59 protein-coding genes (1 of these 59 cut by a window edge) are annotated in these 54802 nt (G+C 65.0%); 31 read left to right on the forward strand and 28 right to left on the reverse strand.

Features of this window, described 5'->3' with window-relative positions:
• Both egtB and egtD read left to right on the forward strand, forming a co-directional pair.
• Positions 1-817: ergothioneine biosynthesis protein EgtB (egtB, locus tag VF617_RS03115; RefSeq protein WP_331013400.1), on the forward strand; the 817-nt coding region annotated here is incomplete at its 5' end.
• Between the two features lie 133 nt (positions 818-950).
• Positions 951-1928 (forward strand): L-histidine N(alpha)-methyltransferase, encoded by a 978-nt coding sequence (gene egtD, locus VF617_RS03120; protein ID WP_331013401.1) that lies wholly within the window; start codon positions 951-953, stop codon positions 1926-1928.
• A gap of 161 nt (positions 1929-2089) precedes the next feature.
• Here egtD and VF617_RS03125 read toward each other — a convergent pair whose 3' ends face one another.
• Positions 2090-3082, reverse strand: coding sequence for a DUF1176 domain-containing protein (locus tag VF617_RS03125; protein ID WP_331013402.1), 993 nt, complete (start codon positions 3080-3082; stop codon positions 2090-2092).
• 61 nt (positions 3083-3143) lie between these two features.
• Here VF617_RS03125 and VF617_RS03130 point away from each other — a divergent pair, with 61 nt between their 5' ends.
• Positions 3144-4013: a 3-hydroxyacyl-CoA dehydrogenase NAD-binding domain-containing protein gene (locus tag VF617_RS03130; protein WP_331013403.1), complete on the forward strand. Its 870-nt coding sequence runs from the start codon at positions 3144-3146 to the stop codon at positions 4011-4013.
• A 124-nt stretch (positions 4014-4137) separates the two neighbouring features.
• Positions 4138-4524, forward strand: a complete 387-nt coding sequence (locus tag VF617_RS03135) for a hypothetical protein (RefSeq protein WP_331013404.1) — start codon at positions 4138-4140, stop codon at positions 4522-4524.
• Between the two features lie 11 nt (positions 4525-4535).
• Here VF617_RS03135 and VF617_RS03140 read toward each other — a convergent pair whose 3' ends face one another.
• On the reverse strand, positions 4536-5858 hold the full coding sequence (locus VF617_RS03140) for a NupC/NupG family nucleoside CNT transporter (protein ID WP_331013405.1): 1323 nt from the start codon (positions 5856-5858) through the stop codon (positions 4536-4538).
• 95 nt (positions 5859-5953) lie between these two features.
• Here VF617_RS03140 and VF617_RS03145 point away from each other — a divergent pair, with 95 nt between their 5' ends.
• The 6 genes from VF617_RS03145 (at position 5954) to VF617_RS03170 (ending at position 10076) form a co-directional block, all read left to right on the forward strand.
• Positions 5954-6631, forward strand: coding sequence for a queuosine precursor transporter (locus tag VF617_RS03145; protein ID WP_331013406.1), 678 nt, complete (start codon positions 5954-5956; stop codon positions 6629-6631).
• Between the two features lie 19 nt (positions 6632-6650).
• Positions 6651-7550, forward strand: coding sequence for an acetylglutamate kinase (gene argB, locus VF617_RS03150; protein ID WP_331013407.1), 900 nt, complete (start codon positions 6651-6653; stop codon positions 7548-7550).
• Positions 7551-7613: 63 nt separating this feature from the next.
• Positions 7614-7925 (forward strand): YggT family protein, encoded by a 312-nt coding sequence (locus tag VF617_RS03155; RefSeq protein WP_331013408.1) that lies wholly within the window; start codon positions 7614-7616, stop codon positions 7923-7925.
• A gap of 26 nt (positions 7926-7951) precedes the next feature.
• Complete coding sequence (folD, locus tag VF617_RS03160; RefSeq protein ID WP_331013409.1) at positions 7952-8827, forward strand: bifunctional methylenetetrahydrofolate dehydrogenase/methenyltetrahydrofolate cyclohydrolase FolD; 876 nt, start codon at positions 7952-7954, stop codon at positions 8825-8827.
• On the forward strand, positions 8827-9438 hold the full coding sequence (locus tag VF617_RS03165) for a hypothetical protein (RefSeq protein WP_331013410.1): 612 nt from the start codon (positions 8827-8829) through the stop codon (positions 9436-9438). The genes folD and VF617_RS03165 overlap by 1 nt, the downstream gene beginning before the upstream one ends.
• Positions 9435-10076 carry a MarC family protein gene (locus VF617_RS03170; RefSeq protein WP_331013411.1) on the forward strand — a complete coding sequence of 214 codons (642 nt, stop codon included), beginning with the start codon at positions 9435-9437 and terminating at the stop codon, positions 10074-10076. Before VF617_RS03165 ends, VF617_RS03170 begins: the two co-directional genes overlap by 4 nt.
• Here the strand turns inward: VF617_RS03170 and VF617_RS03175 are convergent.
• The gene (locus tag VF617_RS03175; protein ID WP_331013461.1) at positions 10033-11805 is read right to left on the reverse strand and encodes an AcrB/AcrD/AcrF family protein; all 1773 of its coding nucleotides are present in this window, start codon (positions 11803-11805) and stop codon (positions 10033-10035) included. The genes VF617_RS03170 and VF617_RS03175 overlap by 44 nt on opposite strands.
• Positions 11806-11932: 127 nt before the next feature.
• On the opposite strand from VF617_RS03175, the gene VF617_RS03180 reads away from it, so the two are divergent.
• Positions 11933-12361 carry a GtrA family protein gene (locus tag VF617_RS03180; RefSeq protein ID WP_331013412.1) on the forward strand — a complete coding sequence of 143 codons (429 nt, stop codon included), beginning with the start codon at positions 11933-11935 and terminating at the stop codon, positions 12359-12361.
• Positions 12362-12374: 13 nt separating this feature from the next.
• Positions 12375-13106, forward strand: coding sequence for a class I SAM-dependent methyltransferase (locus tag VF617_RS03185; RefSeq protein ID WP_331013413.1), 732 nt, complete (start codon positions 12375-12377; stop codon positions 13104-13106).
• Here the strand turns inward: VF617_RS03185 and VF617_RS03190 are convergent.
• The 6 genes from VF617_RS03190 to VF617_RS03215 all read right to left on the reverse strand — a co-directional run bounded on the left by VF617_RS03190 (position 13037) and on the right by VF617_RS03215 (position 18519).
• Complete coding sequence (locus tag VF617_RS03190; RefSeq protein WP_331013414.1) at positions 13037-14113, reverse strand: glycosyltransferase family 2 protein; 1077 nt, start codon at positions 14111-14113, stop codon at positions 13037-13039. The two genes, VF617_RS03185 and VF617_RS03190, sit on opposite strands and share 70 nt — an antisense overlap.
• Before the next feature lie 45 nt (positions 14114-14158).
• Positions 14159-14455 carry a transcriptional regulator gene (locus tag VF617_RS03195; protein ID WP_331013415.1) on the reverse strand — a complete coding sequence of 99 codons (297 nt, stop codon included), beginning with the start codon at positions 14453-14455 and terminating at the stop codon, positions 14159-14161.
• Complete coding sequence (locus VF617_RS03200; protein ID WP_331013416.1) at positions 14452-15000, reverse strand: hypothetical protein; 549 nt, start codon at positions 14998-15000, stop codon at positions 14452-14454. The genes VF617_RS03195 and VF617_RS03200 overlap by 4 nt, the downstream gene beginning before the upstream one ends.
• Entirely contained in the window at positions 14997-15932 is a 936-nt protein-coding gene (locus tag VF617_RS03205; protein WP_331013417.1) for an acyl-CoA thioester hydrolase/BAAT C-terminal domain-containing protein, read from the reverse strand. The genes VF617_RS03200 and VF617_RS03205 overlap by 4 nt, the downstream gene beginning before the upstream one ends.
• A gap of 135 nt (positions 15933-16067) precedes the next feature.
• Complete coding sequence (locus VF617_RS03210) at positions 16068-18155, reverse strand: bifunctional (p)ppGpp synthetase/guanosine-3',5'-bis(diphosphate) 3'-pyrophosphohydrolase (RefSeq protein WP_331013418.1); 2088 nt, start codon at positions 18153-18155, stop codon at positions 16068-16070.
• A 49-nt stretch (positions 18156-18204) separates the two neighbouring features.
• Entirely contained in the window at positions 18205-18519 is a 315-nt protein-coding gene (locus tag VF617_RS03215; RefSeq protein WP_331013419.1) for a CC_3452 family protein, read from the reverse strand.
• A 148-nt stretch (positions 18520-18667) separates the two neighbouring features.
• Between VF617_RS03215 and VF617_RS03220 the strand changes: the two genes are divergently transcribed.
• The gene (locus tag VF617_RS03220) at positions 18668-19144 is read left to right on the forward strand and encodes a helix-turn-helix domain-containing protein (RefSeq protein WP_331013462.1); all 477 of its coding nucleotides are present in this window, start codon (positions 18668-18670) and stop codon (positions 19142-19144) included.
• Here VF617_RS03220 and VF617_RS03225 read toward each other — a convergent pair whose 3' ends face one another.
• Positions 19145-20353 carry an LL-diaminopimelate aminotransferase gene (locus VF617_RS03225; RefSeq protein WP_331013420.1) on the reverse strand — a complete coding sequence of 403 codons (1209 nt, stop codon included), beginning with the start codon at positions 20351-20353 and terminating at the stop codon, positions 19145-19147. It lies immediately after the preceding gene.
• 75 nt (positions 20354-20428) lie between these two features.
• Between VF617_RS03225 and VF617_RS03230 the strand changes: the two genes are divergently transcribed.
• The 3 genes from VF617_RS03230 (at position 20429) to clpS (ending at position 23516) form a co-directional block, all read left to right on the forward strand.
• Positions 20429-22165, forward strand: a complete 1737-nt coding sequence (locus VF617_RS03230) for a class I poly(R)-hydroxyalkanoic acid synthase (protein ID WP_331013421.1) — start codon at positions 20429-20431, stop codon at positions 22163-22165.
• A gap of 113 nt (positions 22166-22278) precedes the next feature.
• Positions 22279-23031, forward strand: a complete 753-nt coding sequence (locus VF617_RS03235; protein WP_331013422.1) for a phasin family protein — start codon at positions 22279-22281, stop codon at positions 23029-23031.
• 155 nt (positions 23032-23186) lie between these two features.
• The gene (clpS, locus tag VF617_RS03240; RefSeq protein WP_331013463.1) at positions 23187-23516 is read left to right on the forward strand and encodes an ATP-dependent Clp protease adapter ClpS; all 330 of its coding nucleotides are present in this window, start codon (positions 23187-23189) and stop codon (positions 23514-23516) included.
• A 54-nt stretch (positions 23517-23570) separates the two neighbouring features.
• Here the strand turns inward: clpS and VF617_RS03245 are convergent, their stop codons facing one another.
• Entirely contained in the window at positions 23571-24305 is a 735-nt protein-coding gene (locus VF617_RS03245) for a Crp/Fnr family transcriptional regulator (RefSeq protein WP_331013423.1), read from the reverse strand.
• A 122-nt stretch (positions 24306-24427) separates the two neighbouring features.
• Between VF617_RS03245 and murA the strand changes: the two genes are divergently transcribed.
• A complete protein-coding gene (gene murA / locus VF617_RS03250; protein ID WP_331013424.1) occupies positions 24428-25714 on the forward strand; it encodes a UDP-N-acetylglucosamine 1-carboxyvinyltransferase in 1287 nt (428 codons plus the stop codon).
• Positions 25715-25721: 7 nt separating this feature from the next.
• Here murA and VF617_RS03255 read toward each other — a convergent pair whose 3' ends face one another.
• Genes VF617_RS03255 through VF617_RS03265 form a run of 3 tightly spaced genes read right to left on the reverse strand, consistent with a single transcriptional unit; the run spans position 25722 to position 27688 of the window.
• Positions 25722-26864, reverse strand: a complete 1143-nt coding sequence (locus VF617_RS03255; protein WP_331013425.1) for a glutathionylspermidine synthase family protein — start codon at positions 26862-26864, stop codon at positions 25722-25724.
• A gap of 6 nt (positions 26865-26870) precedes the next feature.
• Positions 26871-27278: a hypothetical protein gene (locus tag VF617_RS03260; protein WP_331013426.1), complete on the reverse strand. Its 408-nt coding sequence runs from the start codon at positions 27276-27278 to the stop codon at positions 26871-26873.
• Between the two features lie 2 nt (positions 27279-27280).
• Positions 27281-27688, reverse strand: coding sequence for a DUF350 domain-containing protein (locus VF617_RS03265; RefSeq protein ID WP_331013427.1), 408 nt, complete (start codon positions 27686-27688; stop codon positions 27281-27283).
• Between the two features lie 160 nt (positions 27689-27848).
• On the opposite strand from VF617_RS03265, the gene VF617_RS03270 reads away from it, so the two are divergent.
• The gene (locus VF617_RS03270; RefSeq protein WP_331013428.1) at positions 27849-28745 is read left to right on the forward strand and encodes an iron-containing redox enzyme family protein; all 897 of its coding nucleotides are present in this window, start codon (positions 27849-27851) and stop codon (positions 28743-28745) included.
• Between the two features lie 67 nt (positions 28746-28812).
• Here the strand turns inward: VF617_RS03270 and VF617_RS03275 are convergent, their stop codons facing one another.
• The 7 genes from VF617_RS03275 to lgt all read right to left on the reverse strand — a co-directional run bounded on the left by VF617_RS03275 (position 28813) and on the right by lgt (position 34340).
• A complete protein-coding gene (locus VF617_RS03275) occupies positions 28813-29019 on the reverse strand; it encodes a cold-shock protein (protein WP_331013429.1) in 207 nt (68 codons plus the stop codon).
• Between the two features lie 225 nt (positions 29020-29244).
• Entirely contained in the window at positions 29245-29457 is a 213-nt protein-coding gene (locus VF617_RS03280; protein WP_331013430.1) for a hypothetical protein, read from the reverse strand.
• Positions 29458-29552: 95 nt separating this feature from the next.
• Positions 29553-30869, reverse strand: a complete 1317-nt coding sequence (locus tag VF617_RS03285; RefSeq protein WP_331013431.1) for a cystathionine gamma-synthase family protein — start codon at positions 30867-30869, stop codon at positions 29553-29555.
• Between the two features lie 46 nt (positions 30870-30915).
• On the reverse strand, positions 30916-31671 hold the full coding sequence (pgeF, locus tag VF617_RS03290) for a peptidoglycan editing factor PgeF (protein ID WP_331013432.1): 756 nt from the start codon (positions 31669-31671) through the stop codon (positions 30916-30918).
• Positions 31668-32177, reverse strand: coding sequence for a GNAT family N-acetyltransferase (locus VF617_RS03295; RefSeq protein WP_331013433.1), 510 nt, complete (start codon positions 32175-32177; stop codon positions 31668-31670). The genes pgeF and VF617_RS03295 overlap by 4 nt, the downstream gene beginning before the upstream one ends.
• Positions 32174-33319, reverse strand: coding sequence for a class I SAM-dependent methyltransferase (locus VF617_RS03300; RefSeq protein WP_414713941.1), 1146 nt, complete (start codon positions 33317-33319; stop codon positions 32174-32176). Before VF617_RS03300 ends, VF617_RS03295 begins: the two co-directional genes overlap by 4 nt.
• Positions 33320-33455: 136 nt before the next feature.
• Positions 33456-34340 carry a prolipoprotein diacylglyceryl transferase gene (lgt, locus tag VF617_RS03305; protein WP_331013434.1) on the reverse strand — a complete coding sequence of 295 codons (885 nt, stop codon included), beginning with the start codon at positions 34338-34340 and terminating at the stop codon, positions 33456-33458.
• 91 nt (positions 34341-34431) lie between these two features.
• Here lgt and VF617_RS03310 point away from each other — a divergent pair, with 91 nt between their 5' ends.
• The 8 genes from VF617_RS03310 (at position 34432) to VF617_RS03345 (ending at position 43153) form a co-directional block, all read left to right on the forward strand.
• On the forward strand, positions 34432-36690 hold the full coding sequence (locus tag VF617_RS03310; protein ID WP_331013465.1) for a xanthine dehydrogenase family protein molybdopterin-binding subunit: 2259 nt from the start codon (positions 34432-34434) through the stop codon (positions 36688-36690).
• The gene (hemH, locus tag VF617_RS03315) at positions 36687-37706 is read left to right on the forward strand and encodes a ferrochelatase (RefSeq protein WP_331013435.1); all 1020 of its coding nucleotides are present in this window, start codon (positions 36687-36689) and stop codon (positions 37704-37706) included. Before VF617_RS03310 ends, hemH begins: the two co-directional genes overlap by 4 nt.
• Before the next feature lie 29 nt (positions 37707-37735).
• On the forward strand, positions 37736-38458 hold the full coding sequence (phbB, locus tag VF617_RS03320; protein WP_331013436.1) for an acetoacetyl-CoA reductase: 723 nt from the start codon (positions 37736-37738) through the stop codon (positions 38456-38458).
• Between the two features lie 265 nt (positions 38459-38723).
• Positions 38724-39701 carry an esterase-like activity of phytase family protein gene (locus VF617_RS03325; protein ID WP_331013437.1) on the forward strand — a complete coding sequence of 326 codons (978 nt, stop codon included), beginning with the start codon at positions 38724-38726 and terminating at the stop codon, positions 39699-39701.
• Positions 39702-39773: 72 nt separating this feature from the next.
• On the forward strand, positions 39774-40982 hold the full coding sequence (rlmN, locus tag VF617_RS03330; RefSeq protein WP_331013438.1) for a 23S rRNA (adenine(2503)-C(2))-methyltransferase RlmN: 1209 nt from the start codon (positions 39774-39776) through the stop codon (positions 40980-40982).
• On the forward strand, positions 40975-41733 hold the full coding sequence (locus VF617_RS03335) for a sulfite exporter TauE/SafE family protein (RefSeq protein WP_331013439.1): 759 nt from the start codon (positions 40975-40977) through the stop codon (positions 41731-41733). The genes rlmN and VF617_RS03335 overlap by 8 nt, the downstream gene beginning before the upstream one ends.
• 17 nt (positions 41734-41750) lie before the next feature.
• Positions 41751-42425: a cytochrome b/b6 domain-containing protein gene (locus tag VF617_RS03340; protein ID WP_331013440.1), complete on the forward strand. Its 675-nt coding sequence runs from the start codon at positions 41751-41753 to the stop codon at positions 42423-42425.
• Positions 42422-43153 carry a molybdopterin-dependent oxidoreductase gene (locus tag VF617_RS03345; RefSeq protein WP_331013441.1) on the forward strand — a complete coding sequence of 244 codons (732 nt, stop codon included), beginning with the start codon at positions 42422-42424 and terminating at the stop codon, positions 43151-43153. The genes VF617_RS03340 and VF617_RS03345 overlap by 4 nt, the downstream gene beginning before the upstream one ends.
• Here VF617_RS03345 and VF617_RS03350 read toward each other — a convergent pair.
• Positions 43150-43575, reverse strand: coding sequence for a DUF1801 domain-containing protein (locus VF617_RS03350; protein WP_331013442.1), 426 nt, complete (start codon positions 43573-43575; stop codon positions 43150-43152). The genes VF617_RS03345 and VF617_RS03350 overlap by 4 nt on opposite strands.
• Complete coding sequence (locus VF617_RS03355; protein ID WP_331013443.1) at positions 43568-44644, reverse strand: tetratricopeptide repeat protein; 1077 nt, start codon at positions 44642-44644, stop codon at positions 43568-43570. The genes VF617_RS03350 and VF617_RS03355 overlap by 8 nt, the downstream gene beginning before the upstream one ends.
• A gap of 150 nt (positions 44645-44794) precedes the next feature.
• Here VF617_RS03355 and VF617_RS03360 point away from each other — a divergent pair, with 150 nt between their 5' ends.
• Positions 44795-46039, forward strand: coding sequence for an argininosuccinate synthase (locus tag VF617_RS03360; RefSeq protein WP_331013444.1), 1245 nt, complete (start codon positions 44795-44797; stop codon positions 46037-46039).
• 2 nt (positions 46040-46041) lie between these two features.
• Here VF617_RS03360 and VF617_RS03365 read toward each other — a convergent pair whose 3' ends face one another.
• Together VF617_RS03365 and VF617_RS03370 are read right to left on the reverse strand one after the other, a co-directional pair.
• Positions 46042-46623 carry a hypothetical protein gene (locus VF617_RS03365; RefSeq protein WP_331013445.1) on the reverse strand — a complete coding sequence of 194 codons (582 nt, stop codon included), beginning with the start codon at positions 46621-46623 and terminating at the stop codon, positions 46042-46044.
• Positions 46624-46672: 49 nt separating this feature from the next.
• Positions 46673-47185 carry a hypothetical protein gene (locus tag VF617_RS03370; RefSeq protein ID WP_331013446.1) on the reverse strand — a complete coding sequence of 171 codons (513 nt, stop codon included), beginning with the start codon at positions 47183-47185 and terminating at the stop codon, positions 46673-46675.
• Positions 47186-47298: 113 nt separating this feature from the next.
• On the opposite strand from VF617_RS03370, the gene VF617_RS03375 reads away from it, so the two are divergent.
• The 3 genes from VF617_RS03375 (at position 47299) to VF617_RS03385 (ending at position 52318) form a co-directional block, all read left to right on the forward strand.
• Positions 47299-48810, forward strand: coding sequence for an NAD(P)/FAD-dependent oxidoreductase (locus VF617_RS03375; protein ID WP_331013447.1), 1512 nt, complete (start codon positions 47299-47301; stop codon positions 48808-48810).
• The gene (locus VF617_RS03380) at positions 48807-50555 is read left to right on the forward strand and encodes a hypothetical protein (RefSeq protein ID WP_331013448.1); all 1749 of its coding nucleotides are present in this window, start codon (positions 48807-48809) and stop codon (positions 50553-50555) included. Before VF617_RS03375 ends, VF617_RS03380 begins: the two co-directional genes overlap by 4 nt.
• Before the next feature lie 77 nt (positions 50556-50632).
• On the forward strand, positions 50633-52318 hold the full coding sequence (locus VF617_RS03385; RefSeq protein ID WP_331013449.1) for a hypothetical protein: 1686 nt from the start codon (positions 50633-50635) through the stop codon (positions 52316-52318).
• 153 nt (positions 52319-52471) lie between these two features.
• Here VF617_RS03385 and VF617_RS03390 read toward each other — a convergent pair whose 3' ends face one another.
• Positions 52472-53611: a GNAT family N-acetyltransferase gene (locus VF617_RS03390; RefSeq protein WP_331013450.1), complete on the reverse strand. Its 1140-nt coding sequence runs from the start codon at positions 53609-53611 to the stop codon at positions 52472-52474.
• A 78-nt stretch (positions 53612-53689) separates the two neighbouring features.
• Here VF617_RS03390 and VF617_RS03395 point away from each other — a divergent pair, with 78 nt between their 5' ends.
• A complete protein-coding gene (locus tag VF617_RS03395; protein WP_331013451.1) occupies positions 53690-54118 on the forward strand; it encodes an HNH endonuclease signature motif containing protein in 429 nt (142 codons plus the stop codon).
• A gap of 5 nt (positions 54119-54123) precedes the next feature.
• Here VF617_RS03395 and VF617_RS03400 read toward each other — a convergent pair whose 3' ends face one another.
• Positions 54124-54354, reverse strand: coding sequence for a hypothetical protein (locus tag VF617_RS03400; protein WP_331013452.1), 231 nt, complete (start codon positions 54352-54354; stop codon positions 54124-54126).
• 223 nt (positions 54355-54577) lie between these two features.
• Positions 54578-54802: the 3' end of a mechanosensitive ion channel family protein gene (locus tag VF617_RS03405; RefSeq protein WP_331013453.1), read on the reverse strand. Its footprint extends 1044 nt past the window's final position; the window shows 225 of its 1269 coding nt (coding positions 1045-1269); its start codon lies beyond the right edge, outside the window; the stop codon is at positions 54578-54580.

The raw sequence follows: 54802 nt of genomic DNA on the forward strand, positions 1-54802 counted from the left end.
CACGGATATCCTCCACCATTTCTCAGTGAATCCGCTCGAGCCTGCATTGTGGGAGGGCGCGCCCAAGGTGCCCGTCGCGATGCCTGGGTCGATAGGCTGGATCGAGGGTCAGGCGGGCCTGGTCGAAATCGGCCATGCGGACGCGGCTTCGTCTTTCGCCTTCGATTGCGAAGGGCCGCGTCATCAGGCCCTTCTCGCGGCGCATGCCTTGGCGGATCGCACCGTCACCAATGGCGAATGGGCGGCCTTCACCGCCGATGGCGGCTATCGTGATTCCCGCCATTGGCTTTCCGATGGCTGGGCCTGGGTGCAGGAAAACCATATCGAAGCCCCCTTATATTGGCGGATGGAAAAGGGCGCATGGACGCGCTTCGGCTTGGACGGCCGCCGGCCCGTCGATCCCGCCGCCCCGGTCACCCATGTCAGCTTCTACGAAGCCGATGCCTATGCGAGTTGGGCCGGGGCGCGGCTGCCCACCGAATTCGAATGGGAGGCAGCGGCCGCCGCGCATGATCCCGGCGGGGGCAACCAGCTTGACCGGGCCGGCCCGGTCGAGCCGCGTCCTTCGGCTGGCGGCCCGGCCTTTTTCGGCGATGTCTGGGAATGGACCCGCAGCGCCTATCTTCCCTATCCCGGCTTCAAGGCGGCGGAGGGCGCGGTCGGCGAATATAACGGCAAGTTCATGAGCGGGCAGTCGATCCTGCGCGGCGGCAGTTGCGCCACCCCGCGCGGCCATATGCGGGCGAGCTACCGCAACTTCTTCTATCCGCATCAGCGCTGGCAATTCACCGGCGTGCGATTGGCGAGGGATTTGTGATGGTGACGAACACGCGCCCAAATATTGCCGTCACCCCCGCGAAAGCGGGGGCCCCGCTTCTTCCTTCTAGGGTTCAGAGCAGAAGAAGCGGGATCCCCGCGTTCGCGGGGACGACGAAAAAGGGGATCGCATAGTGCTGAAGCAGGAGCCCGAAGACGGCCAGGCAAGCCTCGCCGACCCCAATTTCCGCGCCGACGTGCTGGCCGGCCTGGCCGCCACTCCGCGCGCGATTCCCGCACGCTGGTTCTACGATCGGCGCGGATCGGAGCTGTTCGAAGCGATCACCGCGCTGCCCGAATATTACCCGACCCGCACCGAGGCGGCGTTGCTCGAAAGCATCGGTCCCGAGCTCGGCGCGCTGGCGGCGCGCAATGCGGCGGTGGTCGAGTTCGGCTCGGGCTCGTCGGCCAAGACGCCGATCCTCCTGCGCGCGATCCGACCCGCGGCTTATGTTCCGATCGACATCTCGGGCGATTTCCTCCGCCAATCGGCGCGGGCGCTCTCCGCGGACTTTCCGAGCCTCCCGGTCTATCCGGTCGAAGCCGATTTCCTCCGCCCATTGCCGTTGCCGGGGGAAGTGGCGAGCCTGCCCAAGCTCGGCTTCTTCCCCGGCTCCACCGTGGGCAACATGAATGCCTATCACGCAGTCGACTTGCTCCGCGCGATGCGCGAATGGCTGGGAGAGGGGGCGCGGCTGCTGATCGGCATGGACCGAGTCAAATCGCCCGACGTGCTGATTCCCGCTTATGACGACGCGCAGGGCGTCACCGCCGCATTCAACCTCAACCTGCTCGAACGGATCAACCGCGAGCTGAGCGGCACGATCCCGGTGGCGGCTTTCCGCCACCGGGCGATCTGGAACGCCGACGCAGCCCGGATCGAAATGCATCTTGAAGCGCAAGGCGATGTCGAGTTCACCGTCGACGGCCGCCCTTTCGCGATGATGGCGGCCGATACGATCCACACCGAGAACAGCCACAAATATGGTCCCAATGGCGCCCGAATGCTGCTCCGCGCCGGGGGATGGACGCCGGTTCGCGAATGGTCCGATCCCCAGGACTGGTTCGCGCTGATCCTCTGCGAAGCCAAGCCGCTGCGGCGTGCGCCATGAGTCTTGCAATGTAGGATTTCGCCTGCTTGGCTGAGCCGGTCGGCAATGTTGTCCGCTCTTTGAAATCGTCGGTCCGGAAAAGCCCATGGCCAGTGCGAACTTTGGGAACATTCGCGGCGCGCGAAGCCGTTCTTGGTCTAACCTTTAGTAACCTTTCGGGTTCAGCGCCAATCCGGCGTGGCGCGAAACACCGTCAGCCAGTTGATCGAGCCGCGGCATTCGCCGAGCACGCGCGCTTCGATCATGCGGAAGCGGCTGCCGTCCCACACCCAGCTTTGCGAGCTGCCGCAATCGCCAAGCCCCCGCCCCTTGGAAAAGCTGCCGAGCACCGCGCCGTCGCTCGTGGAGAAGGCGGCATTGGTCAGGATCGCGGGATTGTCGCTTTCGATCCAGTCCGGCGGGGTATCGAACTCGGCGGGCACGCGCTTGCCCCCGCGCAGGATGAAAGCGGCGCTGTTGAAATTATACGCGCCGGTCCCGCACGGGATCAGCACCAGTGTGGTCTTTGCGTCGAGCCGGTAGCGCTCGACCGGCAGATCGGTCGAAACCGACGTAAGATCGCATTCGCCCAGCCGCGCCAGTTCGGCCAGCACTGCGCGAGTCGGAGTTTCGGGCGCTCCGGAGGCGGGGCGCAAAGCCGCCACGCGCGGCGCGGAAGCAGCATCCGGCACTTCAGAGGCCGGCCGCGACCCGATCGCGACCAGCGCCGTCACTGTGCCCGCGCGCCCCTGCTCGGCATCCACATAGCGCAGCATCGCCGCCGAACCCGCGAGCGAGATTCTCGCGAGCACGCGGCGGCCGCTGCGCAGTTCAAGCGATTTGCCCCTCGCCATCGCGCGCGCAAGCTCTTCCGCCGCCGCGCCACCGATGCGGAAGTTCGCGCCGATCGTTCCCGTCGCCGCCCGTTCGCCATCGACGAACAAGGCCGCCGGCCCCTTGACCGGCTCGGCAGGGTCGATCGCGATGCTGAGCGCTCCGGCGGGACCCGGCTCGCGCGTCAGAAGCAATTGAGTCGGCCGGTCGCCGAATTGCTCGGGGGCCTGAAGCGCCGTCGCCTCGCAGCGACGAATATTGTCGCACGCGACTGCCCAATCGTCGAAAATCTTCTCCTGGGGAGGCACGAGCGCGGCGAGGGCGAGCAGCAATGTCAGCATCGGGCTTCCCTAGCCGAAAGCCGCGCGCGGGGGTAGTGGCGGGCGCGACAGGAGAGTCGCGATGAAGACGATAGGCGTGATCGGTGCTGGGCAGATGGGGGCGGGGATCGCGCAGGTCTCGGCGCAGGCGGGGTACCGCGTGCTGCTGTCCGATATGGACCAAGCCCGTGCCGAGGCTGGAAAGGTGGGGATCGCCAGGCAACTCGCCCGCGCGGTCGAGAAGGAAAAGATCGGCCAGGCCGATGCCGACAAGGCTCTTGGCAACATCGAATGCGTCGGCGGCACCGATGCCTTCGCCCCCTGCGACCTCGTCATCGAAGCGGCGACCGAGCGCGAGGCCGTCAAGCGCCAGATCTTCGAGACCGTCGGCAAGGTGCTGAGCGACACTGCGATCCTCGCCAGCAACACCTCCTCGATCCCGATCACGCGGCTGGCCCAGGCCGCGCCCGATCCCAGCCGCTTCATGGGCGTCCATTTCTTCAATCCGGTCCCCGTCATGGGCCTGATCGAACTGATCCGCGGGCTCGCCACGTCGGACGCCACTGTGGCCGCGGTCGAAGCGTTCGGCCAGTCGCTTAACAAGCGCATCGTCCACGCCAACGACGCGCCCGGGTTCATCGTCAATCGCGTGCTGATGCCGATGCTCAACGAAGCTTGCTTCGCCTTGGGTGAGGGCGTCGCGACCATCCCCGATATCGACGCCGCGTGCCAGCTCGGCCTAAATCACCCGATGGGCCCGTTCGCCCTCGCCGACTTTATCGGGCTCGACACCTGCCTGGAAATCACCCGAGTGCTCTTCGAAGGCACCGGTGACCCCAAATTCCGCCCCGCGCCCCTCCTCGTTAAATATGTCGAGGCTGGCTGGTATGGCCGCAAGACCAGGCGCGGCTTCTATGATTATTCGGGCGCGGAGCCGGTTCCCACTCGGTAAGCTGCGCTGCGGAAAGCCGCGATCCGGGCCGCGCCGACCCTTACCCAGATTAGTTGTGGACTGATCGTTAACCAGCGGCCGCTATGCTCTCCCGAGTGAAATTTCGCCGAGAAACATAATAGCGATGTCGCAACATCAGCCTTCGGATCACCAGCTAGAGGCCGATCGAATCCAAGCCGCGATCCGCAGCGGTCAGGCAGGGGAGCGCCGCCCGCTCTTCAAGCCCCCGCCGGCCGCGCCGCAGCGCTCACGCAACCTCCTCGATCAGCGCCTGGCCGAGGAGCTCGAGTTCGTGCGCCGCCGACTTGACGCTATCGGATCGATCGTCGCCAACGAGCCCAGCCTTCTGATGCGGCACGCCGCCTCGCTGCAGGACCTCGACCATATCGATCAGACGCTGGGACATATCGCCAAGGTGATCGACGCCGAAGACAAGCTGGCGGCCGCGGAGCGGATCAGCCTGGGCGATCTCAAATCCAGGCTGCAGCGCCGCTCGGCCTTTCCGCAGTAATCAGCAGCGCGTCAGGGAAGCAAAAGTCCCGCCAGCGCCGCCGACATCAGATTGGCCAGGCTCCCCGCTATCAGCGCACGGATGCCCAGCTTCGCGATCATCGGCCGCTGGTTGGGGGCAAGGCTGCCCGTCGCGGCCATCTGGATTGCGATCGAGCTGAAATTGGCGAAGCCGCATAGCGCAAAGGTGATGATCGCCACGGTGCGTGGGGCAAGGTCCTTCATCGTCCCCAGATCGATGAACGCCACGAACTCGTTGAGCACCAGCTTGGTGCCGAAAAGCCCGCCCGCGGAAACCGCTTCGCTCCACGAAATGCCAAGCAGGAACATCACCGGTGCGAATACGGCCCCGATGATCTTCTGGAAGCTCAGATCAGTGAGATACGTCTGGGCCCAGGCCTGGAAGCTGCTTCCGAACACAGCCGAATGCGCCACGACCCAATTGCCCAGCCCGCCCAGCAGCCCGTTGGCGAGCGCGACCAAAGCAACGAAGGCCAGCACCATCGCGCCGACCGCGACTGCGATCTTCACGCCGGTCGATGCGCCGCTGGCGGCGGCCATGATTAGATTGGCGGCGCGCTCTTCCTCGACTTCCTCCTCGACCACCCTGATCACCTGGTCCTCGGCTGGGCCGGCATCTTCCAGCGGCAGCTCGCCTTCCTTGAGAGCGATCTCGTCGGGCATCATCATTTTGGCCATCAGCAGCCCGCCGGGGGCTGCCATGAACGAGGCCGCGAGCAGATAGGGAAGCGCCTGCGGCCCGAGCAGGCTGGCATAGGCGGCGAGGATCGTCCCCGCGACGCCGGCCATGCCCACCGTCATCACGGCAAAGAGCTGCGACGGGGTCAGCCGCGCCAGATACGGGCGGATCACCAGCGGCGATTCGCTCTGCCCCACGAAGATATTGGCGGCGGAGCAAAGCGATTCGACCTTCGACACTCCCACGACCTTTTCGATCGCGCCCCCGATCCAGCGGATCAGGAACTGCATGATGCCCAGATGATAGAGGATCGAGACCAGGGCCGCGAAGAAGATGATCACCGGCAGCGCCGCGATGGCGAAGCTGTTGCCGCCCAGCTCGGGCTTGGCGAGCGGACCGAACAGGAAGGCGGTCCCGGCGCCCGCATAGCCGAGCAAGGCGGTCACGCCGTTCGACAGGCTCTGGATCGCCGCGACCCCCCAGCTGGTGCGCAGCACGATGACGGCTATGGTCGCCTGGAGCAGGAACGCCGCGCCGACCACGCGGATGCGGATCCCGCGCCGGTTGCTGGAAAGCAGGAAAGCGATGGCGAGGATCGCCATGATCCCGAAGATGCCGATCGGAAACTGATTCAACTGCCATTCCCCCGAAAGCACAAGCTAAGCCGGTGAACATACACGGCGAAATCGCGGGGACTAGCGAAAAGCCAAATTGCCGTTAGCTTGGCGCGATGGCAACAAACCCTCTCGCGCTCCAGCGCTCGCTTTTCGCCCTTTCGATCTTTTATGGCGGCATGGTCTGCATCGCCGGCGTGCTCGGCAACAAACAAGTCTCGCTCGGGCCGCTTTCCGAGATCGGGAATTGGGTGGGCACCGGCCCGCTTGCGGTGGAGGCCGGCATCTTCGCTTTCCTGCTGCTCGTCGCCGTATCCAGCGCGGTGGCCGAGCTGCATGGACCCGACACGGCCAAGAAACTGGTTTTGTGGGGGTTCGTGCCCTTGCTGACCTCGGTGGTCTTGTCCTGGCTTGTGCATTCGCTTCCGGCCGCTTCCGGGATGCAGCCCGAAGGATTGGCGGCGGTCCAATATATCCTCGGGGCGACCTGGCGCATCTGGCTGGGCGGCATCGTCGCTTATGGCATCTCGCAGATATTGAACGTCACGATCTTCAGCGCGCTGAAGCGCAGCGGCGGCGGGCTGCTGTGGCTTCGCTCGGCCATCGCCAGCGTGCTGAGCCAGATCACCGATACGCTGATCTTCGTGACCGTCGCCTTTTACGGGGTCTTCCCGATCGGCGAGCTGCTGGTCGGCCAGATGATCGCCAAAGTGGTACTGTCGATCCTCCTGGTGCCGCTGCTCATATATCTCTTCGTGGCCATCGGCCGCGCGCTCGATGGACGCCGGGCGTAAGCGGGCCTAAGGGGCCGCAATGACTGGAAACGCACCCGATCCGGCGCTGCTCGCCAAGGCCGAAACGCTGACCGAAGCGCTGCCTTATCTGCAGCGCTACGCGGGCAAGACCTTCGTGGTGAAATATGGCGGGCACGCGATGGGCGATCCGGAGCTCGCGCGGGATTTCGCGGAGGATGTCGTCCTCCTCCAGGCCGTGGGCATCAATCCGATCGTCGTCCACGGCGGCGGGCCGCAGATCGGCGCGATGCTCAAGCGGCTGGGAGTCGAATCGCAATTCGTCGGCGGGCTTCGCGTCACGGACGCGGAGACCGCGCGGATCGCCGAAATGGTGCTCGCCGGCAGCATCAACAAGGAAATCGTCGGCTGGATCGGCCAGGCCGGCGGACGCGCCGTGGGCATCTCCGGCAAGGATGCCGGGCTGGTGACGGCGCGCAAGGTAGAGCGCGGTGAGGCCGATCCCCTCCAGGGCATCGAGCGCCATGTCGATCTGGGCTTCGTCGGCGAGCCGGTTGCAGTCGATCCCTCGATCCTCGCCAGCCTGGCGCGGGAAAAGGTGATCCCGGTGATCGCCCCGATCGCGCTGGGCGCGGACGGGCATACGTATAACATCAATGCGGACACGATGGCGGGGGCAATCGCGGGCGCATGCGGCGCGGCGCGCTTCTTCCTGCTTACCGATGTGGCGGGCGTGCTCGATAAATCGGGCGCATTGCTCACCGATCTCGATCCCGCGGGGATCGCCGGGCTCAAGGCCGACGGCACGATTTCGGGGGGCATGATTCCCAAGGTCGAGACCTGCGTCGCCGCGGTCGAGGCAGGAGTGGACGCCGCGGTCATCCTGGACGGGCGCATCCCCCATGCGATGCTGCTCGAAATCTTCACGCGCCAGGGTTCGGGCACGCTGGTCCACGCCTGAGCTTGTTAGCCTGGCGGTCTTTCCTGTATCCAGGCCCAAACCGGCTTTCCAGAGAGTGAACCCATGGCCTTCCTGATCATGCTCCTGCAAATCCTGCAGCTGCTGCTGACCGTCATTTCCTGGATCATCATCGCGCACGCGATCATGTCTTGGCTGATCGGATTCAACGTTATCAACACGTATAATGAGTTCGTGCGGACGATCTGGAACGCGCTCGAGCGGATCACCCGGCCGATCTACAATCCGGTGCGGCGGATCATGCCCGATTTCGGAGCTCTCGATCTCTCGCCGATCGTCGTGCTGCTGATCCTTTATATCCTCAACAATTATGTACTCAACACGCTGATCGCCCAGCTTGCCAGCTCAGGCTATTGAAGCGCCGCGGCGAAGGTGCGAGCACCATGACGGCTGAGATCATCGACGGGAAAGCATTCGCCGCCGATTTGCGCAGGCGCGTGGCAAAGCGTGTGGCGGCGTTTACTCCGCAGGCGGGCCGGGCGCCGGGGCTGGCGGTGGTACTGGTGGGAGAAGACCCGGCCTCCGCAGTCTATGTCCGCTCGAAGGGCAAGGCGACGCGGGAGGCTGGAATGCAAAGCTTCGAGAATCGCCTGCCGGCCGACACCAGCCAGGACGATCTCATCGCTCTGATCGATGCGCTCAACGCCGACCCGGCAGTGGACGGTATCCTGGTCCAGCTACCATTACCGAAGCACATAAACGAACAGGTCGTGCTCACTCGGATCAGCCCCGACAAGGATGTCGATGGCTTCCACCCGGTCAATGCCGGCCGGCTCGCCACCGGGCTGCATGGCTTTGTCCCCTGCACGCCGCTGGGCTGCCTGATGCTGCTTCAGGATCGGCTGGGCGACTTGTCGGGCCTCGAAGCCGTCGTGATCGGACGTTCGAACATCGTCGGCAAGCCTATGGCCGCGCTTCTGACCAAGGCGAACTGCACTGTGACGGTGGCGCATTCGCGCACCCGCGATCTCCCGCGCCATTTGCGCCACGCCGATATCGTCGTCGCCGCCGTGGGCATCCCGCATTTCGTAAAAGGCGAGTGGCTGAAGCCCGGCGTCGTGGTGATCGATGTCGGGATAAATCGCATCGATGGTCGGCTTGTCGGCGATGTGGATTTCGAAGGCGCGATGACGGTCGCCGGCGCGGTCACGCCGGTTCCCGGAGGTGTCGGGCCGATGACCATCGCGGTGCTTCTTCGTAACACGCTGGTAGCGGCGCACCGCAATGCCCGGGTGCCGCTTGAGAAGGGAGCGATCTGATGCCGATGTTCCTGCTGCTGCTTACGGCCGACCCTGACACCGGTCCGATCGAGGCCGAACGCGCCTTCGCCCGTGCGGCGCAGGCCAGGGGGCAATGGACGGCCTTTCGCGAATTCATGACCGATGACGCGATCATGTTCTTTCCCGAGCCGACAAAGGCGAAAACCTCGCTGCCCGAGAAGAACCCGCCGATCGCGGTGCAATGGTGGCCGGCGGCTAGCTATGTGGCATGCGACGGGACCGCCGCGGTCAATACCGGTCCCTGGGTTCGGCCCAAGGCAAGCGGCTATTTCACTACTATATGGCTCAAGCAGGCCGATGGCGGATGGAAATGGAGCCTCGATCATGGCGACGGGCTGGAAAAGCCGCGCCCGCTGCCCGAACGGCCCAAAATCCGCCAGGCGTCGTGCCGCTTCCAGCGCAGCGCAAATCCCCATTTCGCCACGATGACCGACTGGGCGGGGCCGACCAAGGGCAAGTCCAGCGATGGAACCTTGCTGTGGGAATGGACGGTTGGGAAAGATGGTGCACGCACGTTTGATGCATGGTTGTGGAACGGTCGAAGCCTCGATCGCGTCATCCACGACGAAGTAGCTGCGCCGGCTAAATGATCGAGCTCTTCGTCTCCAGCTTCATCACGTTTTTTGTAGTGATCGATCCGCCCGGTTGCGCGCCGATCTTTGCAGGGCTGACCGCGGGCACCACCCCCATGCACCGCCGCGTGATGGCGGTGCGCGCGGTGCTCGTAGCGGGCTTGATCCTGATCGGCTTCGCCCTTTTCGGCGAAGCCCTGCTCCGCGCGCTCGGCATCAGCCTCAACGCCTTTAAGATCGCGGGCGGAATCATGCTGTTCCTGATCGCGCTGGAGATGGTGTTCGAGAAGCGCACCGAGCGGCGCGAGGATCGGGCTGAGAAGGTAAAGGCAAGCGAAGCGCCAGACATCTCGATCTTCCCCATGGCGATGCCGATGATCGCCGGCCCGGGCTCGATCGCATCGGTGATGCTGCTGATGTCGCAGAATGACGGTATCGAGCGCTCGGGGGCGGTGCTCGCCGCCATGGCCGCGATCCTCGCGCTGACCTTGCTGGCGTTGCTCACCGCGGGACCGCTGATGCGGCTGGTCGGCGCCAAGATCGAAGCCGTGATCTCGCGATTGCTCGGCGTGCTGCTGGGTGCGCTCGCGACTCAATTCGTGATCGATGGGATCAGGGCGTCTCTGGTCGCGGGGGCTGCGGCGTCGGGGCACTGATCCCGTAATCGATCTTCCAGAGCTTGAAGGGCGAATTGGGGGCGAGCGCCACCGGGGTCAGCCAGTTCGGCACCTGCGCTTTGACGAGCTGCGCATAGAAACCGCTCGGCGCGCGCGCGCGATACAGCGTCGTTTCGGACATGTCCGGACAGACCAATAGATATTGCGCGCCATGCGCCGCTGCGATCGCACGGAAGGCTTCGGGCTTGCCCGTGAAGGCCTTGTGCACATCCAGGATAGCGCGGCCGTTGCGGTGATAGGGGCCGGCTACGCCATTGTGATGGGTGATGGTGATCAGGCGCGGCCCCATGTCGACATGGCTGAACATCGTCGCGCGCGGGATCGAATCGAGCGGGCGCAGCGTGGAGAAGCGCGCGCAGGCGGCATTGGCCTGACCGACCTTGTCGGGCGCTCCCGGCTTCGATCCGCTCGGCAGCCACGGAAGGATGAAGCCCGCGAAGAGTCCCGACACGATGAGGAAGGCAGTCACTGATCCGAGCACGCGCACCAGCATCGAGCTGCGGCCCAGGAACCAGGGCACCACGATCCAGGCGAGCGCGCACGCGCCCGGCACGCTCAGCATTTGCGCCGCTGGACCCGCGCGGACCTGCCAGAGCAGCATCGCCCCGGCAAACGCCGTGAACAATGCGATCGCCGCCCAGCCGACCACCGCCTCCGTGCCGCGCGCGCGCCAGGTGGCGACCGCTGCGCCGATGATCCCGATGATCGGCAGCGTGGCGAGCGGGAAAGCGGTCTTGAGCGAGTGCTTGTAGATCGGCCGCGCCTCGCGGACATTGTTGAGCCAGGTATTGGCCAGCTCGTCGGACACCTGCTCGGGGCGGCCCAGGCATTGCGGGAAGAAATAGACGAACCCGGCGACGATCGCGGCCCCCGCCGCCGCGCCCAGTACGAAGCGGATCAGGCGACTGGACGGATTCAGCCGGCCGATCAGGAACAGCAGCGCCCCCGCCGCGACCATCACCGAAAGCCACACCGGGGTCAGCGCATCGCAGCGCATCGCCTGGTTCGCATTCGAGGCGAACAGCGCGAAGCCCAGCCCCGATCCGCCGGCGAGCGTCAGCCCATAGACCATCATCCGCCGCGCCTCCGCAGCTTCCCAGATCCAGCGCAGCGCGACGATCGCGCCGGCCATAGCGCAATAAGGCAGCATCTCGAGCCCGATGGTGAGCGAGATGGCGCTCGAGATGCCGACGGTCGCGCCTCCGCGCGCCCGGCGTGGATCGGCGAGGCCCGCCACCGTCATCGCCAGCGCGGCAAGCTGCCAGCCATGATGATCGATCCGCATCGGCGCATACATCGTCATCGTCGATGTGCAGCCCAGCAGGATTACCAGCGCGAGCGGCCAGGCATAGGGCGCGATCAGCCTGCGCACAGTGAGCGCGAGGCCCGCCATCGTTATCGCCAGCGGCAGCAATGGTGCGATTCCGCACGCCCAGCGCTCGGCCTGTGCCACCCCGAGGAACGGCTTGAGCGCCAGGATCAGCGCCGCGATCGGCAGATCGGGCAGCCGCGACCAATGGATGTCGAACCCGCCCATCACCGGATCGAGCCGGTATTGCCGCAGATCGTACCAGCCTTGCCCGGCCAGCAGCCCGCGCACTTGCATCAGCCGCATATTGTCGTCGGTGTCGCCCAGCGCGAGCCAATGGATGTTGCCCTGGCGCTGGACGAGGAACCACGCCGCGACACAGGCCCAGAAGACCAGCATCCAGCGCCACCAGTTACGGCTGAGTTCTTCGTCGAGGCGGAAACCGCCGATAAGTCCGGACTTCAAAATAGCTTCCCTCGCCTCTCTCCCCGCATTAGGGCGAGCCCCGGTTCTGGGGCAAGCGATTGTGACTGCGTTACTTGAACGGCTGGAAGCGAAATGGGGGCCGGGCGTGCTCGGCCAGCTCGTGCGCTTCGGCATCAGCGGCGGCATCGCCACGGGCATATATGCGGCCGTTTATTCTCCGCTCGCCAAATACGAAGTCACCACGCCATTCGTCGCCAATCTCGCGGGCTATCTGGTCGCGATGCTGTCGGGCTATGTGATGCACAGCCGCTGGAGCTTTCGGGGGCATGGCGAGCGCGGCAACCTTGCCAAGACCGGCAGCCGCTTCTTCGCGGTCAGTCTGGTCAGCCTGGGGCTCAACAGCCTGTTCGTCTGGGTGCTGACCGAGGATTCGATGCTCGACGGCGACTGGTGGTGGCCGCTGATCCCGATCGTGTTCGTCACGCCGCTCGTCACCTTCGCGCTCAACCGCCTCTGGGTTTTCAAGTAATGGCGAATAGCTGATGGACCGCGTCGTCTACGATCGCATGGCCGCGCACGACACTACGCATTGGTGGTATCGCGCACGCCGCGAGATCCTATCGGACTTCCTCAAGCGCTGGGGCGGACTGCCGACAGGCGCGCGCATTCTCGAGATCGGCTGCGGCACCGGGCACAACCTGCCGATGCTTGGCCGTTTCGGAGAGATCGACGCGATCGAGATCGACGAGACCGCCGCCGCCAAGGCCAGCGAACGCCTCGGCAAGAAAGTCGGCTCATCGCCGCTTCCCGAGCTCGATGGCGTCGAGCCCGGCAGCTACGATCTGGTCGCGGTGCTCGACGTGATCGAGCATGTCGAGGGCGATGTGGCCGCGCTCAAGGCGATCGCCACGGCTCTCAAGCCCGGCGGGCAGATCCTGATTACCGTGCCCGCGCACCAATGGATGTGGAGCGCGCACGATGTCGTGAACCACCACAAGCGGCGCTATTCGAAAAAGACGCTGGCTGCCGCGCTCGATGCGGCGGGCCTCGCGCATCGCAAGATGGGCTGGTTCAATTCGCTGCTCTTCCCGGTCGCGGTCGCGGCGCGCTTCGCGGGCAAATTGATGGGCAAGGATGACAGCGACGATTCGCCGCCGCCCAAGCTGCTAAACAGCGTTTTCGAGAAGATCTTCGCGCTGGAGCGTCACTTGGTCGGGCGCGTGCCCTTGCCCCCCGGGTTGTCGCTGATCGTGCTCGCCTCACCCAAATCCTGACGCGGCGTGACCGGGGAAACGCTGACTTCGCCCGAATCCTCGAACCGATAGCCGAGCGAGGCATGGCCCAGCACGGGGCCGGTAACGTCGGCGACCAGATAGAGCGGCCGGCGCTTCGATTCGATATACAGCCGGCCCAGATATTCGCCGATCATTCCGAGCACGAACATCTGCACCGCGCCCAGCACCACGACCACCAGCATCAGCGAAGTCCAGCCGGCAATGGCGTGGCCGAACATCCAGCCGGTCAGGATATACAGCACCAGCAGCACCGAAGCGCCGGTGAGCACCAGGCCGGCATGGCTGGCGAAGCGCAGGGGCGCGGTGGAAAAGCCCGTGACCGCGTCGAAGGCGAGCCGCATCATTTTCGACAGCGGATATTTAGTGTCGCCGGCATGACGCTCCTGCCGATCATAGGGAAAGGGCACTTGGCGGAATCCGACCCAGGCGACCATCCCGCGAATGAAGCGCGCCTGCTCGGGCAGCGAGAGGAACGCATCGAGCGCGCGTCGGCTCATCAGCCGGAAATCGCCGGTGTCGAGCGGTATCGGCGTGTCGGTGATCCGATCGAGCATCCGATAGAAGATGGCCGCGGTCGCCTTTTTGAAGATGCCCTCGCCGTCGCGCTTGCGGCGCACCGCATAGACGACGTCCGCGCCCTGCGATTTCATCGCGGCGCGCATGTCGGTGAGCAGTTCGGGCGGGTCCTGCAGATCGGCGTCGATCACCAGGATCTGGTCGCCCGCGCACAGATCGAGCCCCGCGGTGAGCGCGAGCTGGTGCCCGTGATTGCGCGACAGATTGATCGCGACGAGGCGCGGATCGGTGAGCGACAGGCGCTGCATCACTTGCCAGCTCGCGTCGCGCGAACCATCGTTGATCAGCACGATCTCGTAATCCTTGCCCACCGCGGCTTCCGCGGCGGCCGAGACGCGCGCGTGCAGCATCTCGAGGCAGGCCTCTTCATTGTAGCAGGGGATGACGACGGAAAGCTTGGGCCTTTGCATGGGCGCGCGTCTTAGCGATGTTGCCGCCATGCGTCGAGGCGCGGCTCAGCGCCCTCCCACGATCGCCTTTAGGAAGGCCAGGTGCGCGAGGAATGCCGCGCGACCCGCATCGGTGATCGTAACCAGCGTGCGGAATCGCTTGCCCACCGCCTCCTTCTCGACAGCGACATATCCCGCTTTTTCCAACGTCGCGAGATGCGCGCCGAGATTGCCGTCGGTCGCCTCGGTAACGCCCTTTAGGCGCGCGAAATCGAGCGGCTTGTCGTCCGGCTCCGCATCGAGCGCGGCGAGGATGCGCAGTCGTGTCGTCTGGTGGACGACTTCGTCGGGACCTTCGCTCATGCCCGCCGCAACCATATCCCGCTGGTGATGAGCGCGCCGCCGCCGGCGAGGCCCATCCACAGATAGAAATTGCCGCGATCGAAGAACCAGGCAAGCGTGACGACCAATGCAATCACCAGGCCCGCCCAAGTGAAGCGCAGGCCGGTCCAGATGCCCATCGCCGCATAATTGGCCGCGATGAACAGCGAGATCAGCGCGTTGGTCTGGCGCGGGTCGTCGAGCCCCGCGATCAGCGCGAGCAGCACCATGAAGACGAAGCCGGTCGCCACCGTCGCGGTCACGCGCCAGCCGAGCCGCGGCCCTTTGCCGCGGTGGGAACTGCCATGGAGAATGCTGTAGAGCGTCGCGGCGGCGATTCCGACCGCCCAGCTGTTCGCTCCGCCCCGTGGCACGAAATGCACCGCCAGATTGCAGATCAGCCAGACCAGACCCCATGCGAGCACGATATTGCCGGCATGCGCATAGCCGCTGAGTTCGATAGAGCGCCGCCGCGTGCGAGCCACTGCGGCAAGCGCATCGGCCGCATCCCGCTGTTCGACCGTCATCGCGCGGGACCTCCCAGCGCCTTGTCGAAGAAAGCCAGGGTCTCGCTCCAGGCATCGGCCTGCGCGGCGGCGTTGCCCGCCTCGGTGCCGCCCATGCTGTCCATGCTCGAATTGCGGTTCCACACGCTGGCGGGGAGCATCGCGCCATGCCCCGCGTCGGGATAGGCGATGTGACGGTGCGGATGACGGAAATGATTGGCTTCGAGCCGCTGCATCACTCGGGCAGACATCTGCGTCGACGGCCATAGCGAATCTCCGGCGGCGGAGAGGAGCAGCACCGCGCCGGCAATGCGCTCGACCGGGATCGCGGCCTCGGGATAGCGCTCGGCGAGTTTGAGGCTGCGCTGATACAGGTCGAGCACGCCGGTAAAGGCCGCGCTGGTGTCGTAGGGCACGTACGCCATCGGCTTTCCCGCAAGGCTGAAGCTCGATTTCACTTCGCTGTAATTGGTGAAATTGATCCCCTGCCATACCACCGAACTGGGCACCGCCGCGACCACCGCCTTGATTTCGCTTCGATGCGAGGCGAGCAGCAGCGCGGCCTCGCCTCCTTTAGAAATGCCGTGGAGCCCGATCCTGGCCGCGTCGGCGAGGGGCTGCGCCTTCAGCCAATCGATTGCCTTGCCGAAATATTCGAGCGGGATCTCCTGGAGCTGCGGCGGGAGCCCCTCGGCGCGGAAATAAGCGAGCGCGAGGACACCATAGCCGTGGCCCGCCAGCGCCGCGCCAAGCCGCTGGCTGCCCTCTTCGCCCCCTTCGGAGCCGCCGAGCACGAGGATCACCGGTCCGCGCCTGCCGCTCGCGGGCGGATACCAAGTAGCGACGAGACCGTTGTCGCGCACCGCGATGCCCGCGGGAGCCGGTGCGGTCTGGGCGATAAGCGCCGTGGGTGCCGCCGCGATCGGGGCGCCCAGCGCCAGTGCTATCGTCATCAACCTTTTCATGCTCGCCGTCCTTCGGTACTCTGAATGGCAGAGTTACTTACTCTGCATTACAGAGTAGTCAAGCGATAAAGCGACTTCGCCCATGCACCCCCGCATGCGTGCCTCCTCCCGCGCTGAGAAAGTTCAGGCCCGCTCCGCCGAGCTCACCACGTCAGCCGCGCGCAGTGCCGCGAGCAGCCGCATCAAATGCGCCGCGTTGCGTACCTCGAGCTCGATCGCGTTGGTGTGGAAGGTCGTGTCGCGATTATCCATGCGGATGCCCAGGATATTGGCCTTGTGCTGGCCGATCAGCGTCGCGATCGCCCCGAGCGCGCCGGGCTCGTTCTTGAGCGTTACGGCGATCCGGGCGACTCCGCCCTCCGCCTTGTCGCCCCAGGTCAGATCGATCCAATCCTCCTCGTCGCTATCGGCCAGATGCGCGCATTCGATCGCATGGACTTCGATCGGCTGGCCGGCGCGCCGCAAGCCGACGATGCGGTCGCCCGGGATGGGCCGGCAATCCTCGGCAAAGTTGAAGGCGACTCCCGGGGTGAGCCCCTTGATCTCGATCGCATGCTGCTGGGGGGGATGCTCCTGCTCGTCGCCGGTGGCCGATCCCGGCATCACCGCTTCCATCACCTGCGCGTCGGTCAGCTTGCGCCGGGCGATCGCTTCCATCAGCGCCCCCTGATCGGGCAGCTTGAGCCGCTTGAGCGCATCCTTGAGCGCGCTCTCGCCAACGGGAGTCGGCAGCCGGGAGACGATCTCGTCATAGAGCTTGCGCCCCAGCCGCACGGTCTCGTCGCGCTCCTTGTGGCGGATGTGGCGGCGGATCGCGGCCCGCGCCTTGCCGGTGATCGCGAAGTTGAGCCAGTTCGCCTGGGGCTCCTGCGCCTTGGAGCGGAGGATCTGCACCTGATCGCCCTGCTGGATCGCAGTGCGCAGCGGCACGACCTGGCCGTTTACCTTCGCGCCCACCGCCTGGTCGCCGATGTTCGAATGGACCGCATAGGCGAAATCGATCGGCGTCGATCCCTTGGGCAGCTGGATCAGCTCGCCCGCCGGTGAGAAGGCGAAGATGCGATCCTGATACATCGCCATCCGGGTATGTTCGAGCAGTTCCTCGGGACTGTCGGCATGCTCCAGGATTTCGATCAGGTCGCGAATCCAGCTGACCTGGGTATCCGGCCGGACGGCGTCCTGCTTGTAGGCCCAATGCGCCGCGAGGCCATATTCGGCCTGGGCGTGCATGTCCCCGGTGCGAATCTGGATTTCCACGCGCATGTTTTCGGCATGGATCACGCTGGTGTGCAGCGAGCGATAGCCATTGCGCTTTGGAGTCGAGATGTAATCCTTGAACCGCCCCGGCACCATCGGCCAGCGCCGGTGGATCACGCCCAGCGCGCGGTAGCATTCCTCTTCGTTCGCCACCGTCGCGCGGAATGCCATGATGTCGGAAAGCTGCTCGAGGCTCACGTGCCGCTCGGACATCTTTTTCCAGATCGAAAAGGGATGCTTCTCGCGCCCCGTCACTTCGGCCTCGATCCCGTTGCGGCCCAGCAGCAATTTCAGGCCCGAGGCGATCTTGACGATGCGGTCCTCGCCCTCGGTCTTGAGCGATTCCAGCCGCTTGGTGATCGATTCATATGCCTCGGGCTCGAGCTCCCTGAAGGCGAGGCTCTGCATCTCCTTCATGAACTCGTACATGCCGATCCGCTCGGCGAGCGGGGCATAGATGTCCATGGTCTCACGCGCGATCCGCTTGCGCTTTTCCGCCGATTTGATGTGGTGGAGCGTGCGCATGTTGTGCAGCCGGTCGGCCAGCTTGACAAGCAGCACACGGATATCGTCCGACATCGCCAGCAGGAACTTGCGCAAATTCTCGGCCGCGCGTTCGGTGTCGGTCTGCGCCTCGATCTTGGAAAGCTTGGTGACGCCATCCACCATGCGGGCGATGTTCTCGCCGAACAGCCGCTGGATTTCCTCCGGCGTGGCAACGGTATCCTCGATCGTGTCGTGGAGGATCGCCGTGGCGATCGTCTCGTCGTCGAGGTGCAGCTCGGTCAGGATGCCGGCGACTTCGATCGGATGGCTGAAATAGGGGTCGCCCGATGCGCGCTTCTGGCTGCCATGCGCATTGACCGAAAACACATAGGCGCGGTTGAGCAGCGCCTCGTCGGCATCCGGATCGTAGGAAAGAACCCGATCAACCAGTTCATATTGCCGCAGCACAGGACCTAATTGGGGTCCTGTGCTGTTGCAATGCAATGCTTTTTGACGATCAGCGCGCCTTGGTGTTGCACTTTGCGAGCGCGTCGGCGTCGAACTGGGCGCCGTTGGCGCGGAAAGCAGTCAGCGTGCCGACTTCACGCACGACCAGCTCACAGATAATGTTGTCGCGTGCTGTGGCCTTGCCGGCGACGCAGACACCGTCGCCGCATTTCCATACGGTCGAACGAGTCACGATATTCCCCTTGGAGGGCGCGGCGGTGGGAGTGGCGGCGTAATAGCCGCGGCCCGTGTTCTGGGCGCCGGCCGCGGGGGTGAGCGCCAGCGTAGCCGCGGCTGCTGCCGCGACGGCATAAAAACGGTTCATGATCAGGTCCTCCTGGGGATGTCCGGTTGCAACTAGGTTGCGAATCACTACCTAGTTGACAGCCAGATAAGTTGCAAGCAGAAACTGTTGCTGCGGTGCAAGATGTTATCCCGTTCCGAAACCACGGGATTTGGAGTATGTGACGCTCATGGGTGCGAATAAATTGCGAGAAGACCTCTCGGCGCTATGCAGCCTGCCTGCCGCGCTGGAGGCGATGGGGGAGCGCTGGTCGTTCCTCATCCTGCGCGGCTCGTTCAACGGGCTGCATCATTTCGAGGAATTCCAGTCCGAGCTGGGCATCGCGCGCAACATCCTCGCGAACCGGCTTGGGCGCCTGGTCGGCCACGGCATTCTGGAGCGCGCCCCTTGTGCCGACGACCGCCGCAAGGTGATCTACCACCTGACCGACAAGGGCTTCGCGCTGATGCCTACGATGATCGCGCTGCGGCAATGGGGCGAGCGCTGGGAGACCGGCGTCCCCGCCTCGCCGATCCTCGTCGATGCGCGCGACGGGCAGCCGATCCGGCAGATCGAAGTACTCAGCCATGACGGCCGCGTGCTGCACAAGCACGATTTGCACTGGGCGCTGCCCGAAGACGTCCAGGCGGCGCAGGCCGCGGAGTAGCTAGCCCGCCTTCGCGCCGCCGGTGTTGACCCCCATCGACTGGAGATATTTCTTCACGTTGCGCGCCGCCTGACGCAGGCGCTGCTCATTCTCGACCATGGCGATGCGGACGAACCCTTCGCCGTTCTCGCCATAGCCGACGCCGGGCGCGACCGCGACCCTGGCATGGCCGAGCAATTGCTTGGAGAATTCGAGACTGCCGAGATGGGCAAGCGCGGGCGGGAGCGGCGCCCAGGCGAACATGCTGGCGGCGGGGCTCGGAATATCCCATCCCGCGCGGCCGAAGCTCTCGACCAGCACGTCTCGACGCTTGTGATACAGTTCGCGGTTGCGCTCGACGATATCCTGCGGGCCATTGAGCGCGGCGCAGGCGGCGGCCTGGATCGGCGTGAATGCGCCGTAATCGAGATATGATTTCACGCGCGCCATCGCGGCGATCAGCTTCTTGTTGCCCACTGCGAAGCCCATCCGCCAGCCCGCCATCGAATAGGTCTTGCTGAGCGACGTGAATTCGATCGCGACGTCCTTGGCGCCCTTCACCTGGAGGATCGAGACCGTCGGCTTGCCGTCGAAATAGAGCTCCGAATAAGCCAGGTCGGAGATGATCCAGACCTGGTTGTCGCGCGCCCAACCCACCAGGCGCTCATAGAAAGCTAGGTTCACGGTCTCCGCAGTCGGGTTCGATGGATAATTTACCACCAGGATCGAAGGCCGCGGCACCGTGAAGGCGATGGCGCGCTCGAGGCTTTCGAAATAGGCTTCGTTCGGTGTGGTCGGCACTGCGCGGATCGTCGCGCCCGCCAGGATGAAGCCGAAAGTGTGGATGGGATAGCTGGGGTTCGGCGCCAGCACCACGTCGCCCGGCGCCGTGATCGCAGTGGCGAGGCTGGCCAGGCCCTCCTTCGATCCCATCGTCACCACTACTTCGGTCTCGGGATCGATCTCCACCCCGAAGCGGCGGCCATAATAATTCGCCTGCGCCTTGCGCAGCCCGGGAATGCCCCTCGACTGCGAATAGCCGTGCGCATCGGGCTTACGCGCCACTTCGCAGAGCTTTTCGATCACATGCGGGGGTGGCGGCAGATCCGGATTGCCCATGCCGAGATCGATGATGTCCTCGCCCCCCGCACGCGCCGCCGCCCGCATCGCATTCACTTCGGCGATGACATAAGGGGGCAGGCGCTTGATGCGGTAGAAGTCTTCGGACATCGATGATCCTTTCGGCGTTCCACCCTTACGCGACTCGCGCGATTTGGGCTAGGGAGGTTGCAGGAGAGAGACGCCATGGCCGAGAATCCCACTCCCACCCCGAACCTCGAGGACCTTCAGCATTGGACCTGGGTGCTGGGCAAGGCGCAGCAGATGATGCTCGAACAAGGGCTCGACGTGATGCAGAAGGCGGCTCCGGCCAATCCCGCCTTCGCTCCGATGCTCGATCCCGCCGCAGCAATCCGCGCGAGCGCGGACTTCTGGGCGGATACGATGCAGCTCTGGCAGCGCTTCCTGGATCCCGCGCATGCCCAGCCGTTCGAGGAAACGCCCGATCAGGCGCGCGACAAGCGCTTCAAGGCGCCGCAATGGCGCGAGGAGCCGGTGTTCGATTTCCTGCGCCAGAGCTACTTCGTCATCGCCGACCACCTGTTGAAGGGCGTCGATGCGATCGACGGCGTGGAGCCGCGGCAGAAGGAGCAGATGCGCTTCGCGACCAAGGGATTCATCGACGCGATCAGCCCGACCAATTTCCCTGCGACCAATCCGCAGGTGCTGGAGAAGATCGTCGAGACCAAGGGCGAGAGCCTGCTCAAAGGTCTTCAGCATATGCTGGCGGACATCCAGAAGGGGCAGATGACCCAGACGGCCGAGGGCGCGTTCGAGCTCGGGCGCAACCTGGCGATGACCCCGGGCAAGGTCGTCAAGCGCACCCCGCTATATGAGCTGATCCAGTATGCCCCGGCCACCGATCAGGTGCTCAAGACGCCGCTGATCATCTTCCCGCCCTGGATCAATCGCTTCTACATCCTCGATCTGACCCCGGAGAAGAGCTTCATCGCCTGGGCGGTGAGCCAGGGGATGACGGTGTTCGTCGTGTCGTGGAAATCCGCGGATGCGAGCATGAAGGATGTGCGCTGGGACGATTATGTCGAATCCGGCCAGATCGATGCGATCGACACGGTGCGCGAACTCCTGGGCGTCGAGAGCGTCCACACGATCGGCTATTGCGTTGCGGGCACTACGCTTGCCGCGACGCTCGCGGTGCTCGCGGCGCGCGGCGAAAAGGGCAAGGTGGCAAGCGCGACCTTCTTCACCGCGCAAGTCGATTTCTCGGAAGCCGGCGATCTCACGATGTTCGTGGATGACGACCAGCTCGCATTGATCGAGTCGCTGGGGGGCGAGGGGTTTCTCGATGGCCGCTACATGGCGACGACCTTCAACCTGCTGCGCGGGCGCGACCTGATCTGGAATTACGTCACCAACAATTATCTGATGGGCAACGATTACGCGCCGTTCGACCTGCTCCACTGGAATTCGGACGTGACCAACCTGCCGGCGAGCTGGCACCTCGGCTATCTGCGCGACCTCTATCGCGACAACAAGCTGGTCGAGGCAGGCGCGATGGCGATCAACGGCACACCGCTCGATCTGTCAAAGGTAACGACGCCTACCTATGTCCAGGCAGGCCGCGAGGACCATATCGCGCCCGCGGCCAGCGTCTGGAAGATCACGCACCACTTCAAGGGCCCGGTCAAGTTCGTGCTCGCGGGATCGGGGCATATCGCCGGCGTGGTCAACCCGCCGGCCGCGGGCAAATATCAATATTGGACCAATGACGAGAAGGTCGAGACGCTCGCCGAGTTCGTCGCGGGCGCGAAGGAGACCAAGGGAAGCTGGTGGCCGGACTGGGTCGGCTGGATCGAGGGCTTGGATGGCGTGAAAGTCGCGGCGAAGGGCGCGCGAGTGCCTGGAAAAGGCAAGTTGAAATCGCTAGGCGAGGCCCCGGGAACCTATGTGCGAACCCGTTGAAACCACGCCTTCCGTAACGTAATTTATTTTGTTGCACTGCACAATAAACCTCTTGCAACGCACAAATCTCCTGCCTATATGCCGCATTGCAGCAATCAAGCAGGGAATGTCGAATGGCAAGCAAGGGAACCAAGAACGGCACGGCGAAAGCCTCCGCTCCCAAGCCCGTAGCGGGTCGCAAGCCGGCAGCGCCCAAGGCAGTCGTTGCTGCGCCCAAGGTTGAGAAGCCCGTCCAGGCCGCGCCCGTCGAACCGCTTGTTACGTTTGCCGAAGCGCTGCCCGAGCCGGCCCCGGCCCTGGAAGCAGCACCGCAGGAAATGATCGAAGCGATTACCGCAGAGACAATCGAAACCACCGAGACCGTGGAAGCGGCGATCGAGCCCGTTCAGGAGGCTGTCGCCGAAACCATATTCGAGGAAACCAGGAAAGTGGAAACCATGATTGAGAACAACACCGCAAAGGCCCAGGCCCTGTTCGCAGACTATAACGACCGCACCAAGCTGGCAGTCGAGAAGTCGACCAAGCTGATCGAAGAAGCCAACGACTTCGCCAAGGGCAATGTCGAAGCGATCGTCGAATCGAGCAAGATCGCCGCCAAGGGCATGGAAGCGCTCGGCCAGGAAGCCGCCGAGTATAGCCGCAAGTCGTTCGAAACCGCGACTGCCGCCCTCAAGACCTTTGCAACGGTCAAGTCGCCCACCGAGCTGTTCAAGCTCCAGAGCGATTTCTTCCGCACTTCGTTCGACTCGTATGTCGCCGAAGCTTCGAAGAACACCGAAGCAATGCTCAAGCTCGCCGGCGACGCCGCGCAGCCGCTGTCGAGCCGCTTTGCGGTCGCAGCCGAGAAGGTGAAGACCGCGGCGTAAGCCCTGCCTTCGCTTGTCGAGACAGAGAAAAGGGCGGTCATCCTCCGGGATGGCCGCCCTTTTCCTTGCTCCAATGTTCGACGCGCCTTGCCCTTCCCCGGCCAAGCCCATATTTTCGCCGTGAGATGCAGCACATCAACGAGTTTCATATCCGCATGGCCGGAGACGGCGACGACGATGACCGCCGCGATCCCTCGGTGGGTCTCGCGACGCGGACCCGCACGCGCACCAAGCAGCCCACACCCTATCGCGTACTGATGCTCAACGACGATTATACCCCGATGGAGTTCGTGGTCCTGGTGCTGCAACGCTTCTTCAAGATGGACATGGAGGCGGCCACGCGGGTGATGCTCGCGGTCCACCAGCGCGGCGTCGGCGTCTGCGGCGTGTTCAGCTATGAAGTCGCGGAGACCAAGGTGAGCCAGGTGATCGATTTCGCCCGGCAGAACCAGCACCCGCTGCAATGCACGATGGAAAAGGCCTGAGGGCTTTGCGGCTCACCGCGGTGCCGGGCTGTCGCCGCTTCGCAAACAATGCCCTTAATTCGGCTTGGGCAGCCAGTTGAGGCTCAGCCCGTCATAGCGATTGACGTAATTGGCCGTACGAGCCAGCACCCGCTCATCGACCAGAGTGACGCGACCGCCCTCTCGCGCGATCATGCCGTCGTCCTCGAGCTGGCGCAGCATCCGGTTGACATGCACTGCCGTCAGCCCCGTGGCGTCGCCGATTTCCTCTTGGGTGAGGCCCAGCGCAAAGACATTTTCGATGCTCTTGTCGGTGGTGCGCAGACGGTTGCGCAGTTCGAGCAGCAAGGCGGCGACGCGCGCCTTGGCCGATGTGCGGCCCAAGGCGGCCAGCCGGTCGGTGAGTGCGACGCGCTCGATCTGCGAATGGACCAGGATCATCGCCGCCAGGCGGGGGTGCGCCACCATCATCTCGGACAAGGCGGTGCGGTCGAACGGGCTGACCACGCAATCCGATAGCGCGGCGAGCGTTTCAGGCGCTTCGCGGTAGATTGCTGAGGATATTCCCAGCATGTCACCGGGGAACAGGAAGCGCAGGATCTGGCGGCTGCCGTCCGCGAGCAACACATAGCTCATCATCAGGCCTTTGCGGAGGATGAAGAGCTCGGAACAGGCTTCGTTCTCGCGCTGCAACACCGCCCCGCGGCGCACATGCCGCTGGCGTTCCTCCAATTTTTCCAGCGCCCCCCGTTCGATATCCGTCAAATCGATCAGTTCGCTCAACACTTGGGCAAAACAACTATCGGACACGCGTTCGCTTCTCCCCCCGGCACTCCGTGAAGCAGTGCAACTGAATCAATGCATTAAAGTCGATCAACCAGGGCAAATTGCACCGCGCTTGCGTGGGCGTAGCCAGCGGGTAGAAGCCCGTGATGGACCGAATTCTCATCCGCGGCGGAAATCGCCTTTCCGGTAAAATCCCCATCTCGGGCGCCAAGAACGCCGCACTGACTCTCATGCCGTGCGCGCTGCTAACCGACGAACCCTTGACCCTGCGCAACCTGCCTCGGCTGGCGGACGTGGACAGCTTCGGCCATCTGCTCAACGAGCTCGGCGCATCCACGGCGATCGAGGGCACGCGGCCCACCGATTTCGGCCGGGTCATGACGATGCGCGCCGGGCGGCTCACGTCCAGCGTCGCGCCCTATGATATCGTCCGCAAGATGCGCGCGTCCATCCTCGTGCTCGGGCCGCTGCTCGGTCGCGCGGGCGAAGCGACCGTATCGCTCCCAGGCGGCTGTGCGATCGGCAACCGCCCCATCGATTTGCACCTCAAGGCGCTGGAGGCGATCGGCGCCGAGATCGAAGTTGCGGCCGGCTATGTGAAGGCCAGCGCGCCGCAGGGCGGGCGGCTCTCCGGCGGGCGCTATCGCTTCCCTGTGGTCTCGGTCGGCGCGACCGAGAATGTGCTGATGGCCGCGGTGCTGGCCCAGGGGACGACCATCCTGCAAAACGCCGCGCGCGAGCCGGAGATCGTCGACTTGTGCAACCTGCTCGTCGCAATGGGCGCCTCGATCAGCGGCATCGGCAGCGAGACGCTGGAGATCGAGGGCAAGGACCGGCTCCACGGCGCGACCTATAAGGTGATGCCCGATCGGATCGAGGCGGGCAGCTATGCCTGTGCCGCCGCGATCACCGGCGGAGATGTCGTGCTCGACGGCGCTTGCGCGGACGACATGCGCGCCACGCTCGATGCGCTGGCGGAGGCGGGCGTCACGGTCGAGGAAACCCAGGACGGCGTCCGCATCGCCGCGGATGGCCCTCTCCGCCCGCTGACGCTCAGCACCGCCCCCTTCCCCGGCTTCGCCACCGATATGCAGGCGCAATTCATGGCGATGCAGTGCCGGGCCGAGGGGGCGAGCGTCTTCACCGAGACCATCTTCGAGAACCGCTACATGCACGTGCCCGAACTGGCGCGGATGGGCGCCAATATCGAAGTCCGCGGCCGCACCGCAGTGGTCCACGGCGTCGATCGGATGAGCGGCGCGCCCGTTATGGCGACCGACCTTCGCGCATCGATGAGCCTGATCATCGCGGGCCTGATGGCCGAAGGCGAGACGCAAGTCGCCCGCGTCTACCATCTCGATCGTGGCTATGAGCGGCTGGAAGAAAAGCTCCAGGCCGTGGGCGCCGATATCGAACGGGTCGGGGACGGCTGAGCCGGCATCACCCCTCGATCACATGCGGCACGAAGCGGGCGCGGTTGCCGGTAATAAGGCCGTCCTCCCGAATGCCCATGCCCGCGGCCTTGCCGTCCACGCTCCACACCCCCAGCACCGGGTAACCCTGGCCGAAATCGCGCAAGGGGTAAAGCTGCTGATAGACCCTCGCGCCGGTATAATCGCCATCGCTGCGCTCCAGCACTTCGCCCGCGGCGACGATCTCGACATTGGCGCCCTCGCGCGCGAGCAGCGGCTTGGCGACATAGCTGGGCCCGGCCCCCGCGGCATTCCATGAAGCTGCGAGCAGGTTCGGGTGGCCGGGAAACATCTCCCAGAGCACCGCCAGCACGCCCTTGTTGCTCCAGATCATCTTCCAGATCGGCTCGATCCAATGCGTGTCGGACAAGTGCCGGACGATATCGCGGCCATAATCCTCTTCAACGATCCATTCCCAGGGGTAGAGCTTGAAGATCGCGCTGATCAGCCGATCCTCGCCGTCCACCACGCGGCCCTGGGCGTCCACGCCGATATCGTCGAGCAGAACCCCGAATGTATCGAGGCCGGCCTGTGTCGCCAGATCACGCATATAGGTCGCGGTGATCGTGTCCTCGTGCGATTCGTCATCGGCATGGGTGAACCAGATGCGATTGCCCGTCATCCGCGGCGCGATCTCGGCCCAGCGATCCGCCAACCGCTCGTGCAGGCTGTTGAACTGGTCGAGGTGCGGGAAGATTGCTTCCTTCCAGTCCCATTGCACGACCGCAGCCTCGAGCATTGCAGTCGGGGTGTCGCAATTGAACTCGAAGAGCTTGGGCTCGCCGCTGCCCGAATAGCCGAAATCGAACCGGCCGTAGTTGAGCGCGGCCGGCTCTGCCGCCCAGGAAGCGCGGACCGCGTCCTGGCAAAAGTCCGGGATGCCGAAGCGAGCCATCAGGGCGGGGTCCGCGACGATGCGGTCCCCGGCCTCGATCAGCAGGTCATAGACCGCCTCAGCGGCGGTTTCGATCTTGGCGATCTCTTCGCTGCCGAAGACATAACAGGCGCTTTCGTCCCAATAGGGCTCTTCCTGCGCGCCGTGCCAGATCAGGCCCTGGGCCTCGACGAGTTGCTGCCAGCCCTCGCGCGGCTGGACCGATTGCCGGCGCATCGCGCCTCAGGACCGTCCGCTGCCGAAGGAGCGCCCGCGCGATCCCATCCCGCCGCGCGACACTGCCTGCGAGCGCGTCATGTTCGCGTCGGAGGGCGCGTAGCCATAGCTGCCTCCTGCGCGCGGCTGATAGGAGCCGCTGTTGGCGTAGCGCGCGTCGCGGATCGAATCGCCATAATAGGGCACGCGCGAGTTGCGCCCGAGATAATACCACAGGAACGCGTTCGATCCGCCCGCATGCACAGCCGGCTGGCGCGCGCACTGGGCGTCTTCGACGCGCTTGCCCTCCTTGTCGACGCAGACCGCGGTGTCCTTGTCCGCGACCACATCGTCCCAGCGCTCCTCGCGCGAGCAGCCGGGAAGCGCGAGCAGGGCCGCAGCCATCGCGCCCGTCATGCTGAGCTGCTTCTTCATGCTCACGGCACCATGCACGCGGCCTGGAGGATACCGATCCCCAGGCCCATCCCGCCGACGAAGATGCCGGAGGCGACGCAACTCTCGGTGATACGCTGCGATATCCCGCGGAACAGCAGCCGCGCGATCACGAGGAACACGACAAGCTGGACCAAGGCCGCGACGCCGCCCCAGATCAGCATGTCCGGAATGCTCACCGAGTGGCCGATAACCATGGCGACCGGCACAGCGAAGCCGAGGAACGTCCCCGTCAGTTGCACCGCGGCGGCGACATTGCCCTGGGCGATCAGCGCCATTTCCTTGTGCGGGGTGATCAGCACGTAAAGAAACAGGAAGGCGCCCGCCAGCGCCACGGCCGCGGCGAAATAAGCGAGAAAATGCGGCAGAGTCTCGATGAAATAGTCGAACATTGGCCCCTCCGATCGTCTTCAGGCTAACAGGTGGGAAGCCTCGCGAAAAGCCTTGCGCGCCAAGGAAATTTGAATTGATCCAAGCTGGTTGGCCCCCACCCGCAGGAACAAGCGGGCCCCGTCGCCAGTTTGACGACTCCGAATAGGAGACAGCGACCCCATGGCCACTTGCGCCCCCGATTTTGCCAACGACCCCGGTTCCCAGTTTCTGAAAGACAGCTTCCAGCGCGGCCTTGCCCATTGGAACCGCGAGCGGCTGGCTCCTGGCTTCCCCAGCGCCGATTGGCAGCGGACCTTCGATCGCGACCTCAAGATGCAGCGGCTCGAAGGCGGATTCCTTGAGGAGTTGCGCGACGAGATTAGCGCCGAGGCAGCGGCCGCGCCGACTGAGGTGTCCGGCTTTATCGAATGGTTCGAGGCGCTGAAGGCGACCGGCCCAGGCCAGGGCGATCCGCTTTTTCCATGGCTGGCCGGGGAGGCCGACAAGGACCAGCTTCGATGGTTCTTCGAACAGGAAGCCGCGGGCGAGGCCGGGTTCGACGATCTGGTCGCGATGACGCAAGTCAAATTGCCGGTCGAGCCCAAGCTCGAGCTCGCTCGCAATTACTGGGACGAGATGGGCCACGGCTCCGCCAAGGGCATGCATGGGCCGATGCTTGATGCTTTGGTCGAAACCCTCCAGGTCGAGCCAGTTATCGAGAATACAGTGTGGGAAAGTCTGGCGCTCGCCAACGCAATGACCGCAATGGCGGCCAACCGCCGCTATGCCTGGCATTCGGTTGGTGCGCTTGGCGTGGTCGAGCTGACCGCTCCGGGGCGCTCCGCGATGGTGGCGGATGGGCTCAAGCGCGTCGGGCTGTCGCCCAAGGAAGCGCGCTATTTCTCGGTCCACGCGGTGCTCGACGTCAAGCACAGCATCGAGTGGAACAGGAACGCGATCCGCCCCGCGATCGAGGAAGACCCGCGTCGCGCAACCGCCATGGCGGAGGGCGCCCTGATTCGCCTCAAATGCGGCGAGCGCTGCTTCGCGGCCTATCGCGCGCACCTCTGGGGCTGAAACGAGCCGGCCCGCCTCCCTTTCGGGAAGCGGGCCGGTATTGTTCAGCAGAGCCGAACCCGGGCGCTTAAAGCGCCTGGAGGTTCACCGCCGAGGACTTGCCGCGGTTGTCGGTTTCGACTTCGTACGAAACGCGCTGGTCGGTCTGCAGCGTGCTCATGCCCGCGCGCTCGACGGCGCTGATGTGGACGAAGCTGTCATTGCCGCCGTCTTCCGGTGCGATGAAGCCATAGCCCTTGTCGTTGTTGAAAAACTTTACTTTGCCGATCGGCATGGGATGTTCCTTTCACGAAACATGGAAATTCCACAGCGCAGCGTGCGCGGCGAAGCCAGGAAGCGCGAAATGGAAGGGTCGGCCGAGGGCCTCGAATTCCGTCACCGGCGACGATAGCCGCGCCGAGATAGCGACATCTGCTCGAAAAGCAATCGTGCGACGCCAAAGCGGGGTTTTGTCGAGCCAGCCCGAGGCGTTTCGCTGTCCAGCGGCGCGATACCGCGCTTATTCCCCGGCGATATCTTCCGACTCGGGCGTGACGGTTACGCCGCGGCTATGCTCCTGGCGCTTTTCGCGCCGCTCGGCATCGGTGGCTTCCTTGGCCCAGGCGTTTGCGGCCCGCAGCGCTACGTCGCGGCTGTTGTCGAGGGTGGCGGCGTCGGCAAGCGCAAGGTGATGCGCTTGCTGCGTGCGGCATAATAGCGAGGTGGGGTTCATGGACCGTCCTTTTCGGGGTCGTACCCCGGATATGGAGCAGCGCCCCTTATATAGGCGCTGGCTGGGCAAAAAGACAGGGCAGCGCCCGGCGGCTACTAGATCGCCTTCAGCGCTTCGTCGAAATCGGCGATCAAATCGTCCGCGTCTTCCACGCCGATCGAAATGCGCACCAGATTGTCGGTGATGCCGAGCGCCTGCTTGCGCGCTTCGGCAACAGACAGATGCGTCATCCCCGCGGGGTGGCTCGCCAGCGTCTCGGTCCCCCCCAGCGACACGGCCAGCTTGGCGATCTTGAGCGCATCGAGGAACGCGAAGCTCTCTGTCTCGCCGCCCTTCAGGTACAGCGAAAAGGTCGATCCCGCCCCGATGCAGTGGCGGCGATAGATGTCCGCCTGGCGCGCGTCGCCTTGCTCCTCGAGAAAGCCGAGATAGCCGACCTTCTCGACCTTGGCATGGCCGTTCAGGAAATTGCAGACCTTCACCGCATTCTCGCCCGCGCGGCTCATGCGCAATTCAAGCGTCTCCAGCGAACGCAGCAGCATCCAGGCGGTGTGCGGATCGCAGATCGTGCCGATCGTGTTGCGCATCAGCCGGATCGTGTTGATGTGATCCTTCTTGCCGAGCACGCCCCCTGCGACGAGGTCCGAATGGCCGCCGGCATATTTGGTCAGCGAATAGACCACGATGTCGGCGCCCTGCCGCATCGGCTGTGCCCAGAGCGGCCCGAGAAAGGTATTGTCGATCGCGATCGGGGGCTTGCTGGGACCCTTGAATATCGCATCGCGGCTTGCCGCCACGGCTTCGACATCGACCAGAGCATTGGTCGGGTTGGCGGGGCTTTCGAGATAGATCAAAGCGACATTGCCGGTCGCGGCCTTGGACAGCACCGCGTCGATCTCCTCGCGCGTCGCGCCAGCCGGGAAATCTAGCCAATGCACGCCGAAGCGGCCCAGGATGCGCGCGATCAGCGTCTCGGTCGCGGCATATAGCGGCCCGGAGTGGACGATCGTGTCGCCGGGCTTGACCATCGACAGGAACAGGGTCGCGATCGCGGACATGCCGCTGGAGAAGGCAAGCGCGTCCTCGGCCTCTTCCCAGACCGCCAGCCGGTCTTCGAGAATCTCCTGGTTCGGCCCGTTGAAGCGCGAATAGACGAGCCCCTCGGCGCCGCCCGGCCGCTTGCCGGTGACGCCTTCGAAATGGCGCTTGCCCGCGGCGGCATTGGGGAAGACGAAGGTGGAGGTCAGGAAGATCGGCGGCTTGAGCGATCCTTCGGAGAGCATCGGATCGTAGCCATGCCCCATCATCAGCGTTGCGGGGCGGAGCTTGCGGTTGCCGACCGATTCGACATTCGCCTTGGGGCGGCGGCGCGGGGTGGCGCCGGTCAGGTCGGCTTCGGTTTCGTCGGTCATGCTCGTCTCCGGAATTGCTGGGCCGCGCTCTAGCCCAAAGACCGTCTCAATTGATACCAATTATCGAGATCTGACGGCCATAGTCGCTTTCCCTCGCATGCGTTGCGCGGCGGAAGCTGTAGAAGCGCTCGGGCTGGGCATAAGTGTCCTCGCCCATCATCTCCACGGTGCGAACTCCGGCGGCCGCCAGCCGGCTGGCGACATAGGCTTCGAGATCGAACTGGTGGTGACCCGCGCGCCCGGCGGCGAAAAAGCGCTCGTTGGTGGGATCGGCCTCCGCGAATCGGCGGAAGAAGCTCTCGTCGACTTCATAGCTGGCGCGCGCGATGCACGGTCCCACTGCGGCCACGATCCGCTCGCGCTTTGCCCCGAGCGATTCCATCAGCGCGACCGTGGAATCGGTCACTCCGCCCAGAGCGCCCTTCCACCCCGCATGTGCCGCCGCCACCACTCCCGCCTCGCGGTCGGCGAGCAGGACCGGCGCGCAATCGGCGGTGAGAATCCCCAGCGCGAGTCCAGGCCGGTCGGTGACAAGCGCATCGGCGTGGGGGCGCTCATCGAACGGCGCGTTTGCGATCACCGCGTCGCGGGAATGAACCTGGAAGACCGTAGCGAGCCGCGCGCGAGGGAGCACAGCCTCGGTAGCGCGTCGCCGGTTCTCCGCTATGACAAGCGGGTCGTCGTGCGAACCGGTGCCCACATTGAGCCCGGCATGCGCCCCGGTAGAGACGCCTCCGCGCCTCCCGAGAAATCCGTGCGCCACGCCCTCGAGGGCGCGGGCGCGGACAACCTCGATGGTCACAGGTCCAGGCTCCAGATCCGGTCGTCGTCGATATGGTCGCCGACGCGGAATTCATAGGCTCCTATTTCGACGAAGCCGTAGCGGCGGTAGAAACGCTGGGCGCGGATGTTCGCGACGAAGACACTGAGCACCATGCGGCGGCTGCCGCGCGCCCGCGCCGCCGCGAGCGCCCAGTCCATCAAGACGGGTGCCACCCCTTCGCCCTGCCACTGGCCCAGTATATAGAGCTGGTGCAGCTCGATCGTATCGGCGCCCCATTCGCCGGGAAAATCGACCGGGCCGATCTTGGCGAAGCCCGCGATCGCTTCGCCTTCCAGCGCGAGACGCACGGAATAGGCGGGGTCGCAGAGGTGCGAAGGGAGCCCATCGGCTCCGAAGCTGCTGTCCAGAAACGCCGCAAGGTCCTCGGCGCGATACAGGCTGCCGAACGTGTCGGTGAAGGCGCGCTTGGCCATATGCGAGAGCGCCTGGCCATCGGCCGGAGCCGCATCGCGATACTCGATCACGCGAACCCCGCCGGTGCGGGCCAGCCGGGGGCGGTGAGCGCGAGCACCTTGAACAATTCACCCATCTGCTCCGGATCGGTCAGCCGCGCGCGATCGAGTGCGAGCTGCTCCGCCCGCCCGGGGGACGCATTCGCGAGCGCGTCGGTCCGCGAGCCGATGCCGATCGCTTCGAGGAACGCGCCCTGCGTGACCGGGCCGTGAACGATCAACCCCTCGGCTTCGGCGGCTTCCTTGAGCGTGGCGAAATCGACATGCGCGGTGAGGTCGGCCTCGCCGGGATCTTCGAATGGGTTCGCATATTGATGCCCGCGCACGGCCTGGAGCGTGTCGCCGATCGCGGGGCCCTCATACCCGTAGTCGATGATAACGGCCACGCCGCCCTGCGCAAGAAGCCGCGCCGCCAGCCCGCGCAGGATCGCCACGCTCGCGGGCGAAGTCTCCAGGATCGATCCCGGCTCCGCGTGAAGCAGCGGCTTGGGAATGATCATGTCGAAGCTGCGGTCGCCCGCGATCGGCAGGAAGAGCGTGTCCTGACAGGCGATCAGCCGCTCGCGCCAGCCATCGCCGGTCGCGATCAGCTGCCGGATCGGCAGCGCGTCGAAGAACTCGTTGGCGACGACGAGCAACGGCGCATCTTCCGGCAAGCCGATCATGTCGAGATGGAATTCCGCCTGCGGCACGCGCTCGGCCTGCGCCGCGCGCAGCGTCGGGCTGTTCTCGACCAGGTCGACCGGTGGCTCGAAGCCCGCTTTCGCCATCGCGCGCAACGCGTCAGCCGCAAGCGTCCCGCGCCCCGGCCCCAACTCGACATAGCGCGCAGGCGGGCGCCCGGCGCGGTCCCACATATCGGCCAACCACAGGCCGATCAGTTCGCCGAACATCTGGCTGATCTCGGGCGCCGTGGTGAAGTCGCCCCGCGACCCCAGCGGATCGCGCGTGCCGTAATAATGCGTGTTGGCTGCCGCCATGAATTGCGAGAGCGGAATCGGGCCGGCAAGCGTGATCGCCCGCGCCAGCCGCTCGGCGAGCAAAGGTTCGGCGGCATTTTCGGCGCGCTGCCGCGGCGCGGCGGAAAGGGGGTTGTCGCTTAAATCCCCCTCCCGCTTGCGGGAGGGGTTAGGGGAGGGCCTGTCATCGGTCATCGGGAAGCGCACATGCCCTCCCCCGACCCAGCGATGCAAGGTGCCAGGTCGAAATTGCCCCCGGCAATTTCTCAATCTTGCTGGGAGCATGATTGCCCTGGCACCTTGCATCGCTCGCAAGCGGGAGGGGAGAAGATTACGCCACGCTCTCCGAACCTGCGATCGGCTCGATGCGCTGGCGGCGGGCCTTGGCGGTGGCGATCAGATATACCCCGCCCACGATCATCGGCACGCAAAGCCATTGGCCCATGTGCAAGCCCGTCGCGTCGGCGAGCCAGACGAGCTGGCGATCGGGCTCGCGGTAGAATTCGACCAGGAAGCGGCACAGGCCATAGCCCAGCAGGAAGATGCCGACGAGCTTGCCCGGCTCGTAGCGCGCCTTGGTTCGCCAGAAGAAGAACCAGAGGATCGCGAAGAGCAGCAGCCCTTCCAGCCCCGCTTCGTAAAGCTGGCTGGGATGCCGCGCGGGATCGATCTGGCCGCTCTCGACGCTATTCTGGAATATGATTCCCCAGGAAACGTCCGTCGGCTTGCCCCATAGTTCGCCGTTCACGAAATTGGCCAGCCGCCCGAAGAACAGCCCGAAGGGCACTGCGCAGGCGACATAATCGTGCACGCGCAGCCAATGCAGCCCATTCCTGCGCGCCAGCAGGATGATCGCGAGAGTGACGCCCAGCACGCCGCCATGGAACGACATGCCGCCGTCCCACAGGCTTATCGCCTGGAGTGGATTGCTCAACATATGCGGCGCGTAGAACAGGATATAGCCGATCCGCCCGCCCAGGATGATGCCCAGCGTGGCATAGAAGACGAGATCGTCGGCATGGCGCTTGCCCATCGGCGCGCCGGGCTCGCGCAGCAGCTTGAGCAGATACCACCAGCCGATCAGGATGCCCGCGATATAGGCCAGCGAATACCATTTGATCGTGAACACGCCCAGATCGAGCGCGACCTTGCTCAGGCCGAGTTGTTCGAAGCGGATATGATCGGCCGCGGCGGCGAGCATGGTCAGGTCGGTCATCGCGACCTGCGATAGAGCAGCCGCGCGGCAAACCCAAGGGGCTTCGCGAGCGGCTGGCGCACCCGTGAAAGCCGAGTTAGAGGTTTCGGCGATGGCGCTCGACCTTCCCAAGCTTGACCTGTCGAAGCTCAAGAAGCCGGACCGGCGCACGCTGCTGATCGGCGGGGGCCTGGGCGCGGGGCTGGTGCTCGCCTGGGCGGTCTGGCCGCGCACCTATCTCCCAAATCTTACGGCAGCGCCGGGCGAGAGTCTGTTCGGCGCCTGGCTCAAGATCGGCAGCGACGGGCATATCGCCGTCGCGATCCCGCAATGCGAGGAAGGGCAGGGCGTGTTCACCGCCATGCCCCAGATCATCGCCGACGAACTGGGCGCGGACTGGAAGATGGTGGGCGTCGAGCCCGCGCCGCTCAATCCGCTTTATGCCAATCCCCTCGCGGCCGCGTCGTTGTTCGAGCTGGCGGTGGGCGGGCTTCCCCAGCAATTGCAGCGCACCCATGCCGCGCGCGCCGGGCTGATGCTCACCGGCTGCTCCACTTCGATCCGCAATTTCGAGGATCAGTTGCGCCAGGCGGGGGCGGCCGCGCGGGTGCTCCTGTGCAAGGCGGCGGCACGGCGCTGGGGAGTCGATTGGCAATCCTGCGGCACTGCCGGCGGCTTCGTGATCCACGGGAACCAGAAGCTCGGCTTCGGCGATCTGGCGGGCGAAGCGGCGGACGAGAGCCTGCCCGACGATCTGCCCCTCCGAACCGGTGAGGCGAATCGGCTCTACGGCCAGAGCGTCCCCCGCCTCGATACGCCATCCAAGACCGATGGCAGCGCCAATTTCGCCGCCGATATCCGCCTCCCCAACATGGTCTATGCCTCGATCCGCCAGGGCCCGACCGGGGAGACCGAGTTGGTCAAGCTGGACCGCGCCGCCGCCAACCAGGTCCCGGGCATGCTGGCGGTGGTTACCACTAAAAAATGGGTGGCTGCGGTCGCGCAGAATTGGTGGGCCGCGGAGCGCGCGATCGATGCGATGCGCCCGCGCTTCAAGACACCCGACAATGTCGTGAACAGCGACACGATCGAAGCCGGGCTCACCGCCGCATTCGAAGGCGAGGGCGCGCGCATCGCCTCGGCGGGCGACCTGCGCGCGGACTTCAAGGGCGCGCGGCTGATCGAGGCCGAATACCGTGTCGGCCTGGCGCTCCACGCCACGCTCGAGCCGATGACCTGCACCGCGGCCTATGCAGACGGCCGGCTGACCCTGTGGCTGCCGACGCAAGCGCCCGGCCTCGCGCGCGCCGCCGCCGCGCGCGCCGCCGGAATAGGCGAGGGCAGCGTGGTCGTCCACGCGACGATGGCCGGCGGCTCCCATGGCGCCAAGCTGGAGCACGAAGTCGCCGAGCAGGCGGCATTGCTCGCGGTCAAGATTCGCCGCCCGGTCCAGCTCACCTGGCCGCGCGGCGAGGATTTCCGCCAGGACCGCTACCGCCCCGCCGCCGCGGGACGCATGGCCGCCAAGCTCGACGGCAAGGGCCGCGTGACGGGGTGGCTCGCCAAGATCGCCGCACCCGAGACCGGGCGCGAACTCTCCAGGCGGCTGCTGGGCGGGGATGCGATCGTGACGGCGTCGCTGGCGATGCCCGGCTCGGGAGATCCCTCCGCTATCGCCGGCGCGACGCCGCCTTATGCGATCCCCAATCTGGGCGTCGATCATCATCCCGCCAGGATCGGCGTGCCCACCGGTTATTGGCGCTCGGGCGCGCATAGCTACACGGCATTCTTCACCGAATGCTTCATCGACGAGCTCGCGCATGTCGCCGAGCAGGACGCGCTCACGTTCCGCATGGCGATGCTGGGCAACGAGCCGCGCCTGGCGCGCTGCCTGCAGATGGCGGCGCAGTTGGGCGGGTGGCAGGGCGGGCTGCCCGGCAGCGGCCAGGGCATCGCCTGCCACATGTTCCGCGGCTCCTATATCGCCGTGATGGCGGAGGCGCATCTGACTGCGGATCGCCGCGTCAAGGTCGAGCGGCTCGTGGCGGCGGTCGATTGCGGGCGGGTGGTCAATCCCGATCTGGTCAAGCAGCAGATCGAGGGTGGGCTGATCTTCGGCATGGCCGCCGCGACCGGCGCGAGCACCGGCTTCACCGAAAACGTCGCCGATATCCGCCAGCTGGCCGAGCTTAACCTGCCGACGCTGGCCACCAGCCCCGACATCACGGTAGAGATCATCGCCAGCGGGAGCGATCCGGGTGGCGTCAGCGAACTCGCCGTCCCGCCCGCCGCCCCTGCCATCGCCAATGCGCTGCAAGCAGCGACCGGCGTCCGTTTCCGCCGCCTGCCCTTGCTCTCGGATCTGGAATGAGCCCGGCAAACCACCCCCCCGTCGCGACCGGCAGGATCGGCGTGCTGCTCGTCAATCTCGGCACGCCCGATGCGCCCGATGCGAAATCGGTACGGCGCTATCTGGGCGAGTTCCTGTCGGACAGGCGCGTGGTCGAGATTCCGCAACTGGTCTGGCAGCCGATCCTGCGCGGGATCATCCTGCGCACCCGGCCGAAGAAATCGGCGCATGCCTATCGTCAGGTGTGGCGCAAGGACGGATCGCCGCTCGCCGCGATAACGCGTGCGCAAGCCGCCGCACTGCAGGGTGCGTTCGGTCCCGAAGTCATCGTCGATCACGCGATGCGCTATGGCCGTCCCGCGCTTGGCGAGCGATTGCGCGCGCTCAAGGATCAGGGCTGCGAGCGTATCCTGCTCGCGCCGCTCTATCCGCAATATTGCGCGGCGACCACCGCTACCGCGAATGACGAGGCGTTCCGGGCGCTGGCCGCCATGCGCTGGCAGCCGGCGCTCCGCACGCTGCCGCCCTATCATGACGACCCGGCCTATATCACCGCGCTGAAGGCATCGGTGGAAGCCAGCCTCGCCTCGCTCGATTTCACGCCGGATGCCATCCTCGCCAGCTTCCATGGCATGCCCCAGCGCACGCTCGAGCTGGGCGACCCCTATCATTGCCATTGCCGAAAGACCGCGCGGCTGCTCGGCGAAGCGCTAAAGGAAACGCTGGGCGCCCGCGAGCTGACCGTCACCTTCCAGTCGCGCTTCGGCCGCGCCAGATGGCTCGAACCCGCGACCGACACGGTGCTCGCCGCCTTGCCCGCCCAAGGCGCGAAGAAGATCGCAATCCTTGCTCCCGGTTTTTCCGCCGATTGCCTGGAGACACTGGAGGAGCTGGCGATTCGCGGGCGCGAGACCTTCCTCTCGGCGGGGGGAACCGATTTCGCCTATCTGCCCTGCCTCAACGATAGCGCGACCGGAACGGACATGCTGCGCAGCATTTTGTCACGGGAGCTTGAAGGCTGGGTCCGGCCCGCCTAGCCTGTAGCGAAATCAAGGAGAGGATATCTATGGCACGCGTAGCGATCGTGACGGGCGGCACCAGGGGCATCGGCGAAGCGATCAGCGTCGCGCTCAAGGAAGCGGGGATGACCGTCGCCGCCAATTATGCCGGGAATGACGAGCGCGCACAGGCGTTCAGCGAGCGGACGGGCATCCGGGCGTTCAAATGGGACGTCGCCGATTATGATGCGTGCCAGTCCGGTTGCGCCCAGGTCGCCGAAGAACTCGGGCCCGTCGATGTCGTGGTCAACAACGCGGGCATCACGCGCGACGGCACGATCCTCAAGATGACCTACCAGATGTGGAAAGAGGTCATGGACACCAATCTGGGCGGCTGCTTCAACATGGCCAAGGCGGTCTTCCCCGGCATGCGCGAGCGCAAATGGGGCCGCATCGTCAATATCGGCTCGATCAACGGCCAGGCCGGGCAATATGGCCAGGTCAATTACGCCGCCGCCAAATCGGGTATCCACGGCTTCACCAAGGCGCTGGCGCAGGAAGGCGCGCGCGCCGGGGTGACCGTGAACGCGATCGCGCCCGGCTATATCGATACGGACATGGTTGCCGCCGTGCCGGCCGATGTGCTCGAAAAGATCGTCGCGAAGATCCCGGTCGGGCGCCTCGGCCAGGCGAGCGAAATCGCGCGCACGGTGCGGTTCCTGTGTTCGGACGATGCGGGTTTCATCACCGGATCGACGCTGTCGGTGAATGGCGGGCAGCATATGTACTGACGGGCGAAGGGGCGGCCACGCCCGCGCCGGTGTTCGCATGCGAACACGACGGCTTTGCCGGGATGATGATAGGGCAGAAAGAATCGAAGGGGGCCGGTCCACCAGGAACCGGCCCCCAACCCTCGATACGCTACGCGAGGGATATCGATACGCAAACAACGTTTGCCGCCCTAGCGCAGTTCCGTTGACGTCTTGCTGAACGCTGTGGTTAGCGCGCGTTCATATCCGGGCTGGCCGCGGCGGCGCGGCGGGCTATGAGAGCGCGATGCGCCGCGCCGCCCCGATCCTCGCGATTATCCTGTGCCTGGGGGCAGGGGCGTCGGATGACGGCCAGCGCGAGCCGCTCGGCTCGAATGCCGTGGTGCGAGCGATTCCGGTGGCGCTCGACGCGAAGGATCCGGCGCGGTTGAAGGTGGGCGCGCTCACCTATCTGGGCGGAGTCGAACTAAAGAGCCCCGATCGCGCTTTTGGCGGCTTTTCGGCGATGCAGGTGCGCGGCGACGATTTCCTGCTGGTCAGCGACTCGGGGAACACGGTCCGCTTCCGGATGGGCGGGGATTTTCGCGTCGGCTCGGCGCAGTTCGGAGATGTCGGCCTGGGCCCACGCACGGGCCAGAAAAAGTCCGATCGCGACGTCGAATCGCTCGCCAGCGATCCCGCCACCGGGCGAATCTGGCTCGGTTTCGAGCGCTCGAACGCGATCTGGCGCTATGATGCGTCGCTGGAGCGAACCGCGCGCTTCGCGCATCCGCCGGCGATGCGCGACTGGCCGATCAATGGCGGCGCCGAATCGATGGTGCGGCTGCGCGACGGCCGCTTTATCGTGATCAGCGAGTCCGCGCGGCCCAAGGGGGGCAAGGGTCGAATCGCGCTGATGTTCGCGGGCGACCCGACCGAAGCGCCCGCAAGCGGCTTCCGCTTCGCCTATGTGCCGCCCGCCGGCTTCGATCCCAGCGACATGGCGGAACTTCCCGACGGCCGGCTGCTTGTGCTCAATCGCCGCCTTTCGGTCCCGGCGCTGTTCACGACGAAGCTGACTCTGGTCGATCCCCGCGCGATTCGGCCCGGCGCGGCGGTCGCGGGCCGTGAGATCGCCCATTTCGTCCGGCCCCTGCTCCACGACAATTTCGAAGCGCTGGCGGTCACTCGCGAAGGGGGCGAGACGATCCTGTGGATTGCCTCGGACGACAATCAGGAGGTGTGGGAACAGTCGCTGCTCCTCAAGTTCAAGCTGGATCTTTAGAACGAGGGCGTGGGCCCCGGATGCGTGGAGCAAGGGTGGAAATATCCGCGCTTTTCCATTATGAGCCCGCCTATGCAGACAGAGTCGGCCGCCCTCATGCCCATTCCCGGGCACATCGATCCCGTGCCCGTGCCGCGCGCCCGGCTGATCCGCCCGGACGGCCGCATCGATTTGCTCGGCCTTTCCAGGCTTGATCTGCGCATGGCGCTCGAGGCGTCGCAGCTCGATCCCAAACAGGCCAAGCTGCGGGCCAAGCAGCTGTTTCACTGGATCTACAATCGCGGAGTCACCGATTTTGCGCTGATGAGCGATATTTCGAAGACGATGCAGCCCTGGCTGGCCAATCGCTTCGTGATCTCGCGCCCCCAGGTGGTCGAGGCGCAGGTCTCGACCGACGGTACGCGCAAGTGGCTGCTGCGCTCGCCGGACGGGCAGGATTACGAGATGGTCTTCATCCCCGATGCGGACCGCGGAACGCTTTGCGTCTCGTCGCAGGTCGGCTGCACGCTCAATTGCCGCTTCTGCCACACCGGCACGATGCGGCTGGTGCGCAATCTCGAGCCTTCCGAAATCGTCGGGCAGGTCATGCTGGCGCGTGATGCCTTGGGCGAATGGCCGAGCCAGCCCGAGGGGCGGATGCTCACCAACATCGTGATGATGGGGATGGGCGAGCCGCTCTATAATTTCGAGCACGTCCGCGATGCGCTCAAGCTGGTGATGGACGGCGACGGCCTTGCGCTCTCCAAGCGCCGCATAACGCTTTCCACGTCGGGCGTCGTCCCGATGATGGCGCGCGCGGGCGAGGAGATTGGCGTCAATCTGGCGGTCTCGCTTCATGCGGTCACCAAGGAAGTGCGCGACGAAATCGTGCCATTGAACCGCAAATACGGGATCGAGGAGCTGCTCCAGGCATGCGCCGACTATCCAGGCGCGAACAATGCCCGGCGGATCACCTTCGAATATGTCATGCTCCGCGACAAGAACGACAGTGACGCCGATGCGCGCGAACTGGTGCGGCTGCTCAAGCATTACGACTTGCCCGCCAAGGTCAATCTGATCCCGTTCAATCCGTGGCCGGGCGCGCCATACGAGTGCTCGACGCCCGAGCGCATCCGCGCGTTTTCTAACATCATCTTCGCAGCCGGCATCTCCGCCCCCACGCGCACCCCCCGCGGACGCGACATCGACGCGGCGTGCGGCCAGCTTAAGACCGCTTCCGAGAAGCAAAGCCGCGCCGAACTCGATCGGCAGGCGGAAGAGAAATTGGCGGCTCTTGGTTGATTTCGCCACGGCCGCGCTCGCGGCGGGTGCGGGGATCGTCGGCGGCGCGATGAACGCGCTGGCCGGCGGCGGGACCTTTGCCACGCTTCCCGCGCTGATCGCGCTGGGCCTCCCCTCCACCGTCGCCAATGCCACGTCGAACGTCGCCTTGCTGCCGGGAGCGGCTGCGAGCGCGGCGGAGTATCGCGGCGAGCTCGCGCCGGTCGGCGGGCTTTCGGTGCGGGCGCTCGCGTTGCTCACTTTCGCTGGCGGACTGATGGGCAGCGTCCTGCTGGCGGTCACTCCCAGCCGCGCCTTCGACCTCATCATCCCCTGGCTTCTGCTCTTCGCCTTCGCGGTGATGTGCTTCGGGCAAAGCGCTTCGGATTGGCTGCATGCGCGCGTGACGATCGGCAGGCCCACGTTGATCGCGGCGCAAGGCCTGCTCGGCATCTATGGCGGGTATTTCGGTGGGGGTGTCGGTCTCATCACCACGGCGGTCTACGGGCTGCTCGCGGGCGCGCATCCGCGCTCGCTCTTCGCGATCCGCACGCTGACGCTCGCCGTCGCCAATCTCGCCGCGGCATTGGTGTTCGCCACGGTCGGCCTGGTCGCGTGGGCGATTTGCCTGCCGATGCTGCTGGGCGCGATCCTGGGCGGCTGGGGAGGGGCAAAGCTCGGCAAGCGGCTGCCCAATTGGGCGGTGCGCGCCTGGACTCTGCTGGTCACCGGCGCGACTACCATCGTCTTCTTCGTGCGCGCCTACGGATGATGCGCTAAGGCGGGACCATGCAGGTTTACCGCCATCGGCTGATCACGCGCATCTGGCACTGGGTCAACGCGCTGGCGGTGATCGTGCTGATCGGCTCCGGCCTGATGATCTTCAATGCGCATCCCCGGCTCTATTGGGGGCATTACGGCGCGAATTTCGATCCGGCCTGGCTCGAATTGCCGCGCTGGCCGGGATGGCTGACGATCCCCAGCCATTACAGCCTGGCGGGTGCGCGGCACTGGCACCTGTTCTTCGCGCTGGTGCTCGCCTTCGGCCTGCTGATCTATCTGATCTGGAGCCTCGCCAACCGCCACATCCAGCGCGACCTGCGAATTCGGGCCGATGAGCTGACGCCGGAAAATCTCGCCCACGATGCCCGCGAGCATATGGCGCTGCGCTTCCACGATCCCGAGGACCCGCGCGCCTATAATATCTTCCAGAAACTGAGCTATGTCGGGGTGATCTTCATCCTCATCCCGCTGCTGATCCTCACCGGTCTGGCGATGTCGCCGGGCATGTGGCCGTGGCTGATTGACTTGTTCGGCGGACGCCAATCGGCGCGCTCGATCCACTTCATCGCGATGGCGCTGCTGAGCGGCTTCATCGTGATCCACCTCGCGCTCGTATTCCTCGCCGGCACGGTCAACGAGCTCCGCTCGATGATCACCGGCTGGTGGAGGCCTCCCGAATGATCACGCGGCGCAAGGCCATTCTCGGCACCGGCGCGGTGATGCTGGCGGGCTGCGATTCGCTGTCCGACAATCCGGCGTTGCTGAGCGCGGACGAGGCGCACCATTTCCTCCAGCGCTCGATAGTCGGGCGCGCAGCGCTGGCGAAGCAATATCGCGCCGATCAGATGAGCCCGCGCTTCCGGGTCAATGGCAATGCCAATCCGAACACGCCCGAATATGCCGCGCTGGCGGCGAACCGCTTCGCCGATTGGCGGCTGGAAGTCGGCGGGCTGGTGGCGCGCCCGCTGAGCCTCAGCCTCGCCAAGATCCAGTCGCTGCCGCAGCGCGCCCAGATCACCCGCCACGATTGCGTCGAGGGCTGGAGCGCGATCGGCAAGTGGCAGGGGCCCCGGCTCGAGACGGTCCTCCAGCTGGCGGGGCTCCGCGACGGTGCACGCTACATCGTATTCCACTGCGCCGACCGTTTCGGCGCCTCGCCTTATTACGAATCGATCGATCTGGTCGACGCCTTCCACCCCCAGACGATCCTCGCCTGGGCAATGAACGACCGCTATCTGGACGTGGGACACGGCGCCCCTGTGCGGCTGCGTGTCGAGCGCCAGCTCGGCTACAAGCACGCCAAATATGTCATGCGGGTCGAGGCCGTGGCTTCGCTGGGCGGGATCGGCAAGGGGAAGGGCGGCTTCTGGGAAGATTCGAACGGCTATGAATGGTATGCCGGCATCTAGCAGACCGTGCAGTGATCCACGTCTGCCGAGGTCATCCAGGTCCGCGTCACAATTTCCTCCAGCAGCGCCACATCCACATCGGCAAGCTTGTTGATATACAGGCACGCCTTGGAGCGCTTATGCTTGCCGAGACGCGCCAGCATCCCGTCATACTCTGGAAAACCGCCGACATAGAGCGTAAGGCTCGCAGATCGCGGGGAAAAGCCGATCCGGCACATGTCGCCCTCGTGCCCGCTGGCATATTTATAGTGATAGCTGCCGAAGCCGATGATCGTCGGCCCCCACATCGTCGCCGGCTCCCCCGTCACACGCTCCATCATCGCGCGCACCGCCTTGCCATCCGCCCGCCGCACCGGATGCTCGACCGCCTCGAGAAAATCATCGACGCTGACCGCCGCGGCCTTCGTCTTGATCTCAGCCATCGCAGTCGTTCCAATAATCCTTGTTGGTCGTGCAGCTTTGACGAGCACCGGTCGAGCGATCGACATAGCAAACGGTCTTCATCGGGCACGCCTTCCACACGCGCGGATGATATTCCGGGGGCGCATTGGCGCGCTTGAACGCAGCGACGACCTTGGGGCGCATCGCGCCCACCTGCTTGCGGATATCGGCATCGCCATCGCGGATCGCGACGTCGAGCCAGTAGAGCACTTCGTCTTCGCGGTCCTTGGCGTCCTTCATCTGGAGCAACGCGCTGGCGGCGATCACTGCGCCGACGACCTGGTCCTGTTCGGCCAAATTGCGCGCCAGGCGATAGGCTACCGCATGATCGGCCTTGATGCCGTCGCCGTCATTGACTTGAAAGGCGGCCAAATAGGCTGCGTAGACATGCCCCTGCTCGGCCGCTTTGGTGTACCAGGTGAAGGCCTGTTTCGGGTCCTTCTTGGTGCCGAGCCCCTCCTTGTACATGTTGGCGAGCATGAATTGCGCATCGACGTGCCCGCCGGCCGCGGCATCGCGAAGGTAGGGAAAGCCGCTGGCATAATCGCTCGGCTTACCGAAGCTGCCCCCGACATGGAGCGCGCCGAGAAAAAACAAGGCTGAAGGGTCGCCAAGCTTCGCAGCCCGGCCGAGCGACTCGAAGCCCATTTCCGGCGTGAGCTTGGCGGATTTGCCGGTGAGGGCAGTATGGGCGATTTCGAACCACGCCGACCCGTCGTTGTGCTGGCTATATTCGTTGACCATGCCTAGCCCCTCGGCGGTCACGACCGTGCGGTTGCTCCCGCGTGCCAGCAACGCATCCGGTGCCTGCGGGCAGGTCGCACCGGCAGTCGCGGCGCCCGCCTCATAGCTCTTGGCCCAGTTCTTGTCCGATTCGGAGATCGCCCGGCCGGCATGAACGTCCTCGACAATCACGTCATAGGCACCGTGGCAGTTTCTTCGCTCGGCATATTGCTTGCCCATATCGGGTAGGCCGTGCTGGCTCTGCATCGCTGCTGCGGTACCCGCGCCCGCAAGGACGCACGCGAATAAAAGGGCAGGTAGTCGCATCGCCATTTCCCCCATTGGCTGCAATTGCCTGCAGCATTGCAGCACGCGGGCCGAGCCGCAAGTGACAATGCCTGACAGGGGAGCCCGGCTTGCACGCTCGCGCATCGGACCCTAGAGCGCGCCGGTTCCCGAAAGCCCGGAGTCGAAGCCATGTCCGATCAGATCAGCCGTCCCGCCGGCGAAGCCGGCATCAACCGGGTGGTCCTTGCCTATTCGGGCGGGCTGGACACCAGCGTGATCCTGAAATGGCTCCAGCAGACCTATAATTGCGAGGTCGTGACCTTCACCGCCGATCTCGGCCAGGGCGAGGAACTCGAGCCCGTCCGCGGCAAGGCGCAGATGGCCGGGGTCAAGCCCGAGCACATCTTCATCGACGATCTCAAGGAAGAGTTCGTCCGCGACTTCGTGTTCCCGATGATGCGCGCCAATGCATTGTACGAGGGGCTGTATCTGCTCGGCACGTCGATCGCGCGGCCGCTGATCGCCAAGCGGCAGATCGAGATCGCGCGTCAGGTGAATGCTGATGCGGTAAGCCACGGCGCGACGGGCAAGGGCAACGATCAGGTGCGCTTCGAGCTCGGCTATTACGCGCTCAATCCCGACATCAAGGTGATCGCGCCCTGGCGCGAATGGGACCTCACCAGCCGCGAGCGGCTGATCGAGTTCGCGGAAAGGCACCAGATCCCGATCGCGCGCGACAAGCGCGGCGAAGCGCCGTTCTCGACCGACGCCAATCTTTTGCACACGTCGTCCGAGGGCAAGGTGCTCGAAGATCCGTGGCAGGAAGTCCCCGATTATGTCTATTCGCGCACCGTCAATCCCGAGGACGCGCCCGACACGCCCGAGACCATCACGGTGGATTTCGAGCGCGGCGACGGTGTCGCGCTGAACGGTGAGGCGATGTCCCCCGCGACATTGCTGGCGGCGCTCAACGAGCTTGGCCGCAAGCACGGCATCGGCCGGCTCGATCTGGTCGAGAACCGCTTCGTCGGCATGAAGTCGCGCGGCATGTACGAGACGCCGGGCGGCACTATCTATCATCTCGCGCATCGCGGCATCGAGCAGATCACCCTCGACCGCGGCGCCGCGCACCTCAAGGACGAGCTCGCCCCGCGCTATGCCGAGCTGATCTATAACGGCTTCTGGTTCGCCCCCGAGCGCGAGATGCTTCAGGCCGCGATCGATTATTCCCAGGAGAAGGTGACGGGCACCGTGCGCTTGAAGCTCTACAAGGGCAGCGTGATCGTCACCGGGCGCCGCTCGCCCTTCTCGCTCTATTCCGAAAAGGTCGTCACCTTCGAAGACGACCAGGGCGCCTATGACCAGCGCGACGCCGCCGGGTTCATCAAGCTCAACGCATTGCGACTGCGGCTATTGGGGCGGCGCGAGGGCTGAGGTTATCGGGAGGCATTTCCCGCCAGTTTATCAAAGGCGATGCTGGTGGTGCCAAGCGTCGCCATCGAGCCGTTACGCAGCGCGTCCTGAACATAAGCGCAGTCGAAGTAGAGAGTGATCGCGGCTAGGGCGTTGTCGCGCATATAGGCCTCCACGTAATCGCGGGACCAATTGGGCTCGTTACCGCTGATGTCGGTGTAGACGTGGCCGATCAGTTTGGCCGAGTTCTCATTTCTGATCTCTTCCTGGTATCCGCCGCCATCAGCTTCGAGGCTGCACCGATAGCCGCTGCCTGCAACGGCACGATCAAGCTGGGATCCAATTTGCGCGGGCAAGGCCGTGTATCGCTTGCGGATCGCCTCCCGCCACGTGCCTTCGAAGACAGAGAGGCAATCGAACATTCCGGAAATAGGCCAACAGCGCACGGTGCCGCCTGATTCGTTCGCGCGATCATAAGGAGCAGTCGCGACTTTGCTGCCGTCGGCCAGTTCTTTCCACGCAAGAGGCGCGACGGGGGCGTCGCCCGCCGCACAACAGGTGAGCAGCAGGCTGAAGAAAATTGGCGGAGATAGATTGCTGATCATCCACCCTTTCTTGCCGAGAGAGCCAAGCGGTCGAGTCCCTGACCTTGATTCACCCGAACAGCCAATGCCCGAGCAGGCGATCGAAGGGGAAGGTGAAGAAGCCCGCGATCAGCAGCGCGCCCGTGACCATCCCGCGTACCGTGCGGCGGTGCAGCGTGACTCGGTGGGTGCGCGCCGACCACCATATCAGCGGCGCCTGGATCAGTGTCCATGCCGAGAGCAAGTGGATCAGGCTGAAATCGCCCCGGTTGATCAGCCGTAGGTTGAAGCTCAGCAACGCGGTGGCGAGCATCGCGATCACCCAGATCCTGCCAAGCAAGCGGTGCTTCCGGTCGCCGCGGCGGCGCAACAGCATCACTGGCGTCAGCGCCAGCGCGATCAGGATCGTACCCAGATGCGGCCAGACCTGCCACGGCACGCGGCCCCATTCGGAATAACCCCGCGCCAAGGCGGTAAGCGCCGCCGCCAGCAACAGGAGCGCGCCTAACGCCAATATGCGTTCGAAGGTATCGGCCGAGATCGGCTTGGCCGGCGCCGCGGTCGGTTCTGCGATGGCAGCCATGTTTCCCCCCAATCTATCGGCAATGATAACGCCGCTTTGGCCTCCCGTTAACCCAACATTATCCTTCTCTCTTCATTTCCGTCCCGTGCACATGCCATGGGGGAAATGCCAGGATGCCCGCTTCCACGAACGCCGTTGACGTCGCGATCATCGGCGCGGGCCCGGCCGGGCTGACCGCGGCCTATCTGCTCACGAAAGCCGGCTATTCGGTCAGCGTGATCGAGAAGGACCCGGTCTATGTCGGGGGGATCAGCCGCACTGTGGAGCATCAGGGATTCCGCTTCGATATCGGGGGGCACCGCTTTTTCTCGAAATCGAAGGAAGTCGTGGACCTCTGGAACGAGCTGCTTCCGAACGACTTCATCGAGCGCCCGCGGATGAGCCGCATCTTCTATGGCGGCAAATTCTATTCCTATCCGCTGCGCGCCTTCGAGGCTCTTTTCAATCTGGGGCTGTGGACCTCCACGCTCTGCATGGCGAGCTATGCCAAGGCGAAGGCCTTCCCCAAGAAAGATGTGAAATCGTTCGAGGATTGGGTGGTCAACCAGTTCGGCCACAAGCTCTATTCGATCTTTTTCAAGACCTATACGGAAAAGGTTTGGGGCATGCCGTGCGACACGATGTCGGCGGATTGGGCGGCGCAGCGCATCAAGGGCCTCAGCCTCGGCAAGGCCGTTATCGACGGGCTCAAGCGCTCGCTCGGGCTCAACCGCAAGCCCAATAACGGCATGGAAACCAAGACCTTGCTGGAGAGCTTCCGCTATCCGCGAAAGGGTCCCGGCATGATGTGGGACGCCGCGCGCGACCGCGTGGTCGAGGGCGGCAATCGCGTGCTGATGGATCATGCGCTAAAGGCGATGCGCTTCGATGAGGCCACCCGGCGATGGAACGTCCAGGCGACGCATGGCGAGGACATCGTCACGATCAACGCCGCGCACGTTATTTCCTCCGCTCCGATGCGCGAGCTGGCGGGGCGCATCCAGCCGATGCCCGCGAGTATCCCCGCGGCGATGGACCTCCACTATCGCGACTTCCTCACTGTCGCGCTGATGATCCGCTCCGAGGACCTGTTCCCCGATAACTGGATCTACATCCACGAACAGGGCGTGAAGGTCGGCCGCGTCCAGAACTTCCGCTCCTGGTCGCCCGAGATGGTGCCCGACGAGAGCATCGCTTGTGTCGGCCTGGAGTATTTCTGTTTCGAAGGCGATGGCCTGTGGAATTCGTCCGATGCCGACCTGATCGCCCTCGCCACCAAGGAGCTGCATATGCTCGGCCTGGCCGATCCCGCCACCGTCACGGGCGGCGCGGTGGTGCGCCAGGAAAAGGCCTATCCGGTCTATGACGAGGGCTATCGCGACAATGTCGATGTGCTGCGCCGCGAACTGGAGGAGCGCTATCCGACGCTCCACATGGTCGGCCGCAACGGCATGCATCGCTACAACAATCAGGATCACGCGATGATGACCGCGATGCTCACGGTCAGGAATATCGAGCTGGGCGCGCGCGCCTATGACGTGTGGAACGTCAACGAGGATGCCGAATATCACGAGAGCGGTAACGAAGGCGAACAGGCCGCTCTGGCATCAGAACGCCTCGTTCCGGAGAAATTGAGGGCCGCATGACTCGTGAGCGTCTCTGGCCGACCGTTCTTATCGGCTGGAGCGTCGCCGCGCTCGTCCTGACGCTCGTCTCGATCCGCGGGATCGCGCATCTGTGGTTCCCCGATCCCGACGACGCGATGCGCCTGCTCCAGGTCCGCGACTGGCTCGCGGGCCAAAGCTGGTGGGATGTCAGCCAGCATCGGCTGTGGGGCGGCAATTTCGCGATGCACTGGTCGCGGCTGGTCGATCTGCCCCTCGCCTTGGTGATGATCATATTCAAGCCGCTCGTTGGCGCCTGGTGGGCCGAGCGGATCGCGCTCGCTGGCGTGCCGCTGGCCACCCTGCTCATCGTCATCGCGCTCGGCGCCGAACTCACGCGCCGCGTCGCGGGGATCGAGCGGGCCAAAATGGCCGTGCTCCTCGCGCCCTTGTCGGTGCCGCTCGTCTATCAGCTTCGCCCGATGCGGATCGACCATCATGGCTGGCAGGTGGCGCTTGCCGTGGCGGCGGTCGTCGCGCTGCTCGGCAAGCCCAACGCACGTTCGGGCGTGCTCGCCGGCCTGGCGCTGGCGGCATTGCTCACCGTATCGCTGGAAGGGCTGCCGATCACCGCCGCGATCCTCGGCGTGATGCTGCTCGCCTGGGTTTTCGATTCCACCCGCCGCGAACAGGCAGTCGCCGCGCTCGCCATGCTGGTCGCGGGCGTCTCGGTCCTGCACGTCGCCATGCGCGGCCCCGCGATCATGGCCTCCGCCTGCGACGCCGTGGCCCCCGTGTGGATCGCCGCGCTCGCGGTCGGCGCGCTCGGCGCGTGCGCCGCGATGTTCGTGCCGCGCACCGGCATCCTCCCCCGGCTGGCGATGCTTGCCGCAGCCGGAGCCGCCGCGCTCGCCGTGCTGGTCGTCAACGCCCCCTTGTGCGCCAAGGGGCCGTTCGGCACGCTCGATCCGCTGGTCTACAATCTGTGGTACCGCAACGTCTCCGAAGGCCTTCCGCTCTGGGATCAGGTGCTGCCTTGGGCGCTGATGACGATCAGTTTCCCCATCGTCGGCCTGATCGGCGGGGCACTCGCCTGGCGCGCAAGCGAGGGCGAGGATCGCGCCCGCTGGACGATGATGCTCGCCCTCGCCGGCCTCTCCTTCGCGCTCTCGATCCTTATCATCCGCACCGGCGCCACTGCCAACGCGCTCGCGCTTCCCGGCGGCGCCTGGCTGCTCCACGCCCTGCTCACCCGCGCCCGCGCAGTGCCCGGCATCCCGCTGCGCACGCTCGCCACGGCGGGCGCGTTCCTGGCGGCCACGCCCGGGCTGATCGCCAGCGCCTTGTTCGGCATGCCGGTGAGCGCCACCACTCCCGCCGATACGCAGATCGCCGTAATGTCGGTGCCCCCCTGCTATCAGGGCCGCGAAATCGCCGATCTGGCAGCGCTGCCCAAATCCAGGCTCTTCGCGCCGCTCGACGCGACGCCGAACCTGCTCGCCTGGACGCCGCACAGCGCGATCGGCAGCGGCTATCATCGCAATTCAGAATCGATCCGCCGCGTGCTCGCGACTTTCCTGGGCACTCCCGAAGCCGCGCGCGCCTCCGTCATGGCCAGCGGCGCGGCCTATGTCGTCGGCTGTCCCGGCGCGAACGAGACCGAGATATACAAATCCGCCGCGCCGCAAGGCTTCTGGGCGAGGCTCGAACGCGGCGACCGCTTCGCCTGGCTTCAGCCTGTTAAGATCCCGGGCTCGCCCGTGCTAGTCTGGAAAGTGATCCGATAAACGTTTGCTTCGGCAAGGCCGGCCGCAAACAAAGCATCCGCTTGCAGCAGCTGCCGCCCCGCGCCTAGAAGCCGGTAATGGACAGGGGCGAAGCGCTGCATTGGTGGCAGACACGGTGGTTCGTGGCGCTTTGCACGTTCCTCGCGGCGGTGCCTTTGCTCTGGCCCGACGTTCCTCCGCTCGTCGATCTGCCTGGCCATATGGGGCGCTACCGCGTGCAACTGGTCTACGATCAGTTCCCGCACCTGCGCGAATGGTATAATTTCCAGTGGAGCCTGATGGGCAATCTGGGCGTGGACTTGCTCATCATCCCGCTCTCCAAGGTCTTCGGATTGGAGCTCGCGGTGAAGCTGATCGTCATCGCGATCCCCGCGATGACCGTCGCGGGGCTGCTGTGGATCGCGCGCGAAGTGCATGGCCGCATTCCGGCCACCGCCCTGTTCGCGCTGCCGCTGGCTTATGCCTATCCATTCCATTTCGGCTTCGTCAATTTCGCGCTGTCGATGGCGCTGGCGCTGCTCGCTTTCGGCCTGTGGCTGCGCATGGCGCGCACAGGGCGCCTGGTGCTGCGCGCGATCGTATTCGTGCCGATCTCCTGCGCGATCTGGGTGGCGCATACCTTTGGCTGGGGGGTGCTCGGCGTGCTGGCGTTCTCGGCCGAGCTGATCCGCCAGCACGACCTGCGCGTGCGTTCCGGCAAACCATGGCATGCCGATCTGGTCAATGCCTGGATCAAGCCCGCTTTCCATGCCGGGCTCCACTGCCTGCCCATGATTCCGCCCGCGCTGCTGATGGTGGCATGGCGGAGCGGCGGGCATGTCGGGGGCCAGACCGCCGACATGTTCAATTGGCGGGCCAAGATCCTGTGGGTCGTCCAGGTCTTTCGCGATCGCTGGCAATTGTTCGATATCGCAAGCGTCGGGGTGCTCTTCCTGCTGCTGTTCAAGGCGGTGCGCGATCCGAACATCCAATATTCGCGCAATCTGGCGCTTTCCGGCCTTTTCCTGCTCGCGGTGTATATCTTCCTGCCCCGCATCGTCTTCGGCTCCGCTTATGCAGACATGCGGCTGGTGCCCTTCCTGCTCGCCATTGGCATCATCGCGATCCGGCCCAAGCCGGGGCTGTCGATCCGCGGCGCGGCGACGGTGGCGATGCTCGGCATGGCCTTTTTCACGGTGCGGATCGCCGCGACCACCTGGAGCTTCGCGCTGTACGACCGCGCCTATGATCGTGAACTGAAGGCGCTGGAGCATCTGCCCCAGGGCGCGCGGCTGGTCAGTTTCGTCGGGGAGACCTGCTATAACGAATGGCGGATGACGCGCCTCCAGCACATTCCCGGCCTCGCGCTGGAGCGCAAGCTTGCCTATACCAACGATCAATGGTCGATGGCTGGCGGCCAGTTGCTCACCGTGCGCTATCAGAGCGACAAGCCGCGCGGAGACATCCGCCGCCGCTTCGTGCACGATCCGTCGCAGATCGTGACCGACGTGCAATGCCCGCGCGAATATTGGCGCCCGGTGGCCTATATGCTCGCCAAGCTGCCGCGAGACGCCTTCGATTATGTCTGGATCATCCGCCCGCCCGCTTATGACAAGCGGCTGGAACAGGGCCTGATCCCGATCTGGCGCGGGGGCACCAGCAGCCTGTTCAAGATCGACCACAGCGTCGATCCGCCGCCCTGGGCCCCGCAGAACCTGCCCAGGCCCCGGCCGCTCGCCGCCACGCCCGAGGACGAAGTCCGCAACTCGATGTCGCCTGAGTGAGCGGTAGAGCAACATTGCACCGGGTGTGATCATACACCCCCGCTCACCCTGAGCCTGTCGAAGGGTGCAATCCCCCGGGGAATCGCCTGCGGATGGAGCCCTTCGACAAGCTCAGGGTGAGCGGGGGATGGATCGACCTAAGCGCCGAAACCTCTAACGGTCTCTTCGAAACGGCATCAATTCGCCCAGATATTCCTGCTCGCTCTCCACCGCTTCGCGCTCGCGGACGAGGAAATCGGCCACCGCCCGGCGAAAGCCCGGATCGGGGATGTAATGCGCCGACCAGGTCGTGACCGGCGCATATCCGCGCGCCAATTTGTGCTCGCCCTGCGCGCCGGCCTCCACGCGACTGAGCCCGCGCGCGATAGCCGCCTCGATCGCCTGGTAATAGCAAAGCTCGAAATGGAGAAAGGGCACATCCTCGCGGCACCCCCAATAGCGGCCATATAGCGCATCCGCGCCGATCAGATTGAGAGCGCCCGCGATGGGTGAGCCTTCGCGCTCCGCGAAGATCAGCAGCACCCGCTCGCCCATCTCCGCCCCCAGCAGCGAAAAGAATTCGCGCGTGAGATAGGGTCGCCCCCATTTGCGGCTGCCGGTGTCCTGATAGAAGTCCCAAAAGGCATCCCAATCCGCCTCGGTGATCTCCGCGCCCGTCAGGTGCCGGACGGTCAGTCCTTCGAGCGCGGCGGCACGCTCCTTGCGGATCGCCTTGCGCTTGCGGCTGGATAGCGCCGCGAGGAAATCGCCGAAGCCCGCATAGCCCTGATTGTGCCAGTGAAACTGCGTCCCCGCCCGCAATAGCCATCCCGCCGCCTCGAACCACGGCAATTGACCCTCATCCAGAAACGTCACGTGCGCGGATGACAGCCCGTTCTGCTCGGTCACCGCCTCGATCGCTCCGATCAGCGCGGGCGCCAAGCTCTCGTCGCGCAACAACAGTCGCGGCCCCGGCACCGGCGTGAACGGCACCGCGATCTGCAATTTGGGATAGTAACGCCCGCCCGCCCGCTCCCATGCATCGGCCCAGCCATGATCGAAGACATATTCGCCCTGCGAATGGCTCTTGGCATAAGCCGGCGCGATCGCGCCGGGCGCACCATCCGCCCCGTCGATCACGATCGGCAGCGATTGCCAGCCGGCGCGCGGGCCGACCGATCCCGAACGCTCGAGAATCGAGAGAAAGGCATGGGAGACGAAGGGATTGCCCGAGCCGGCGCATGCGTCCCAGTCGGCCTTGGGGACGGCGGCGACGCCTTGGGCTATGCGGGCGGTAATCGGGGAGGGCGGCACGGTGCCTAGTTAGGGACGCCGCCGCCGAGAGCGCAATGGCGGAACCGATTTTCAAGACTTGGCCGGTACGCATTTCGGATGGGAAGGCTCCAGTCCATAATTGCGGCGCATCCGCTGGCAGGAAAGAAGCCCTATAACGCGATCAAGTTCGTGCGGATCGATGGGAACGGCGTTCCGCTCTACATCGTCGCGAAGGAAAAGCGTGAGTTGGGTGCGGCTTCCGCGCTTCGCCTCGCCTTCGAGCAATTCGGCGCACATTGCTTCCACTGCAAGACATGGATGCCGCCGCAGCCGCTATCGCACATGTGCACCCGCGATCATCTTCGCCCCCGGAAGCACGGGGGCATGAACTATCTCCACAATCTGGTCTTCGCGTGCAGCCCCTGCAATCGAGCCAAAGGCGGCAGCGATCTGATCACCTTCCGAGCGGAGGCCGGGGCGGAATATATGCTGGCGCTCGACGCGCATCTCGTCCGCTGCCTGAAGAATTTGGGCCGGCGCGACTGACAGGTTCAGGCATTGATCCCATCATAAAGCCCCACCAGCCGGTCCACATCCGCCACCACTTGCCGCTGTTCCTCCAGCCAGCGTTGGGTCGCGTCGTGCATCATATGGCCGTCGCGGCCGTCGTGGAGCGTGGCGCCCTTTTCGATCAGCCAGATCATGTCGCGGGCGCGGCTTCGCTGGAGGCGAAGGTGAGTCATCCATTGCTCGACGATGTCGGAAGGTATCGGGCGGTCCATGCGGCCTCCTTGGCTAGCCCGCGATATAGGAAGGCGTGCGGCCCGGCGCATCGGGCTGTCCTACACGATGCGATTCCGCTAGGGTCGAATCCGCTCTTTGAACTGTCCGGACGCCTGCAATCCACCGCGCAACATCGTTCGCGAGTAGGGCACGCTTGTTCACGATTCACGGGAAAGGTGCGAAGCTAGGCCGCGCAAACCCGCGCGTTGGCCTAACCTTAGCCTAACCTTTCGTTTCGTCCCGCATCACGCGCACTTCGCGCTGAGGGACCGGAATCGTGATCCCCGCTTCCTTGAACATCAGCCAGAGCCGGTTGAGCACGTCGCTGCGCACATTGCCCACCCCGCTCTCCGGATCGCTGATCCAGGCCAGAACCTCATGCTCGACGCCATTTTCGCCGAAGGCCATCAGCCACACATTGGGCTTGGGGCTGTTGAGGACCCGCGG

This window comes from Sphingomonas sp., from assembly GCF_036388215.1.
Lineage (GTDB): Bacteria > Pseudomonadota > Alphaproteobacteria > Sphingomonadales > Sphingomonadaceae > Sphingomonas.

Excerpts from the sequence above, each read along its gene's own strand:
- folD (WP_331013409.1), top strand. The coding sequence starts at position 7,952 with ATGACGGCTGAGATCATCGACGGGAAAGCATTCGCCGCCGATTTGCGC.
- VF617_RS03265 (WP_331013427.1), bottom strand. The coding sequence starts at position 27,688 with ATGTTCGACTATTTCATCGAGACTCTGCCGCATTTTCTCGCTTATTTC.
- VF617_RS03300 (WP_414713941.1), bottom strand. The coding sequence starts at position 33,319 with ATGACCGATGACAGGCCCTCCCCTAACCCCTCCCGCAAGCGGGAGGGG.
- VF617_RS03285 (WP_331013431.1), bottom strand. The coding sequence starts at position 30,869 with ATGACCGACGAAACCGAAGCCGACCTGACCGGCGCCACCCCGCGCCGC.
- VF617_RS03175 (WP_331013461.1), bottom strand. The coding sequence starts at position 11,805 with ATGCTGGTCTTCTGGGCCTGTGTCGCGGCGTGGTTCCTCGTCCAGCGC.
- VF617_RS03345 (WP_331013441.1), top strand. The coding sequence starts at position 42,422 with ATGATCACGCGGCGCAAGGCCATTCTCGGCACCGGCGCGGTGATGCTG.
- rlmN (WP_331013438.1), top strand. The coding sequence starts at position 39,774 with ATGCAGACAGAGTCGGCCGCCCTCATGCCCATTCCCGGGCACATCGAT.
- VF617_RS03360 (WP_331013444.1), top strand. The coding sequence starts at position 44,795 with ATGTCCGATCAGATCAGCCGTCCCGCCGGCGAAGCCGGCATCAACCGG.
- VF617_RS03195 (WP_331013415.1), bottom strand. The coding sequence starts at position 14,455 with ATGAGCGAAGGTCCCGACGAAGTCGTCCACCAGACGACACGACTGCGC.
- VF617_RS03365 (WP_331013445.1), bottom strand. The coding sequence starts at position 46,623 with ATGATCAGCAATCTATCTCCGCCAATTTTCTTCAGCCTGCTGCTCACC.
- VF617_RS03270 (WP_331013428.1), top strand. The coding sequence starts at position 27,849 with ATGGCCACTTGCGCCCCCGATTTTGCCAACGACCCCGGTTCCCAGTTT.
- VF617_RS03355 (WP_331013443.1), bottom strand. The coding sequence starts at position 44,644 with ATGCGACTACCTGCCCTTTTATTCGCGTGCGTCCTTGCGGGCGCGGGT.
- hemH (WP_331013435.1), top strand. The coding sequence starts at position 36,687 with ATGAGCCCGGCAAACCACCCCCCCGTCGCGACCGGCAGGATCGGCGTG.
- VF617_RS03165 (WP_331013410.1), top strand. The coding sequence starts at position 8,827 with ATGCCGATGTTCCTGCTGCTGCTTACGGCCGACCCTGACACCGGTCCG.
- VF617_RS03350 (WP_331013442.1), bottom strand. The coding sequence starts at position 43,575 with ATGGCTGAGATCAAGACGAAGGCCGCGGCGGTCAGCGTCGATGATTTT.
- murA (WP_331013424.1), top strand. The coding sequence starts at position 24,428 with ATGGACCGAATTCTCATCCGCGGCGGAAATCGCCTTTCCGGTAAAATC.
- argB (WP_331013407.1), top strand. The coding sequence starts at position 6,651 with ATGACTGGAAACGCACCCGATCCGGCGCTGCTCGCCAAGGCCGAAACG.
- VF617_RS03310 (WP_331013465.1), top strand. The coding sequence starts at position 34,432 with ATGGCGCTCGACCTTCCCAAGCTTGACCTGTCGAAGCTCAAGAAGCCG.
- clpS (WP_331013463.1), top strand. The coding sequence starts at position 23,187 with ATGGCCGGAGACGGCGACGACGATGACCGCCGCGATCCCTCGGTGGGT.
- VF617_RS03230 (WP_331013421.1), top strand. The coding sequence starts at position 20,429 with ATGGCCGAGAATCCCACTCCCACCCCGAACCTCGAGGACCTTCAGCAT.
- VF617_RS03375 (WP_331013447.1), top strand. The coding sequence starts at position 47,299 with ATGCCCGCTTCCACGAACGCCGTTGACGTCGCGATCATCGGCGCGGGC.
- VF617_RS03280 (WP_331013430.1), bottom strand. The coding sequence starts at position 29,457 with ATGAACCCCACCTCGCTATTATGCCGCACGCAGCAAGCGCATCACCTT.
- VF617_RS03400 (WP_331013452.1), bottom strand. The coding sequence starts at position 54,354 with ATGGACCGCCCGATACCTTCCGACATCGTCGAGCAATGGATGACTCAC.
- VF617_RS03125 (WP_331013402.1), bottom strand. The coding sequence starts at position 3,082 with ATGCTGACATTGCTGCTCGCCCTCGCCGCGCTCGTGCCTCCCCAGGAG.
- VF617_RS03215 (WP_331013419.1), bottom strand. The coding sequence starts at position 18,519 with ATGAACCGTTTTTATGCCGTCGCGGCAGCAGCCGCGGCTACGCTGGCG.
- VF617_RS03225 (WP_331013420.1), bottom strand. The coding sequence starts at position 20,353 with ATGTCCGAAGACTTCTACCGCATCAAGCGCCTGCCCCCTTATGTCATC.
- VF617_RS03205 (WP_331013417.1), bottom strand. The coding sequence starts at position 15,932 with ATGACGATAGCACTGGCGCTGGGCGCCCCGATCGCGGCGGCACCCACG.
- VF617_RS03235 (WP_331013422.1), top strand. The coding sequence starts at position 22,279 with ATGGCAAGCAAGGGAACCAAGAACGGCACGGCGAAAGCCTCCGCTCCC.
- VF617_RS03380 (WP_331013448.1), top strand. The coding sequence starts at position 48,807 with ATGACTCGTGAGCGTCTCTGGCCGACCGTTCTTATCGGCTGGAGCGTC.
- VF617_RS03255 (WP_331013425.1), bottom strand. The coding sequence starts at position 26,864 with ATGCGCCGGCAATCGGTCCAGCCGCGCGAGGGCTGGCAGCAACTCGTC.
- VF617_RS03260 (WP_331013426.1), bottom strand. The coding sequence starts at position 27,278 with ATGAAGAAGCAGCTCAGCATGACGGGCGCGATGGCTGCGGCCCTGCTC.
- VF617_RS03395 (WP_331013451.1), top strand. The coding sequence starts at position 53,690 with ATGGGAAGGCTCCAGTCCATAATTGCGGCGCATCCGCTGGCAGGAAAG.
- VF617_RS03275 (WP_331013429.1), bottom strand. The coding sequence starts at position 29,019 with ATGCCGATCGGCAAAGTAAAGTTTTTCAACAACGACAAGGGCTATGGC.
- VF617_RS03340 (WP_331013440.1), top strand. The coding sequence starts at position 41,751 with ATGCAGGTTTACCGCCATCGGCTGATCACGCGCATCTGGCACTGGGTC.
- VF617_RS03170 (WP_331013411.1), top strand. The coding sequence starts at position 9,435 with ATGATCGAGCTCTTCGTCTCCAGCTTCATCACGTTTTTTGTAGTGATC.
- VF617_RS03200 (WP_331013416.1), bottom strand. The coding sequence starts at position 15,000 with ATGACGGTCGAACAGCGGGATGCGGCCGATGCGCTTGCCGCAGTGGCT.
- lgt (WP_331013434.1), bottom strand. The coding sequence starts at position 34,340 with ATGACCGACCTGACCATGCTCGCCGCCGCGGCCGATCATATCCGCTTC.
- VF617_RS03185 (WP_331013413.1), top strand. The coding sequence starts at position 12,375 with ATGGACCGCGTCGTCTACGATCGCATGGCCGCGCACGACACTACGCAT.
- VF617_RS03385 (WP_331013449.1), top strand. The coding sequence starts at position 50,633 with ATGGACAGGGGCGAAGCGCTGCATTGGTGGCAGACACGGTGGTTCGTG.
- VF617_RS03130 (WP_331013403.1), top strand. The coding sequence starts at position 3,144 with ATGAAGACGATAGGCGTGATCGGTGCTGGGCAGATGGGGGCGGGGATC.
- VF617_RS03135 (WP_331013404.1), top strand. The coding sequence starts at position 4,138 with ATGTCGCAACATCAGCCTTCGGATCACCAGCTAGAGGCCGATCGAATC.
- VF617_RS03220 (WP_331013462.1), top strand. The coding sequence starts at position 18,668 with ATGGGTGCGAATAAATTGCGAGAAGACCTCTCGGCGCTATGCAGCCTG.
- VF617_RS03370 (WP_331013446.1), bottom strand. The coding sequence starts at position 47,185 with ATGGCTGCCATCGCAGAACCGACCGCGGCGCCGGCCAAGCCGATCTCG.
- phbB (WP_331013436.1), top strand. The coding sequence starts at position 37,736 with ATGGCACGCGTAGCGATCGTGACGGGCGGCACCAGGGGCATCGGCGAA.
- VF617_RS03325 (WP_331013437.1), top strand. The coding sequence starts at position 38,724 with ATGCGCCGCGCCGCCCCGATCCTCGCGATTATCCTGTGCCTGGGGGCA.
- VF617_RS03145 (WP_331013406.1), top strand. The coding sequence starts at position 5,954 with ATGGCAACAAACCCTCTCGCGCTCCAGCGCTCGCTTTTCGCCCTTTCG.
- VF617_RS03190 (WP_331013414.1), bottom strand. The coding sequence starts at position 14,113 with ATGCAAAGGCCCAAGCTTTCCGTCGTCATCCCCTGCTACAATGAAGAG.
- VF617_RS03155 (WP_331013408.1), top strand. The coding sequence starts at position 7,614 with ATGGCCTTCCTGATCATGCTCCTGCAAATCCTGCAGCTGCTGCTGACC.